This window comes from Parvularcula mediterranea (assembly GCF_013085255.1).
In the GTDB taxonomy this organism is placed as follows: domain Bacteria; phylum Pseudomonadota; class Alphaproteobacteria; order Caulobacterales; family Parvularculaceae; genus Parvularcula; species Parvularcula mediterranea.
In genome coordinates this window covers 57672-115342 of sequence record NZ_JABFCX010000003.1, presented here as the reverse complement: position 1 = coordinate 115342, position 57671 = coordinate 57672, and the positions used below count along the sequence as shown (strand labels likewise).

Genomic DNA, 57671 nt, shown 5'->3' with positions numbered 1-57671 from the left:
GTTCTAGGGAGGAACCGTATGCTGACGACACTCGCGCTTACCCTTGCACTCACCACGGTGAGTGTACCGGCCCAAGATCATGACCATGAAGGCCATGACCACGGACAGTCTCACGATCATGGCAGCGAACATGCTGGCCATCACGACGGACATGGAGAAAAAACAAAGAAACATCCCCCCATCGCAAAGACGGAGGCGATCGAAAAAGCGCTGAAAGCAGGCGGCAAGCCCGTGGTGGCAGACGTCCTCGGCGTTGTCTGTGACTTCTGCGCCAAGGCCATGAACAAGACGTTCGGCCGCCGCGATGACGTCTCGGCCGTCTATGTCGATCTCGACACGAAGACACTCAACCTCGTTCTCAAGCCGGAGTCCAAGCTGTCCGACCCTGAGATCGAAAAGCTGGTCAAGAAAGCTGGCTACCGGATCGCTTCCATCCGTCGCGGAGAGGAAGCGCTTCAGGGCTCCGGTGCATGAGGCTCTTCGCCCGTGAGGGGCTGGCTCCGACAGTCGCACTGTTCGCCAGCACCTCCACCCTTCTTTGCTGTGCCCTCCCGGCGCTTTTGATTGCCTTTGGAGCTGGGGCGGTGATGGCGGGGCTGACCGCCAATGTCCCGGGCCTGATCTGGCTGACAGAGCGCAAGACCGCACTGTTCCTTGTTTCGGGAGCACTTCTGGTGCTGGCAGGATACATGCGCTGGCGCTCAAGAAATGCGCCCTGCCCCATTGATCCGGCGCAGGCTCGCGCGTGCACACGCATGAGAAAAATCGGAGGCGTCATTCTGTGGATTGCAGTTGGCGCCTATCTTGTTGGCGGATTCTTCGCCTTCTTTGCTGCTGATCTCCTTCTCTAGGTCCTCGCCACCTTTGTGCTAGCGTGAGCACTTAGGGAGGATTCGGGGCGTGCTGTTTCGTAGAGTGCTGGACCATGTCCGCAGCCAGAACTGGCTGGCGGTGGGCATCGACTTCGTCATCGTCGTGGTCGGTGTGTTTATTGGTATTCAGGTTTCGAACTGGAACGAAGCGCGGGTTAATCGGGACGCTGAGGCCGCCTATCTCGAGCTTCTGCAGCAGGACCTTCGGGCATCCATTGTCGAGGTGGAGAGCCAGATCGAGTTCGAGCAGTTCATGGTGGAGATCGGAAACGGCGTCCTGCCGCTGATCGATGGGCAGCCCTCAGAACTGCGGCGTCGGAAAATCGGGATGACGCTGGATCAGCTTGGCGCGCGACGGACACTGATTATTGAAAGCCCGACCTTTCTTGACCTTCAAAGCTCCGGGCGGCTTGGCCTGATATCCAATCCCGACCTGCGTCGGGCCATCGTTTCGTACTTTTTCGGGATCAAACGGCTGGAGGCCGTGATCGATAAGAACAACGCGACCTTCATCGACGATGGTTTCAATCGGTTTACTGATGATATCTCCGTTGGCTCATGGGTATGGGACACCGAAATCATGGGCATGGCTGCGCCCGCGGTGTTCGACACGATCAACCAGACCCGGCGTGAACGCATTGACCCCAGCCTCATGGCAACCGGCGGAAGCGTTCTCATGCTCCCTGCCAGCGCGGACGTCTGGAGCGACGTGAAATCCCGGGTTGGGAAGCGAAGCGGCGTCGCCGCGGCGAATGAAGCGATTGCCAACAGGCTGCGTTCAGAGACGGTTGAGCTGGAGAGCAGGATCGAAGCCTATCTCGGGGGTGCTGACCAATGATCTTGCGCCGCGTGATGGAACATGTCCGCACGCAGAACTGGTTCGCTGTTGGGATCGACTTCGTCATCGTCGTGGTCGGTGTGTTCTTGGGCATCCAGATCGGTAACTGGAACGAGGCGCGGGTATCTCATGTTCAGGAGGCTGAGTATCTTGAGCAGCTGCGGGACGAGATCGCCTCGAACGCGCACATGGCGCGCATTCAGGCGCAGTTCGTGGATCGTGTCGTTGAGGGCGGGCGAAGCGGCCTTCAGTTTCTCGAGAGCGATGAGCCGTGTACGTCGGATTGCGAACGGCTGGTCATTGATCTTTTCCACGCCTCGCAAGTTTGGGGCACCGGGTTCTTCCGCGAGAAGTACCAGGAGACCAACAGGCGAGGCATCCCGAGCCATGAACCGCTGCGCCTGAACGTTCAGAGCGTCTATTCCTACATCGTGGGGTGGGACACGGTGAACGCGACGCCCCCGCCCTACCGCGAACAGGTGCGCGGATACATTCCCGTCGATGCCATGACGCTGCTTTGGCAGGACTGCTACGAAGTCTTGGACATGGCGAACGAGGTTCTGACCTACGGGTGTGAGGACGCCTTGTCGGAGATTGACCTCTCATCGGCCCTCAGCGCGATGCAGGCCGACCGGGAGCTGGAGCATTCCCTGCGGTATTGGGTCGGTCAGAACGAGTATGCGCGGCTGAACTATCCGGAGCTCATCGAACGCGCCGAAGCGAGCGTTGACGCGATCAACCAGCATCTGGAGCGCGGCGAATGATCCTCCGTCGACTGACAGAGCATGTGCGAGCCCAGAACTGGCTGGCGGTTGGGATTGATTTCGTCATCGTCGTGGTTGGTGTGTTCATCGGTATCCAGGTGTCGAACTGGAACGAAGTGCGGCAACAACGGGTCGAAGAGGCTGCGTTGATTGAGCGGCTGCGCGTCGACTTCAGGCGCATCGGTGACGATGGCGAGCGAAGCCGCGCTTTTCATGAATCGATGGTCTCTGATTTCAGGACACTGATCGAAGCCGTTCGGGAGGGTTCGTTTTCCGAAGAGGACCTCCCCGCGATCGAGCGCGCGCTGGCGTTTGGCGATGCCTTTCAAACCAGTGCTGACCACTCAGGTACGTTTACGGAGCTGTTGTCCTCAGGCCGTGCCAACCTGTTGCAGGACAAGCAGCTCCTCGACCTTCTCGTCGAGTACCAGGACTTTCTGGAACGCTTTGCTGTGGCGCGCGACTTCTTCATTGGCAGGAGCGAGGTCATCCAGGTCAGTTTCTCGCGCCACTTCTCCCTCGATATGAGTTGGGCACTCACCGAGGCCTACGCGGATCCGACCGAAGTCGGAACGGGTATCGGGGCGATCGATTTTCAAGGGATGACGGACGATCCTGCATTCGAGAACGCGGCGGAGGAATACTACCGCATCCACAACTACTTCACCATGTGGAGACTGCGGATTGACGCTCGCGTCGATGCCATCCTCGAACGGCTGGAGGAGGCTCAACGATGATCCTCCGACGCGTCATGGAGCATGTCCGTACACAGAACTGGCTAGCGGTAGCGATCGACTTCGTCATCGTCGTGGTCGGTGTTTTCATCGGTATCCAGCTTGGGAACTGGAACGAGGAGCGCGGTGCGGCCGAGCGCGAGCGGATGATGCTTTCCGAGCTGAGGCAGGAACTGGCGATCTCGGTTCAGCGGACACGTGGACGGATCAATTCGTTTGAGCAGGTCGCGGAGGCAGGAGAGCGGTCCCTCGCCTTTCTTTCAAGTGACGAGGATTGCGGGAGCGACTGCTGGGCTGTGCTGTTGGACATGTTCCATGCGTCCCAGTGGCAGACGACGGCTGTACCTCGGACGATTTTTGAGGAGATGCGCCGGGAAGGACTGCCGACGTCCCGCGATGTTGTGGCTGCGGTGTCGGCCTATCACTTCAGGAACGACATCCTGATCACCACCGGCAGCATCATCCCGGAGTACCGAACACTCGTCCGTCAACGAATTCCGGTCGAAATGCAGGAGCATTATTGGAACGCGTGCTACTTCATTCAGGAGGGCTGGGAGCTCTATGTCCAGGACTGTCCCGAGCCCGTGGCGCCCGAAGTCTCTCGCTTGGCCGTCGAAGCCATCCGTGCGGAGCCTGATATTGCCCTGACGCTGACCGAGTGGATCGGCTTCATCGTCTCCTTCCCGAGCGACCTCCAGCAGGAAATCACGATGGCAGAGGAAGCGATCGCCGAGGTCGACCGAGAGCTGGAGCGCCTAAAATGATCCTCCGCCGCGTCATGGAGCATGTTCGTACGCAGAACTGGCTGGCCGTTGGCATCGACTTCGTCATTGTCGTGGTGGGTGTTTTCATCGGTATCCAGCTTGGGAACTGGAACGAGAGCGCTGCGGAGAGGCGGCAGCTTGATCGCCAGCTTATCGCCTTCGCTGATGAGCTTGAGCGCAACCTCGATGAACTCAGCAGCTATCGTGATGCGAAGCAGGCAAGGCTCGACGCGATCAATGAGGTCCGCGCTGCGCTCGCGGAGGCCGACGGGGACGTCGAAGAAGATACGCTGAATGCGGGACTCTTCGCAGTGACCGCGGTGACGAATTACCGGCCTGAGACCGTCGCTTTCGACGACCTCGCCGCTTCGGACGCGTTCAGCACCTTGGCCGGGACCCCTCTGCGGGAGGAGATTTCGAAGTGGGAAGCCGATGTCGTGTACCTGCAGCGGCTGGACCGGGATGCGCTGGAGCATAGGGACCATATCGCCCTGCCCTTCATCACGGAGCACCTCTCCTTCGCCGCCGTTCTCGCGCGAGGCCAGGTCGCCCAGGCAGCAGGGTTTACCCCCTCGTCCTTCAAGAACGACCGGGTCGCGCCAGAGGATTTGCGCACGCTTGACGGCGTTCTGGCCATCCGTTTCGGGACGATCGCGCTGAGTGTCGTCGTTGCTGAACGCCTTATGCAGCAGACGGAGGACCTGATCGACCTCCTCCCGCAGGAGGGGAGCCGCTAATGATCTTCCGCCGCATTCTGGAACATGTCCGTACGCAGAACTGGATCGCGGTCGGGATCGACTTCGTGATCGTCGTCGTCGGTGTTTTCATCGGTATCCAGCTTGGGAACTGGAACGAGGAGCGCGCTGGCCAGACCCGGGCGGTCGGCTATTTGGAACGCCTCGCAGCAGACCTCGACCTGACCACTGAGAGCTTCGAGAACAACCGCATCTTCCGTGAGCAGGTTCGGGACCAAGGGGAAAGAGCGCTCAGCTTCTACGAAGACCGGGGCAGCGCGTCGGACTGGCAGGTCATCTCGGCCTTCATGGAAGCGAGCCATTCCATCGGTGTAAGGAGCGTCAGGGCGACCTATGAGGAGCTAACGAGCACCGGCGATGTGGCCTTGCTCGAGGACTCCGAACTCATGCGAGAACTGGGGGTCTACTATGGCGAGATCAAGATCAACGATCTCATCAGTGAGTTTCCCGCTTACCGCAGGACCGTCAGGGGCATCATCCCCGTAGCGCTGCAACGTTACCATACGGAGCATTGCTATGAGACCAGCGTCCGCCAGGCGCAGCTTTTCAAGGAATGCCCTGCGCCAACCGGGCTTGGCATAGAAACCGGCCCGGTGGTGGCCAGCCTTCTCTCGAACGAAGAGCTTCGCAATGAGCTCCGCTATTGGGTGGCCACCGGCGATATCGTTGTGGGCATCCTGTACCGGGAAGCCGCGCGGTCACAGGCGCTGACTGACCGGGTAAGAGCATCCGTGGAGGCCAGCCGATGATCCTGCGCCGCGTCATCGAACATGTCCGTACACAGAACTGGCTGGCGGTCGGGATTGATTTCCTGATCGTTGTCGTGGGTGTGTTCATTGGTATCCAGCTGGGCAACCTGAATGAAGCGAGGGAGGCCCGGAAAACCGAGCTTGAGCTCATCGGTCGGCTGACAATCGAGTTTGAAGAGATCGCCGCAGCGCTCGATGGGACCCTTGAAGCTGTGCCCCGATATCTCGACGCCACAGGAGTCCTGATCGAAGTCGCTCGCGGCGACTCTGAGTTTGCCGAGGAGCGGATGAAGGAAGCGGTCTATCTGAGCTTCAATCTTGGTCGCCCTCCCCTTCGCTCTGCCACGTATCAGCAACTCGTTGCGTCAGGTGACCTCAAGCTTCTGCGGGATGACGAGACGCGTAGCGCGCTGACCCGCTACCATCAGTCCGTCGATCAGCAGAACTTCCTTTATCCGAAGACTATCGATCAATTGATCAGGGTACCCGACTTTCGCGATGTGCCTGTGCGCTCCGCGGAGGAACGACTGGAATTCCTACAGGGCACAGAGTCTCTCAGTCGAATTCGCTATGATCTCGATGCACTGAGGGAAGCGGAGGGGCATTTGGAAGGCCTCTACGTTCTGCAACTGAACCTCCTCCGAGCTGCGAGGCTTCAGAGCGATTATGCAGGAGCGGCACTCAATGAACTGAAGGGAGGCGAACGGTGATCCTTCGCCGTATCATTGAACATGTCCGTACACAGAACTGGCTGGCGGTCGGGATTGATTTCCTGATCGTCGTGCTGGGTGTCTTCATCGGTCTGCAGGTTCAGGAATGGTCGAACTATCGCGCCGACCGGGCTCTTGAGAACGAGTACTATGAGCGCCTGCGCGTGGAGATCGCTGACCTCCAGAGAACGCGCGCAACAGTTCTGACAGGCCGGCATTTCCTCACCAGTGTGATGGCGGAGGCAGCAGAGAAGGTTTACTCAGGCGACCCGGCGGAGCTGACGGCGATTGAGTGTTTTGCCCTGACCGGAGCGCCTGTTTCCAACCCCACAGATCAAGTCGGGGCGATCAGTGAGCTGATGACATCGGGGAGGCTTACCCTCATCACCGATGTCGAGGTGGCGCGCGCCATCGAGAGCTATCTCCTTGTCTCGGCACGCGCTCGGGACTCGCAAAGCGCGATCGCCTCTGAAAAGGTCGACCCGGCCACGATCTTTCCTGATCTCATCCAGTTCCAAGGCAGCATCGTCCCGATCATTGAAAGAGGCGGGATTACCGAGTCCGTCCAGTCGGAAGAAGTCTTGCGATCCTTCGTCTCCTGCGACCTCGAAGGCATGCGGGATAATAATCAGTATAAGAACGTTCTCTTCAAGATGGTCAACAATCGCGCCTTTCACCGCGGCGACAACCAGCGTGTCGACGCTGCACTCGAAGCCCTACGCGTCGCTGTGGATGCGCAACTTGATGGAGGGCGCTCACGATGATCCTGCGCCGTGTCATGGAACATGTCCGTACCCAGAACTGGGTCGCCGTGGGCATTGACTTCTTCATCGTCGTCGTCGGTGTGTTCATGGGTCTCCAGCTTGGTAACTGGAATGACGAACGCCGGGACCGGGATGAGGAGCAGGAGTTCCTGATTGCCCTTCACCGGGAGATATTGGCCGGCCGGGACGTCTATGAGGAGAAGCTTGCGGCGCGCACGGCCTCTCACGAAGCGATGCAGATTGCGATCGATGCTATCTACAGCGAAGGGGATGGACGGGAGCTGACGGACCAGGAGTGCCTCGCCATCGCGGGGACAAGCATTCTCGTCCTCGGCGAGAGCTCATTGCCCAGTATTGATCGTCTGCAGGCGAACAATCGGCTTTCGATCATTTCCGACGATCTGCTTGCCACAAGGATTGCCACCCTACAGCAGAGCCTTGTGACAGCGGACGATCGGAATTTCACTCGTCAGTCTGCTGTCAATTTATCCTCTAAGTACCCTGAAGCCATCACGACGACGCCTTACGTTGAGGATGCTCCGGCACAGGTGGACGGAACAGAACTGAGGCTTCGTTTTCAGTGCGATGTCGCAGCCATGCAGGCGTCGCCCGCTTTTCGGAATGATCTCGCCTGGAACATCGATCTTTATGACAGCTTCATGCGCGATGTCGTGCAGCCTTACTCGCGGAGCATCGATGGTGTGCACGAGGCGCTTGATGCCGCCCTTGGGGTCGAGCCTGGCGAGCATGCTGGAGCAGATGGGTGATCGCGGAGCGTGGGATCGGTAACAATCAAGCCCATGGAACCACTAGCACTTTTTTGAGTATTTCTCCCTAGAACAGCGCGCAGGGGGAATCATTTGCATGCATTGGAAGGTCCCGTGGCGCGCTCTTGAGCGCTTTCTCCTTATGGAACGCCTCGACAGCGGATGGGCGATCCTGAGGACCCGTGCGACCTACAGCATTTTGCTCTGTTTCGTTCTGGTACAGACGAGCAATATCTTCATCAGTTTGTACACGTTCGGTGGATGGTCCGTTTACCACTGGCCGAGTGTTGCTTTTTCTATTTTCTGCCTCGGCGCTGTCGTTGTTCTTCGCTGGTTCAAGGCATCTCTGTTCTATGCGTCGATCCTTGGCGCGGCGATGATTGCGGGCATCGTTGTGCCGGCGTCACTGGACAATACCGGAATCGACACGTCACTCCTTCCTTACCTTGCGATCAGTCCGTTGGTCCTGACGTTCGTCGGCGGCTGGCGGGTTGGTCTCGTCTTCCTGCCTTTTGCGCTCGTGGTCCTCGTCCTGCTCGCCGAGAATGCGACGCCGGGTAGCGCAGGGTTCCTCACCGGGCTTTCGATGATGCAGGAGCTCCGCCTGACACAGGGTATGTTTGCGGTTTGCCTTGCCACGTTCGCGGCGACCGCTCTCTCGGCAGCAGCGGAAGAGGCGCTCAACAGCCTTGAGGGAGCGCGGTCTCGGGCTCTCGATGCGGAGCGAGCCAAGTCGCAGTTTCTCGCCTCGATGAGCCATGAGCTTCGTACACCAATGAATGCTGTTCTCGGCCTGACAGGCGTGCTTCTCGAGACCCATGACGACCCGCTGAGTGCCCGCCAGCGGAAGCTCATGACGACCATCGACAACGCAGGGAGCCATCTCCTGTCGATCGTCGATGATATTCTGAACCTCTCCAAGCTCGAAGCGGACAAAGTGGCGGTGGAGAGCGAGCCGCTGGATCTCCGCTCCTTGCTGGAGGCCGTGCTGGAAACCTTCTCCGCCAACGCGGAAACGGGCGGGCTGACCCTGACCCTCGACGTCGCGGAGGAGCTGCCGGATCTCGTGCTCGGTGATGAGCTCCGCATACGGCAGATCTTCTCGAACCTTGTCTCGAATGCGCTCAAGTTCACTGAAGAAGGCGGCGTCGCCATCCGGGCAGGCGCCCTCCCAGGCCGCAAGGGCTGGGCGTGGGTCGAGGTACAGGACACGGGCTGCGGCATCCCTGCCGAGCGGTCAGAAGCCGTGTTCGACCCCTTCGAGCAGGCAGAGAGCGGGACCCTCCGCCGCCGTGACGGGACGGGCCTTGGCCTCCCGATCTGCCGCAAGCTCGCGGAGTTGATGGGCGGTGAAATCTCGATCAAGCGCACGGGCCCGGGCGGCACCACCTTCGTGGTGATCCTCCCCCTCCCCGTTGCCAAGACGCCTGCGCCTGAGAAAACCGTTCAGCAAGCGGATAGCTCGATCCGGCTGGACGGCCTGAGCATCCTCGTCGCTGAGGACAATCAGGTGAACCAGCTCGTGACGGAGGAGATCCTCAAGCTTCTGGGCGCGACGCCGCGCTTTGCCGAGAATGGGCAGGAAGTGCTGGAGCTGATGGGGACGATCGATGTCGACCTGATCCTGATGGACAAGCACATGCCTATCATGGACGGGATCGAGGCGACCCGCGCCATTCGCGAGAGCGGTGAGCGCTGGGCCGATGTTCCGATCATCGCGGCCACGGCTGACGCCATGGAAGGCGAAGAGGCTGCGCTGCTCGATGCCGGGATGGACGGCTTCATCGCGAAGCCGATGCGTGCCGACCGCCTCGCCGAGACGATCGACCACGTGATGAAGCGCTCCCAGACCTCTCAAGGCGAGGAAGCGCTCAAAGCCTAGTTGGCCGGGACGACATCTCCGAGGAGATACTGGTCAAGGAAGCGGACATAGGCTTCCGAAGCCTCGATCCGGTTCTTCCGCTTACGGAAGCCGTGGCCTTCGTCCGGGAACAGAACATACTCCACCGGCACGCCGTTCTTGCGGAGCTCAGCAACCATCTCGTCGCTCTCGATCTGGAGGACGCGGGGGTCATTGGCGCCCTGCACGATGAGGACGGGCTTGGTCACCTTGTCCGCGCGGAAGAGCGGCGAGATACGGCGGTGGCGCGCACCATCCGTAGCCGGATCACCCATCTCCGAGTAGAGCCGCTCACGGAACGCGCCCCACCATGGCGGGATCGACGCAAGCGTGCGCTCCCAGTTGGTGACGCCGAAGATGTTGATGCCTGCGTCGAAGACCTCCGGGTAGAAGGTCAGCGCGGCCATGGTCATGAAGCCGCCATAGCTGCCGCCCATGACGGCGATCTTGTCGCCATCGACCCAGTCGAGGCTTTCAAGATAGGTTCGGGCAGCGACCACGTCTTTGAGGTCAGCCTCGCCGTGGCGGCGGTCATCGAGGTGGTAGAAGCTTTTACCGTACCCTGACGATCCTCGGTTGTTGATCGCGAGGACGCCGTAGCCGTTGTTGACCATGTGCTGGATCATGGCGGAATAGCTGGCGCGGCTTTGGCCGCCTGGGCCGCCGTGGACGAAGACGACTGCGGGGACCTTGGCGAAGCTCTCCGCGCCTTTCGGGCGGTACTGGATCGCCGGGATGTCGAGGTCGTCAGCGCTTTCGTAGCGGATCACTTCCGCCGCAACGAGGTGCTCGGGCTCGATCCGTTCATCGAGCGCAGTGGTCAGCTGGCGCGGCTCGGCATCTGCGTCACCCACGGGGAAGACGTAGATGTCGGCCGGGCTCTTCGATGAAGAGATCCGTGCAGCGATCATGTCCTCGCGCGGCGAGAAGCGGACATTGGTCATCGCGCCTTCGGGCAACCCCTCAGGGAGCGTGACCGGGCGGTTGCGCTGCTGGTCGGTGATCGTCGTGACCGTCCGGCCGTCTTCGTTCACCGAGTGGACGCGGAAGCGGCCTGACGGCGAGTAATAGACGCTGGAAACATCCCAGCCACCATCGATCAGCTCACGTCGTTCAGTTTCAAAGAGACGGACCTCGTAGGCCTTCTCGAACTCGCCATCGACGTTGGAGCCGATGACCAGCTTGTTGCCCGTGGGGTCGAAGCCGTAAATGCTGCGGGAAATCTCGCCCGCTTCCGGCGTCAGGAGGACCGGGCCGTCAGCGCCGCTTCTGTTCCGTCTGCGGATGAAGCCGCCGCGTTTCCGGAGATCAGCAGCGTAGACTTCGCTGCGGCCAGCCGAAACCTCGAGGACACCGGCAACCTTCTTGCCCTTCGGGCCCACGGTCAGGTTGTCGAGCACCATCTCGTTTTCGAAGATCAGCTCGCGCTCGAGGCTCTGCACATCGTAGCGGTAGACGTCGAAGGTCTGGGGATCACGTTCGTTCGTCGAGATGAAGAAGGCGCGCTTGCCTTCCTGCCAGCCGAGCCAGTTCGCCTTGACCGCGTCGCCGGGGGTGAGGTCGATGGCCCGCTCACCGGGGATCTTGAGATAGATGTGGGTCAGCTCGTTACCGCCCTGGTCGGCGGCGTAGAGGAAGCTCTCCCCATCAGGCATCCAGCCGAGGGCGAACATCGCGTCGTCGCGGGACTCGGTGAGCGCCTCGCGGTCGCCAGTCTTCGCGTCGAGGGCGTAGACGTTGAAGATGCCGGTCTCGTCCGAGCTGATCAGAAGTTTCTCACCCCGCCGGTCCCAGGCGCCGCCAGCCCTCGCGAGCTGGTAGCTGGTCGTCTCGAAGAACGCTTCCGCCGGATAGATCGGCGCGTCATCGGCGTGAGCGGTCGCAATCAGCGCTGCGCCCACCGCCAGGAAATGTCGGATACGAAGTGCCATCGGCCCCTCCCCTTAAAACAGAGCCGGGAACCTCGCGCGGTTTCGTCCTGCCTGCAAGCCGTGGGCGATGGCGCTCAGCGATCGAGCGGAGGCATCTCGCGGCCAAGGACGGTTTCGATGAGCCCGCGGTAGTAGTTGGCGAACTCCGGCTCATCGCCAATGGCCTCGACGGCGCGGGTCATGACCACCCAGCCATTGGCTCCGTTGACGAAGATCACCGCGCCATTGCCGGTATCGGGAGAGAAATGGACGAGCGCGTTCTCGCCTGCGTCGCTGCCGCTGTGGGTGATGACGTCGTGGTCGCCCCAGCGAAAAACCTGCCACCCGATCGAGTGGCCATAGGCGTCAGGACAGGTGAGATAGCTCACCTCGGGGCAGTTATAGACCGGGTCGCCTTCGAGGGTGGTGAGGATCTCCCTGCGATTCGTCTGGGCGTTCTCAGAGCCCGGCTCTGCGAGGAGGCTCACGAGGAGCTTGGCGTAGGCGGGGACCGTGACGAGGAGATCGTCCGAAGCGCCAATCCGGTCGTCATCTTCGGACATGAGCGCGGCATTCACCTCTTCGATCGCGCGCCAGCTGCCTTCAGCGTCCATCGGCTGAGCGAGCCTGCCATCGTTCCATGCGTCGGGAACATCGCCGAGGCTTATCGCCTCGATGCCTCGCGGGCGGAGTACCAGGTCGGACGCTGCTTCAGGATAGCTCTTCCCAAGCTTCGCCCCGACGAATTCTGCGGCAAGCTCAACCCCTGCTCCGGAATAGCTGAAGCGTGTATCCGGATCGTGGTCGAAGGCGAGAACGCCGTCCTCATAGGCGTAGGCCCAGTTCAGGAGACCTGCCCGGTGAGACATGAGGAGGCGCGGGGTCAGAAGCGCATAGCGCGGATCGCTGCTGAGAGATGTGTCGGTGATCGTCCCGGCGATCGGTTCGTCAAGATCAATTAAGCCCTCCGCCGCCGCAGTGATGACGGTCTCAGCGGTAATGGTCTTTGCGATGGAAGCCGTGTTGAAGACGGTCGACAGGGTCACCGGAACGCCCGGCGCCTGCTCTCCATAAGTCCCCGTCCAGACGACCTCGCCATCGCGAATGACGGCGATCCCTACGCCGGCGGCTTTTTCCTCGGCCAGGAGGTCGGGCATCAGAGCATCGAGCCTGGCGGCGAATTCGGGCTCAGCGGGACGGCTGGCGCACGACGCGAGAAGCAGCGCCATGAGCGGCAAGGCGATTGAGCGGAACCGGTGAAGCATTGGGGAACCCTCCTCCATCGGGAGTAGCTGAGCCGGGCGACTGCGCAAAGAAAAACCCCGCCGGTTTTCACCAGCGGGGCCTTGCATTCCCCCGAATGCGATCGTGTCAGCGCTTAGCGCTGCTGCATCAGCTCGACCATCGCGCTGTAGCGCTTGGAGAGCGGCTGGGCAGCGTCTTTGGCGGTCGCGATCATCATGTCGCTGACTTTGTTCACTTGGCTGATCTGAGCTTCCATCGAGGTGCGGAAGAGCTCGGATTGCGCTTCGAAGAACTCTTGCGGGGTCTTCGCTTTGGTGAGGGCCTGGACCTTGTCCTGAGCCGTTTCGAACTGCGACTTGGCGTAGTCGACGTTCTCTTGGGTCACTTTTTCCATGCCCTTGGCGACGACAGAAGCGGCCTGCATGACGGCTTCGGTGTTGTCCTGAGCAAACGAACCCATTTGGGTCATGCCCTTGGTCATGCGCTCAACGCCTTCGTTGATCGAGGCTTGAGCAGTGTTGGCTGCGGTGAAGACCGACTCGTTGGCGGCTTCGGTAGCTTTGGCGGTGGTTTTGCGCGTTGCGCTCATTGGGTAACTCCTGATCGGTTCTTATTCTTGTCTCACAGCGCCGCCTTAAACTCCCGGAGCGGCGCCGGGTCACGGGATCAAGATCGTTCAAGTCCCATGCTGCACCGCAACATAGAGAACCGAACCAGCCTCGTCAAGGAAATTTGTGCAGCGCACAAACACGACATACGTGTTTGACTTCAACTCTGCGAGAAAAGGCGACTCGGTGCCCCAAGTGACCGCCGTGTTAAGACTTTGCTTAGAACGTTTCTACTAGGCTGAGAACCGTTATCGTGTCTCAAAAATAAGGTGCACACGGCTCCGTGAGCCGCTAGCTTCTTCCTCTAGTTGTGGGGCGAAATTCAGAATGTTAGCGAAGCTTTCCGGCTTTATATCTGCTGTTTGTTGCGCTGCGGTGATGCTTGTTGCCGGGCAGGCTCAGGCGAACCCGAAATATGCGGCGTTCGTGATGCACGAAGGGACCGGTGACGTCCTCTTTTCGCGCTATGCCGACTCGCGGAGATACCCCGCTTCCCTGACCAAGATGATGACCCTCTACGTCCTGTTCGAGGACATCGAGGCAGGCCGCATCAAGCTCGACGACAAGATCAAGATTTCCTCTTACGCGGCACGCCAGCCGGCCTCGAAGCTCGGCCTCCGTACTGGCTCGAAGCTCAAGGTCGAGACGGCCATCGAAGCGCTGGTCATCAAGTCCGCCAACGATGCTGCGTCTGCCGTCGCTGAGCATGTCTCCGGCAGCGAAGTGGCCTTCGCCCGGCGCATGACCCGGACGGCCCGTGACCTCGGCATGCGTTCGACCACGTTCCGCAATGCCAGTGGCCTGCCCAACCGTCGTCAGGTGACGACCGCTCGGGACATGGCAAAGCTTGCCCAGCGCCTCCGCCAGGACTTCCCGCAGTACCAGCACTACTTCCAGAAGAAGAGCTTCGCTTGGAACGGCCGCACCTATCGCAGCCACAACAAGGTTTCGCTCTACTACTCAGGCGCGACGGGCCTGAAGACCGGCTATACCCGCGCCTCGGGCTATAACCTTGCGACCACAGCTGAGCGCAATGGCCATCCGCTGGTTGGCGTGGTCCTCGGTGGCCGCTCGGGCACGACCCGTGACCGCCACATGCGCGACATCCTCGACCGCGGCTTTGCAGCCATCAAATCGCGGCCCTCGCGAATCAAGGTTGCTTACCGCCGCCCGCCGACCCCGAACATGAAGCCTGGCTCCGCACCGATTGCGCTGGCAGCCGCTGACATGGATCCGGCACTCGTGACGGCTGATGACCTCAACTTCCAGATGCTCGCCCAGGCCGTGGCGGCCATCGAATTCGATACGCCCGTCATGGAAGGCGACACCGAGGTCACCGATCCTCGCGACTGGACCGTGCAGGTTGGTGCCTATCGTCAGCAAAAGCTCGCCATGGCCCGTCTTGAAGAGATGGTCTCGGAAGTCAGTGGCGTTGCGCCGACTGCCGAGCGCCTGATCCTGCCGAACACCAGCCGGGGCCGGACGCTCTACCGGGCACGCTTCGCTGAAGTGACCGCAGCCGAGGCGGAAGAGGTCTGCACGCGCCTGAAGGCGAAGCGTCAGGACTGCCTCGCGCTGCCTCCGGGCCGGTAGGCCAAGACCTCAATAAGACAGAAAATAAGCGCGGTCCCAAGCGGGCCGCGCTTTTTGCTTTCGGGAAGCCGGGAGTGCCCAGCTTTCCTTCTTCGCCGATCAGGCTTCGCCGATAGCCGAGAGGTAGAGGTCAAGGAGAGCTTCCTGCTCCTGCCGATCAGCGCGGTCCATTTTGCGGAGGCGGACGATCTGGCGGACGACTTTGGTGTCGTAGCCCTCGCCTTTCATCTCGGCATAGACCTCTTTGACCTGGTCCATGATCTCTTTCTTTTCTTCCTCGAGATTCTCGACCCGCTCGATGAAGAGGCGCAGGCGCTCGCCTGCGACGGTGTCGGTGCTGCCGCCGGTGGCGGGTTCGAAGGATGCGCTGCCGTCGGCCATGAGACTTCTGCCCTCTGTTCGGTTCAATAAGAAGAGGCGCGCACCCTTCCCGCGCGCTGGCGGAACGTCCACCTCGCGTTTTCAACAGCGCAACGGATCGCGCTCCTGGCTGTTGGTTCCGGAAAGGAGACCAGCATGACCAAGGACCACGGCCCCTCGATCAAGAACGATGAGGTCTATGAGAGCCTGCGCGAGGACGGCGCGAGCAAGGAGAAGGCTGCGCGGATCGCCAATGCTCAGGCGAATGACGAGATGAGCCCGTCGGAGAAAGGCGGGAAGGCTTCGAACCTCGAAGACCGGACGAAGGACGAGCTCTATGACCGGGCGCAGGAACTGGACATCGACGGGCGTTCGAAGATGGATAAGGGCGAGCTGATCGAGGCGATCAGGGAGCACTGAGAACGCTTGCGGGCGGGCGGAGATGGTTCCACGCTGGCCGGATGCTGCGCGCCCTTCTTTCCTTTGCCCTGCTGACGCTGCCCTCAGCGGCGGCGCAGGAGTATGAGCTGCCCGACCAGATCAGGTTGGAGAAGGTCCTCGAGGAGGTTTCGGGGCTGGCCCCTGTCGATGGCCCAGGCGCCGATGATGTGATGCGTGCCATGGTCTATGCGCACGATGATGAGCGCGGGATCGTCTATCTCGTCGAGACGAACGGTGGCCACATCCGGGGAAAGATCAAGCTGGGCAAGCCTTCGGTGAAGGCGGACTTCGAGGGGGTCACGGCGACCGAGGACTTCCTCTATCTCGTGACCAGCTCAGGGCTGATCTACGAAGCTCCGATCGAAGACGAGCCGGGGACGGTTCGCTTCAATGTCTACGACACAGGTGTCAGCGCGCGTTGTGAGGTCGAGGGGCTGACGACAAGCGGGGACGGAGGGCTCTTTCTTCTGTGCAAGGAAGATCGTGGCCGGCTGACGATCCATCGCTGGAGCCTTGAGACCCGTCTCTCAGAGCCTGAGGTCTGGGTCAGCTTGCCGCCGCGCGATCTGCCGGTGCCTGCCGGGATGAGGTGGACGGGTCTTGAGCGGGATACGAAGACGGGGGACGTTCTGGTCCTCGGCCACTCGCCAGCGCTTGTCATGCGCCTTTCCTCGGAGGGTGAGCCGAAGTCTGTCTTTCGTCTCGTGGACGGTATTCATCCGCAGCCGGAGGGCATTGCCCTCACCGCCTATGGCTCCTTGCTCATAGCCGATGAAGGTCGCGGCAAGCGCGCGACGATGAAAGAGTACCTGCCGAAGGACTAGCGGCAGTCGCGCAGGAGCTTCCGCTCGGCTATGTCCTCGCTGCGAACATCCCTGAAATAGCCCTCGAGATAGCGCCGCATGGCACCGCGCTTGCGGTCGGTCAGCCCAGGCGTCCGCGCCACTTCTGCGAGGAAGGCGTCCTTCATCGACACCGTTTTCTCGATCGTCGCCCGCGCCTCGGTGTTGTGACGACAGAAGCCTCGGTAACGGCGTTCACGGACGGAATCGAGGTCGAGACCCGGAGGGGGCGTTGCGTAGCGGGCATCGATCAGCCCTGCGTGGTCGAAGTCGTAAGGAATAGGTGTGAGGTCGGTGCGCGCTTCCTCGGTGGCGCCGATCATCTTCATATTGTGGCAGCACGGATCATCTTCGCGGCCACGCAAGACCGACCAGTCCGTATTGCCGATCATGTATTGGAAGACCGAAAGACGGCCCGCAGCATCGGCTACAAGAGCCTCTTGGGTGGCGCGGTCCGCCTCGACTTCATCTTTACCGAAGCGGTCGGCGAGGTCGTCGATATCCTCGATGAAGAAGGCCGACTGGGTCGTGACAACCGAACCGTCAGCTTCTTCAACATAGGTGATATCGAGGAGCCGGACCTTGAAGCTCTCCTCGGTCAGGAGGCCATAAAGGCGGTAGGCGGTGTATTCGGCGAGGAGATAGTCCCTGTACTGCGCACGATCGCGGCAATGGGTGACGAGCTTGAGCGAGCGTTGGCGGTCAAAGAGCGAGGCATCGCCGGGCTTCTCGTTGATCCGGAGACGCAGCGGCGGGAAGCCGCAATTCTTGCGGTCGCGGCGAAAGTTGCCCCGAGCCTGCAGGTTAATGGCATGGGTCTCGGCGCTCGTTCCCTCGAGGCGCATCACAGCATCATAGCGCTGTGGCTCCTCATCGCCCGCTCGGCTGCGGAGCTCCTTGAACGGACCAGTGAGCGTAATCGCAAGGGTCGCGTCTTCGGCGAAAAGCGGAGTGACGTCTTTCTGAGCGAGCGCTGGCGAGACGAGTGCTGCCAGAGCTGCGAGCCAACCGATCAGTTTCATGGGTTCCCCTCCCCCTCAAGGACACGGCGCGTGCCGTTGTCGACAGCGGTGATGCTGCCCTCATCAATCAAGAGCCACGACCGGGTCCCGCCATAATGGTCCGACATGCCCGTATCTGCGGCGATGACCTTCCCTCCGTAGAAGGAGCGAATACCTTCGAGCTGCGGCGTGTGGCCGACGACGATCCGCTCTGCTCCGTAAGCTGCGAGGATCCGATCGACTTCGGCTTCGCTTTCCAGCGAGCCTTCGACGTTGCCCCGGTACCAGAGCGGCGAGGTTTCGCTGGCGATGATCTCGGCTTCTGCCTCAAGGCCGGAAAGCGCCTCGCCGACAGCGAAGTTTATGGCGTCGAGCGAAGTCTCGATCCAACCCTCGCTCATCCCTCCGTGAACGAAGAGCGTACCGTCGATGAGCGCCACGGCATCATTATCGGCAACCCAGCGGCCATAGTCCCCGCCCGGGGCCCATGCCTGCCTGTGCTCAACATAGCCCAACGGGTGAAGCTCATCGAACCGTGCACGGATCTGCTCAGGCGTCAGGGTTGGATCCCTTGAGAGGAGCGAGGCGGCGTACTGCTCCCTGACGCGGGCATAGAACCTGTCGCGGGTGCGCTCGGAGCGACCTGTGACGAAGGCGGCGTACTCTCCGGGATCGACATAACGCAGGTCGCCCGTGATGTTCATCGCCTCGTGGTTACCGATCAGGGGGACGATCTTGCCGCCTTTTCGCTTCGCCTGCTTCTCAAGGCGCATCAGGTGGTCGAGGATCTTCCGTGTGTCAGGCCCGCGGTCAGGCACGTCGCCGAGTTGGACAAGAACCGTGTCGCCGCCGCTCCAGCGTAAGCGGTCATCGACCAGCCCTGCTTCGGTAAGGACGGCGATGTAGGCGTCGTAGTCGCCGTGGATGTCCCCGATGGCGACGATCCGCTCGGCCCGGGCTGCGCCAATGCTGACGGCGAGGGCCAGCACGAGGGCGAAAATGCGAACGGTCATCGGCCTACTCCTTCATCCGCCCACTGCGCTTCCTGGCGGCGTTTCTCTTCTGCGCGGAGGGCCTTGGCCTTGCGCGCCTTCTTGGCGGCGCGCTCTTCCTCACGCTGGCGCTTGGCGACGAAGCGGCTTTCGAGGCCGTCGCCGAAGATACAGATGAAGGCCGTGGCGTAGGTGAAGAAGACCGTGGTCACGAGGGCGATCTCGATGGCGCCAACGCCCGCTGCGAGGCCTACGCCGATGGCGACGAAGATGAAGAGCGTGTCGAACGTATCGCTCAGGGCACGGCGGAACCTGACGGCAGCCACGATCCCTGCGAGGGAGAAAGCGAGCGCCAGGGAATGCTGCGCGACGGTGACGACCCCTGCGACCACGGCAGGCATGACCAACGTGGTCTCGTCAATGGAGTGGTCATAGTCCTGACCCTGATGGATGTCCTTATAGAGCCAAGCCACCGGGACCATCAGCGCAAGCGAACAGAGCATGGCGAGGAACAAAGTGATCGCATCCTCAAGCCATGAATAGGCGGTCGCCGGTCCAGTCCGCGTGATCTCTCCCGCGACAATCGGATCGAACTCCAAGGAGCCGTAATCCTGAATGCCGCCGACCGGCAGCACCTCGATCACCGCCGGGAAAAGGAAGATGAGCGCAGCAATCAACCCGCCGCCCGCGAGATAGTAGGCCGACACCCTCCGAACGAAGCGCCAGAGCCCCTCGCGATGAACGGCATCGATTCGCGCAGAAATCTCCTCGGCGCGCTTACTCAAACGAACTCAAGCGAAGTCATTGTAATCGCTCGCCCTCCTGCCCTTGGCGGAAGGTGAGAACAGCCCTCTCCGCCTGTGTTTGGAAGAGAGTGAAGCACTGATCGCTGCTGTGCTCAAAGACGCCGCAGCAGCGAGCGTTTTAAACGGCCCAGGAGGTCTTCTTGCGGTAGATCGTCGAGGGGTTGATTTCCAGAAGGCGGGCGGCCTCCTGAATGTTGCCTTCGGTGACCGCGAGGGCCCGCTCGATGGCCCTGCGTTCCGTCACGTGAAGGGGTTCGACGACGGCATCCCATGCCCCTTCGCTAAAGCTCACGACCGGCGCCTGTCCCTCTCCGTCGAGCTGCATGGCGAGGGCCAGATCTTCGGCTGTGACTTCGTCGCCTTGACCCGTACCGAGGATGACTGCGCGCCTGACGACGTTCATCAGCTCACGAACATTGCCTGGCCAGCCATGGGAAGCGAGGGCCGCACGGGCTCCTTCGTCGAAGGTGGTTTGCGTCTTGCCGTGCTCCTTGGCGAAGCGCTCAAGGAACGAAGACGCGATGAGCACCGTGTCCATGCCTCGCTCTCGCAGGGGCGGCATGGTGATGGGAATGACGTTGAGGCGGAAGTAGAGGTCTTCGCGCAGCTTGCCTTCGACGATGGCCTTCCTCGGGTCGCGGTTGGTGGCAGCGACGAACCGGATGTCGGCACGGCGTTCTTTGGACTCGCCGACCCGCATGTAGGTGCCTTCCTGCAGCAGGCGGAGGAGTTTGCTCTGGAGGCCGATCTCCATCTCGCCGAGTTCATCGAGGAAGAGCGTCCCGCCGTGAGCCCTCTCCGCTGCGCCTTCGCGGTCGGAAACGGCTCCGGTGAAGGCGCCCTTCACGTGGCCGAAGACTTCGCTCTCCAGCATGTTCGGCGCGATGGCAGCGCAGTTGAGAATCACGAGGGGACCGCGGCTGCGGCCAGAATTGCGGTGGATCGCTTCGGCGGCGAGCTCCTTGCCGGTGCCGCTTTCGCCGGTGATGAAGACGCTGGCGTCGCTGGGCGCTGCAGCCTCGATGATCTTGTAGACTGCCTTCATCGGCAGGGACTCGCCGATCATCTGGGAGGCGATTGCCTGATTCTCTTGAGGCTGCGGCTTGGCAGCGGGCGCAGGAACGGGTGTGTCGTCTGTCTCTTCCTCCGTACGCATCCACATCTGCTCAAGCGCAGCGATCATCTTCGGCCCACTGAACGGTTTGACGAGGAAGTCGCGGGCACCTTCGCGCATGGCCTCGACGGCTGTGCCCATCGAGCCATTGGCAGTGATCGCGATGACGGGGACCTTGCGGCCTTCCTTCTGAAGCCAGCGGAGGAGCTTCAGGCCACTGCCATCCGGCAGGTGCAGGTCGAGGAGCACGGCGTGGGGCTCTTCACGGGAGATCTCATCGATGCCCGCTGCGCAGGTCTCGACCACGATCGTCTCCATCCCGGCGCGGCGGAGGAAACCATCATAGGTCCGCGCCATGGAGGGGCTGTCTTCGATGATCAGGACGGTGGTCTTCATGACGCAATCCTTCCTGATGCGCTGTCGATGGCCGCTTCAGTCTTGGCGATCAGGTCGATCAGGTTCGGCAGCCTGCTGATGACTTCGCTGGCGCGACCGTCTTTGGAGAGGCTGTCGAGCTCCGTAGCGAGAGCCTGAAGCGGCAGAGCGCCGACATTGCCTGCGGAGCTCTTGAGAGAATGGATGTGGCGGAAGACTTCGTTGCTCTCTGCCTGGCCAGCTTCGCTCAAGGCCTCACGGTAGCCTGCAAGCTCGCCGCGGAACATTTCAAGGACTTCGGCGAAGAGTTCGGGATCGTCCTGCCAGTCGTTGACGGATGTGTCGGGTACGAGAAGATCGTCCTGCATTGAGGGCCTCCTGTCAGTCACGGTACGGAGAATGTTGCTGATGAGTTCATCAGTGGCGATCGGCTTGCTGACATAGCCATTCATCCCGGCTTCGAGGCACCGCTCCTTGTCGCCGCGCAGCGCGTGCGCGGTCAGGGCGATGATCGGAACGGATGCAAACCTACCGCCAAGCGCACGAAGGGCGCGGGTCGCTTCGAGGCCATCCATCTCGGGCATGGAGACGTCCATCAGGATGACGTCATAGGAGCCGGTTTGTGCACTGAGCACAGCTTCGCGGCCGTCGCGAGCGCGGACCACCTTTGCGCCCTGCCGCTCCAGACGGCGGGAGACGACGAGGGCGTTGGTATCGCTGTCTTCCGCGATCAGGATCGAAAACCCGCTGAGAAGCTCAGCTGCAGCGTCGCCCGGGTTGTCGGCCTTGATCTCCTGACCGCCGATTTGCGCTGCGGCAGCGGGGACGGATACGGAGAAACGCGAGCCTTCACCAAGGGTACTGGAGGCGCTGATGTCGCCGCCCATGGCGCGACATAAGTCGCGGCAGATGGCAAGGCCGAGCCCTGCCCCGTCGTAACGGCGGCTAAGCCCGGTATGGGCTTGGACGAAGCGGTCGAAGAGCCGCGGGAGCACGTCTTCTGCGATACCGATTCCGCGGTCGATCACGTCGAGTTGGAGGCTCGATGCGGCGGGGTCATAGTCGACCTCCACCTTGACCTCGCCAGAAGGCGTGAACTTCACGGCGTTGGAGAGAAGGTTGACCAGCACCTGGCGCAGCCTCGCGGCGTCGCCTTCGATTGCATCGGGCGTGGTCGGAGAGATGCGAACGTCGATCGTAGGCTGACGGTCGGCGAAAGTTGCCTTGATGACGGACACGGACTGATCGATGAAGTCACGGGTCAGGATCGGCTTGCGCTCGATCTCGATCTCGCCGGCTTCAATGCGCGAGAGGTCGAGGAGGTCCGACAGCAGGGTCAGGAGCGAGTCCGCAGATGCGGCTGCCTGCTCCAGATACTTGGTCTGCACCTCCGTCAGCGCCGTCTCACCAAGGAGATCCAGAAGGCCGATCACGCCATTGAGGGGCGTGCGCATTTCGTGAGACATGGATGCTAGGAACTGTGTCTTCGCGATGCTGGCTGCTTCTGCCGCCTCTTTCGCTTCGGTGAGGGCCTGGTTGGCCTCGGCGACTTTGGTGATGTCCTGGATCGTACCGACAAGGCGGTAGGGCGTGCCGTTCGGGCTGCGCAGGGTCTGGATCCGCGTCTCCACGGTCTTGATCGAGCCGTCGTGCAGGATGACCCGGTGGGTCACTTCCTGATCCGTACCCGTTGCAACAGCGGCCCGGACCTCGGGTTCAAGCCTAGCGAGATCCTCGGGGTGAAGGAGAGCCGTGAACTCTTCCGTGGTCGGAGCTGGCTTCTCGGCGTCAAGGCCGAAGATCTCATAAGTAGCTGGCGACCAAAAGAAGGTCCCGGACTTGATCTCCCACTCGAAACTACCGACCTGCGCGAGGCGCTGGGCGTGGGCGAGGAGCTTTTCGTAGCGGTCGCGTTCAGCCTCGTGCTGCTTGCGTTCGGAGATGTCGCGTACGACGCCATGGACGAGCGGACCGGCCTCGGTATCCACCTGGCGCGCGGTCAGCTCGGCTGCGAAGGGTTCACCCGACGCGCTGAGGAATTCTGTCTCGATACTGACTTCCCGACCAGCCATCACCTCGCCTAAGGCGGCTTTGGCCGCGGGGATAGCGCTGTCCGGATGCAGGCTTTTGACGTGATTGCCGATCGAGTGTTCCCGCTCCAGGCCGAGAAGGCTCGCTGCTTTGGAATTGAACTCGACGATTTCTCCTTTGACAGTGTGGACGATGATTGCATCGGTCGAGAGCTCGAACAGGTTCTGATACTTGTTCTGCGACGCGCGCACTTCCTCCTCGGCTTCGAGGCGGAGGCTGATGTCGCGGAGATAGGCTGTGAAGTAATGGACGCCGTCGCAATTCACGGGAGTGATCGCGAGTTCAACGGGGATCTCCGCACCGTCCGCACAGAGAGCTTCGATCTCGATCCGCTTCCCGATGACAGGGCCCTCGCCCGTCCGTTTGAAGCGCTCCATCCCGTCCGTGTGCATCTGGCGGAAACGCTCTGGAACGAGGACGTTGGCGAGGTTCAGGCCGATGACGTCTTCCCGGCGATAACCGAAGGTTCTGCACGCCGCAGGATTGAACTCGATGATCTTGCCGATACCGTCGATGATGACGACGCAGTCGAGCGCCTGATCAATGACTGCGTTACGCAGCGCGATCTGCAGCTCACTCTGATCATCCATAACTGCGTCTTCGTTGCCCATAAGGCTCTCCCGAAGGTCATCAATGGCCATCACCCGTCTCCGAAGTCTCGAAGAACCAAGGTTCACGGGCCGTGCCGGAACAGAAGACCGCAAAAACACTGGGTTTCCGTTTCGTATTCTTGCAAATTGCAACATACTCGCTTTGCAAAATGCAAGACTCTCCGGTGATCCCCATCAATAGGCACCTTTCGCGGTAATCACGGCGAGCGGTGTCTTGGCGAGTATTTCGATATCGGTGACGAGATCCCGTTCGCGAATGTACTGAAGATCGAGGCGCACCTGCTCCCGGAAGCCTAGAGATGCGCGCCCGCCGACCTGCCAGAAGCACGTGATGCCGGGTTTCACGGAAAGCCTGACCCATGCCTCGCCGCTGTACTGGATGGCTTCTTCCGGCAGCGGCGGACGGGGACCGACGAGAGCCATGTCGCCTTGGAGGACATTGATGAGCTGAGGCAGCTCGTCGATCGAGTAGCGGCGGATGAACTTGCCCACTGGCGTGATGCGGGGGTCATCGGCGATCTTGAACGTCACCGCTTCTTCGCCGTGGTGGTTGAGCTTCTCGACCTCAGCGCGCCGGGTCTCGGCGTCCACGACCATGGAGCGGAGCTTCAGCATCTGAAAAAGGCGGCCGCCCTTCCCGACACGCTCCTGGCGAAAAAAGACGGGGCCAGGGCTTGTGAGCTTTACCGCAAGCATGGCTGGCAGGAGGATCGGTGCCGCGAGGAGCAGGGCTGCGGCCGAGCCGACGATATCGAGGCCACGCGCCAGAATATCATGACACTGACGAAGACGACTCCGGATGCCGTCTGCGAGGGCATGGGAGAGGTAGACCGGGTTGCCGATCACGTAGCGACGCCAGAGCCGGCTCGGCTCCTGCATCATCCGCCAGCCCCACTCCATTCCCGTCCGCCTCACGATCGTCGGTGCACGGGAGACGCGCTCTGCGAGGAAATCGAAGAGACCGCCCACCGCGAGGACCATCGGCGCTTCAAGCGCTGCACCGTGACGGTCGATCCACAGCTCCTGCTGGGGAACGCCCATGGCGACGAGGACGATGTCTGCGTCTGTCGCGTTGATTTCCTTGACGATTTCTGTCGATTGGCTCTGCGCAAAGTAGCCGTTGCGTGTGCCGACAATATCGATGTCGGGCCAGTCGGCAGTGATGTTGGCGGCAGCTTCTTCCGCGACGCCTTCCGTTCCGCCGAGGAGAAAGACTCGGGTCTTCCGGTCCGTCAGGCTATCGAACAGTGCGGGGACGAGATCGGTACCGTTGAGGTTGGCTTCGAACTTTTGCTGCTTCATCCGGGCGGCGAAGGCGACGCCAGATCCGTCAGGGAGTAGAACATCGGCCCTGCGCAGCGCCGTGGCATAGTAGGGATTGCTTCTGAGGACATTGAAGCAATGCGCGTTCATGAACATGATGCGCGACCGCTGGCGGAGGTCGAGGCGAAGGCGCAGGTCTTCGAGCGCTTCATCCTTCGACGCGTTGGCGATCTTGATGCCTTCAAGCTCGATCGTCCGGGTGCCGAGCGCTTCGGTGGTTTCTCTCACTGCACAGGCTGACATTGCAAACTCCTCTTTCGGTTTCGCAGGAGACGTTGCAGAGGCCAGGCCGAATGGAGTGAGTGGGCTATCCTATTGTATTTTTTTGCTTTTCCATCTTTCCGTCTCTAGCGGATCGCAGGATGCACGACGATATCGCTAAAATGCGGTCGTGTTTTGCAAGGGCGCCTTCACTGGTGGAGATGCCTGTCCAAAACCTCCCCAATTGAGCGTGAACTTCGAGCCTCATCGCTCTTTGCAGAGTGCACGGATATTCTGCGAAAGGCGCTCTGGCATTCCGCACGTCCGCGGATTTCTGCATTCTGCACACACCAACTATAACAATGTTTTTGCTCACTTTTATAGCTGACAAGCGTATGAGCTCGGCAGGCACGGAACCTGCGACCTTCATCCCGACAAAGGATGAAAACCGTGCTCGATCTTCGCAAGACCAAGACTTCCATCGCCGCCCTTCTGCGCACCCGTATCGCGCGAAACCTCGCTTGGCTGGCTGGCGCTGATGTCGCCACCCGGGCGGTCCGACTGCTTTCCGTCGCGATTGTTGCCCGGATCCTCGGGCCAGAGGCATTCGGTGTCGCTGCCCTGCTCCTGTCGAGCCACGAGCTGGTCAAAGTCGGTGCACAGATCGGTACTGGCCAATCGATCATCAGGGCACATGCAGATGAACTCGAGGCGGTTTCCAAGGCGAGCTGGCAGCTGAACATTCTCGTCTGCGCAGTGCTTGCAGGGATTCAGCTCGCGATCGGCTGGATGGTGGGTGGGGCTACGGGCCACGTTTCGGCTCCCTATCTTGGCATGGCGCTCGCGCTCGTGTTCCTTGGAATGCCGTTGGGCCTCGTCCATGTGTTCCGTGCCCTGCGCGATGAGCGTGCCGATGAGGTCGCACGGATCGCAGCGGCCCAGAACATAGCTGACTGTGTTCTGACCGTTGTGCTCGCGCTTGCCGGAGCGGGCGTCTGGGCCCTGGTCCTGCCCAAGGTGCTGACGATGCCGATCTGGCTCGTTTGCGTCAGGCGCCTCGTGAAGTGGCAGCCCCAGCGCGAGGTTCAGGCGGCCGCGTGGGGACCGATCCTCAAGTTTGGTCTGCCGATCCTTGGCTCAGAAGCGCTGGCGGCCGTACGCCTCAACCTCGACAAGCCGATCATTGGCGCTGTCCTCGGCGTTGAAGCCGCGGGCCTCTGGTACCTCGCGACCTCTGCTGGCCTCGGCCTGACGCAAGCGGTTTCCTCGGCCTTCTCGCTCATCCTGATGCCTTTTCTGTGTAAGGACGAAGAGGGCCAGAGCCGCCGTGAACGGTTCGACCGCTTCGCGTGGACGGCCCTGCCCGCATTGACCGCAGTGTTCGTCGTTCAGGCCGTGGCTGCGCCTCTCTACGTCCCGATCCTCTTTGGCAACCGGTGGGATGGCGCGGTCGCGATCGTCGCCGTCCTCTGCCTCACGGGCGCGCCGCGGCTCCTTTGGGAGAGCGTCGTCCAGCTTGCTCGGAGCGAGGGCCGGAGCGGTGCGGAGTTCGCCGGCAACGCTCTGATCGGCACGGCCGCCCTTCTCGCGCTTCTCGCTGGCGCTCAGTTGAGCCTCCTTGCCGCCGCCATCGCTCTCGCAGCGGTCACCGGAGGCGCCCAGCTCATCCTCTCCATCTGTCTGCGTTTCGTCGGCCTACAGATGACCCCCTCTTCTCAGACCAAGGAGCTCCAGCATGCATAAGTACATCCTCTTTACCGTGATCATCCCGAGCTACCGCAGCGCAGGCACCGTAGGAGACGCTGTCCGGTCTGCACTCACTCAAGAGATTGAAGGGCTCGAAGTCATTGTCATTGATGATGGTTCACCGACGGACGATGCTGGTGCTGCTGAGCGCGCGGGGGCCGGTGACCCACGGCTGCGGGTGATCAAGCAGGCGAATGCTGGGGTTTCGGCAGCTCGCAATGCCGGGATTGCCGCAGCGTGTGGACGGTATCTGGCGTTTCTTGATGCCGATGACATGCTGCTCCCCGGTGCTCTGGCGGGACATCTGGAAGCGTTCGCCAGCGATCCCGGACTCGCCCTGTCCTTCGGCCGGGTGCGCTTCTGGGATCCCGCGCATGGCGAGGACGGACGGTTGAGCAGCTTCTGCAGGACGCTGACGTTGCCCCTGATCCTAGGCGACAACCAGGTCTGCACGGCGTCGAACATCTGCGTCAGGACAGATGCCGCGAGGGCGATTGGCGGCTTCACCGAAGACCTTGACCGGGCCGAGGACCAAGACTTTCTCGCGCGCCTCTTCCTCGCCGCACACAAGGTCCGGGGCATCGACAGGTTGACCGTCAACTACAGGACGTCTGCGGAGGGCCTGTCCTCAGATCTCGAGCAGTTTTCCGCGGACTGGAGCTGCGTGGTCGCTGCAGCGAAGGCAATGGCCCCCGGCCATGTTGCCAATGCCGAGGCAGAGATCATCGCCCGGTTCACCCGCTACGCGGTCCGCAGGCGTTTGCGCCTTGGCAGGCCGGACGAGGGCGATCTTGGGACCCTCCTCCGTGCCGTTTCGCAGGCCCCGCAGCTGCTGGTGCGGGAGCCGCGCAGGACCCTCTCCACCATCGCAGGCGTCCTCGCTGCGCCCCTTCTCTCCAACAAGCATATCGCCCGCGCCGTTGCGCGTTGAACCGTCAGGAGGCTGACATGACGAACGACAACAACATCCCCGCCGTCTCCGTAGTGATGCCAGTCTACGGCGCAGAGATGACCGTGGCAGAGACCGTCTATTCCGTCCTTGGGCAGAGCTTCGAGGACTTTGAGCTTCTTATCGTCAATGATGGCGCGAAGGATTCCAGCATCGCAGTCTGCGAAGGGTTCCATGACCCCCGCGTACGGATGATCCACCAGAAGAACCGCGGGCTTTCCGGCGCGCGAAACACTGGCATCCGGGAAGCGCGCGGTAAGTTCATTGCGCTGATCGACGCTGACGACACCTGGCATCCGCACAAGCTCCGCAACCATGTGATCCACCTGGAAGCCTCGCCGCAGGTCGGCATCAGCTACTCTGGTTCTGCCATGGTCGACGAGCTGAGCGGCGCGATCGGCGTGAGCCAGAAGCCTCGCCTGAAGGATGTCAGGCCGGAACATGTCTTCCTTCGTAATCCGATTGGCAACGGCTCTGCACCGGTTTTCCGCAGGAAAGTCTTTGAGGATATCGCCTATTCCGATCCCGTGCATGGGGAGAGTGCCTACTTCGACGAGACGTTCCGTCAGTCTGAGGACATTGAATGCTGGACGCGGATTGCTCTGACGACGGACTGGAAAATGGAGGGCCTGCCCGGTCAGCTCACAAACTATCGGATCAATGCGAATGGCCTGTCTGCAGATGTGGAGAAGCAGCTAGCGAACTGGGAGCGGATGGTGAGCAAGGTTGCCGAGACCAACCCGCAATTCCACCGCCGCTGGGCGAAGGTCGCACGTGGGTTCCAGCTGCGCTATCTTGCGCGCAGGGCCGTCCAGTCAGGCAAGGGCGCGCAGGGGCTCTCTCTCTGCATGAAAGCGCTGCGCGAAGCACCGCATCTTTTCATCCGTGAGCCTCTCAAGACGACCACAACTGTCGGTGCAGCCATCTTCTTTGCCTTCGCGCCGAGCTCATTCGTCGAGGTTATCCGCCGCCGGTTCCTGGGTGGTGCGTCATGACCCTCCGTATTGCGCATGTCGTTGACGACACCGGCCTTGGCGGTGTGATGCAGCATATCGAAATGTTCCACGATTACCGCCTTGCGAGCATCGCTCGCTCGCAACTTGTCGAGCTGGATTCAAGCCGCCCAGGTCCCCGGCTCAAGGCAGACGTCATAGTCCTGCACCTGACCGTCAGCTGGCGGAAGATGCCTTTCCTGACGGGGCTGCGCCTGAGCAATCCCGGGGCACATATCATCCTCGAGGAACACAGCTACACGCAAGGCTTTGAGCGCCATTGCGTCGAGGCCAAGGGCCGGTTTCGCATGATGCTTCGCCTCGCCTACAGTCTGGTGGACCGGGTGGTGGCCGTGAGCGAAACCCAGGCTGCGTGGCTTCTTGCGAGCGGCGTGGTGCCTGCGAAGAAGCTGTCCACCATCAGGATGAGTCGGAGGACGGAAGGCTTTGAGATGCTCACCCCTCCGTGTCCTGAGGGGCATGTCACGCTCGGTATCCTTGGCCGTTTCGCCATGCAGAAAGGCATGGAGGATGCGATCCGGGCTGCGCGCGGGGTGGAGGGTGTTACGCTGGTCGTCGGCGGGTACGGACCTCTGGAGGACGAGCTGAAGGCTCTCGAAAGAGACGCGCCCAACATTCGCTTTGTTGGCTCGGTGGATGATCCCCGGGCGTTCATGCGGTCGATAGACGCGCTGCTGATGACCTCCCGATACGAGGCGTTCGGATTGACTGGATTGGAAGCGCGCGCCGCCGGTCGGCCACTCATCGCTTATGGTGTCGATGGACTGGTCGATCAGCTAGCCAGTGGAGGCGGGATCATGGTGCCTGCGGATGATGAGCAGGGCCTTCGAACGCTGCTTGAGGGGCTCGCGCCTCAGGACATCCTCTCCCTGACAGACGAAGCGCGGCGCAGCGCACGCGGTGCCTATGACCAGCAGGTTGAGGGGTGGACGGAGCTTCTGACCGCCCTCGGCTAGCCTCTCTCAGCTAGAGCCTTCCGCTGGAGGAGCATCCCCTCGCGGAAAGCCACGCCAATCAGCATGAGACCAGGCCAGTAGAGATAGGCCAGCATCTCCATGTTCTCACCGAAGCTGAAGAACAGCATGAGGAGGAGACATGCGAGCGCTGCCCGCGCAGCCTTCACGGCCGGTGCCAGCGTGATGAGCTCAAGCAGGCTCCAGATCACTGGGACGAGAAACGCGAAGAAACCGACAAGCCCCTTCACGAATATCAGTCCGTACCAGGAGTGATGACTGCCGATCGGCATGTACTCGACATAGTGCGGACCCGGCTCGACAATGCCGTGGCCCCAGATCGGGTTCTCTTCGAGCCCCCTCTCCCGCGCGATCCGGTTCAGTGCGCCCCTGACGCGGCTCGAGTCGGCCCGGGCCGAGGTGAAGCTGTTGATCGCTGAGTCCGCAGCGCTGATGAGGAGCGGCGCGAGGACGCCCGCGACGAGGCTGACGATGCTCGCGGCGAGGAATGTCGTGGGACGGAGGATCCGGCTGACGGCCCATGCCGCCGGGTAGATGAGGAAGAGGCTCAGCATCGCCATCCGCGACTGGCAGAGGACGACGATAGCCAGCGCGGCGGTGACGCCGACGGCTTTCCAGAAGCGGTGCTTCTCCTCCATCGCGCTGATGAAAAGGAGATTGGCGATGAGGCCTGCCGCAGGCGCCCACGGGGCAAGGAACTGCCAGCGCGCTGCCCCTGTGTCTGGAGCGATCGTGTAGAGGTAGACGGTGAAGACCTCTGGCCCCGGACCGCCGATGGCTTTCAGCGGCGAGACGAACAGCGCTTCGGGCAGGCCTACGAACGGAGCGACCAGGAACAGCGGCAAGAGGATCAGGGTTTGGAGGGAGAAGTACCCGCAGGCCCTGTAAATCGTCTCAGCACGAACATGGAGGCACGCGCCCACCAGCGGGAAGAGCGCGAGCAGCGCCCAACCTTTGGCCCAGCCGATGGTCGACTTGATGGTTTGCCCGAGGCCCAGCGCATTGGCCACGTGCCCCGCGAAGAGCGCCACCAGCATGACCAGCATCCCGACAATCCAGACCCAGACCCCGAAAGGGATGTCATGGGGCCTCTTCGATGCGGAAAGCGCCGGAGCAAAATAGCTCCGGACGCAGAGGAGACCGAGGAGGAGATAGCCGACCAGCGGCCCCAGGACGTAGAACGCACCAACGGCGTAGGCTGGCCAGCTCAGTGCCCAGCCCCACAGTGTCAGACGGTCTTCAGGATCGCCTGGAGGACGGGAAGCCTGATCCATAGGAGCACCAGTGTGAACATCCAGAGTAAAGACGCCGCAAAGGCGCCTGCGAGGGCAATCTTGGGCATCGGCGCCGACGGTCCCACAGGCAGCAGCGGCGCTTCTAGCACCTGCACCAGCGGGTAGGACTGGAAGACGTCGGTTTTCGACGTGTCGGTCCGCGCGAGTGCCGAGGAAAAGACAGCTTCCGCAATGAGATGGTCGCGCTCGAGATCGTCGAGCTTCGCCGCGATGGGCTTCAGCTCCTCAACGCGGAGGACGGCCGTGTCGATCTGCCATGTGAGCTCGGAGATACGGGCTGCGATAGCGCCGCGCAGCGCTGCGGTCTCGACAAGTTCCTTCATCAGGCTCGCGCGCTCTTCAACGGCGGCGTGCTCGAAAAGCGGTGCGAGGATCTCATCGCCAAGGCCCGTTAGGAGCCGGCCACGGGCGCGCAGGGAAGCGCTGAGCGAGCCTGCGGTGCGAGTGGCTTTCATCAGCTCAGGATGGTTGGCGCCATAGCGGAGCGACATCGCTGCGACGCTGGTCCGTTCCTCCGCGAGGCGGCGGGAAAGCTCACGCGCCTCCGGGTCGGTGAAGATCGTGAAGGCGTGGACGGCGAGGCTCTCGTCGATGCCAAGAAGACGGGAGAGCGTTTCGATGCGACCGCCTGCTTCAGCGAGGGCTGCCTTCTGACGCTCCAGCTCATTGCGCGAGTCTTCGAGGGTGGCGACGATCTCCTTATACTGATCGAGGGAGACAATGCCCGCCGCGCTCTGGGTCGCGAGGATCGCGCCGCGGGTCTCGGTGAGGCCCTGACGGAACTCGGCGATATGGCGCTGGTAGACCTCCTGACGGATAGCCATTTCCCCTTCGCGGAGTTCTTCCAGCTCAAGGAGAAACGCCGAGAGCAGCGCCTCGGCGTACTGCTGCGAGACCGCCGGGTCACGGGTCGACATCTTAATCATCATCAGCTGGGTCTGGTCGACGAGCTTGATAGAGGGATCAGGGAAGCTTTCCGGGCTCGTCTCCACGATAGCCGCTGCACGGTGGAGGACCCTCCGTGAGGTGATGATCCGCTTGTAGTTCTCCGTGGGGCTTAGGGAGGCCTGCGAGAAGGGTGACGACGTCATTGACGAGGCCTGGCCGATCTCGCTGAGATTGATCGAGCTGCCCGCGCCGGAACCGGGCATGATCAGGGTCATGTCGCTGGTGTAGCTCTTCGGTGTCAGGACGATATAGGCGATGGCGAGGCCGAAGATCACGGCTGTGCCAATGACGCCAAGCGACGAGTAGCGGAACGCGCGGCCTTCCCGGTCAAAGCCAGAAATCAGCTTGCGGACAATGCTCTTCCCTGCCCTGCGCGCAGCGAACATCTCGGTCTGTTTGGGGCGGAAGACGTTGTGGATGGTTTTCAGGATGATCATTGGGCAGCTCCTGCGATACCCACGGTGAGAAGCGCAGGGCCGGCGACTTCTCCAATGGTGGCGAGGACATCGCGGACATTGGTCACAACCGAGTCGTAACAGGCGACGCTGTCGTTCGGCATCAGGACGGGATTGAACTCGCGGCGGTCGTTGCGGCGGACAAGGTCTTCAATGGCCCGCTGGATGACCACCTCCTCGCCCGTGCGAGGGTCGCGGGTGGCGAGGACGGCAAAGCGCCCGGCGTTGGTCACTTGCGTGCCGCCGACGCAGTTGGCGGAGAACAGGGCTTGGAACATGGTCGTGCCGTAAGGAACACGGGTCGCATTTTCTCCGATGGCTGACGGTGCATTGGCGCGCGCAGGCGCGGTCAGGTTGGAGAGGAAGATCCGTATGCCCGGCGGTGTCACCGGGCTTGGCCTTGCCAGGCGCTGGTCATAGCAACCCCTGCCCGGCACGATGATGCGGTCACCAGCCTCAAGAAACGGATCCTCCGCGGCGCCACCAGCTATGATTCCGGTCAGGTCGACAGGGCTCCTGCGTCCCTGGCGGACGAGGATGACGCGTGAAAGGTCTGCATCAGGACGAGCGCCTGCAGCCGATCGGAGGGCAGCGGAAAGACGTCTTTGGAGCGCGTGATCGCCTGCGGCCTCGACCTTCTCGGTACGGACGGCCTCAGCGGGGATGTCGTTCACCGTGACGATGCCCGGCTGGAAGACTGCGCCTTCGACAGCGACATCGACGGGCGCCCATGCGGCAACCCGGAGGCTCACCGACGCGTAGCCCGGCTTGTAGATCTCCGCTGCGACCAGTCTCTCTTCGATTTCTTGGCCTGCAGCCCTCAGGGTCAGGCCCGCAACCGCGACCGGCCCCGCATGGCGCAGACCGATCGTCCCGTCCTGCGCAACCACGACGCTGCCGGAGAAGAGCACGTCATCCTCAACCGACAGGATGAGGAGGTCCCCGGGCGCAAGAACGGGCTCTGCGGAGAGCTCCTTGGATGGGACAAGCGGGAGCGCAGCAGCATCAGCGGGCAGCGGCTCGGCAACGCAGGATGCGGAATTCGCCTCCTCCGCCCAGCCCCGGTCGAGCGAGGCACGGCGGTACTCCGACCGCCACTCAGCCATGTAGGCGGAGCCGCCCGGCGCACTCTCAAAGTCGTTCTCAGGCAGCCGGACCGAGGCACAGCCTGCAAACGTCGGCAGCAAAGCTGCGAAAGCAAGGAAACGTCCGGCGCGGGTGATCAGAGGATGGGTCATGCAGCCATCACTGCAGGACAAGGGCCGCAGGCATGAGTGCTCTAGGCTGTTGTATTATAATGGAATTCTAATCTCTCAGATCAGGCGCCAATGCATCCTGCAGTGCAAAACGCAAAAAGCGTCATAGCTCTGACGGAGAACTTATTCAGATCAACAGAAGAGGGAGAGTGGCGCACCGGGGAGGCGTATTAGCGCTTGATTTTCTGCAGAATTTCAGCGGCTTAGAATGCTCAATGCGCATCATAGTCTCCCTTTCTGCATTTAGTTGGTAGGCCGAACGTCCGTACTCAAACGGCGCGTTCTGTATCCGTCTAACCCATCCTGAAGCCCAATGAAAGAGCCATTCGCAGATTGCTGGATTTTGCGATGTGAGCCGGTTGAGTGCTGCCCGCGTATCTCAGGCGCACCCCTACTGCGCCCCGGACGTAACCCACCCACCCTTTGGAAAAGAGATCTCCCAGCGCCACAGAGTGGCGAGCGCTCCAGGGCTGATGTTGAGCAACGGCTAGTCCGAAAGCACTATTTCAGTCCAAAAACACGGTGTCTGCATCGACAGCGCGTTTCGGAGACAATCCGTATCCGGCATAGCCGTTGCGAATGCGGGTCTAGCGCCATGCCCGGATACGACGCGCCAAAGCGGCTCGGTTTCGCGGATTTGCCCTCAAACCCGGGCGCAGACTTGCTTTGAGGGCCCCAGGCACCCTGTGCGTTGTGTGTGATCAGGCCAGGGCGGCCCCTGGCCGTTCTTGAGAGGTCCACCTGCTTCTCTCTATGGGCCCCTAAGAGCGCCCCTTCCCAGGCAATGGGCCCGAGCAGATCCGGTCTCCTTTTTTCGCTCCCACTACCCCTCTGAGCGCCCTCAGGCGGGCAACCCTCGGCCAGCCTCCGGCCCCGAGGAAGGGCGGCAGGCCACCGCTTCGGTAGGACGGTATAGAAGATCGAGCAGAACATGGACCCCGAAGCGGTGACCGGCCGTCCGCTCCGGGGCCACCATAGAGCCAGAATGTAGCCCTGCCGCCCGCGATCCCGTTGAGGTATTTTCGGGTATATATGGGTATAAAATTCGGGTATCTTGGGGGGATGATCGACCCCCAGCTCCTTCTTTCGGCGGACCTCGTGAAGCTCGTTGCCGAGATCGACGAGTTCAAAGGCCGATGGGCGGCTTTAGGCCAGCTCTCCCCCGAACGCCTTACCGCGTTGAGGAAAGTCGCCACCGTCGAAAGCGTCGGCTCCTCCACCAGGATCGAGGGCGCAAAGCTTACCGACGCCCAGGTCGAAACGCTCCTGGCGAACCTCGAAGCGGGGTCCTTCACCTCCCGCGATGAGCAGGAAGTGGCGGGCTATGCCGAGGCGATGGACCTCGTCTTCGAGGCCTATGACGACCTCCGCCCGACGGAGAGCACCATCCGCCAGCTGCACCACGTGCTTCTTCGGCACAGCTTCCGCGACGAGCGTCACCGGGGGCTCTACAAGGCCCTGACGAACAACATCGTCGCCCTCGATGCGGACGGGAAACAGGTCGGCATCCTCTTCGAAACGAGCCCGCCTTTCGCGACCCCGAAGGAGATGGAGGATCTCGTCGCCTGGACCGACAAGGCGTTCCGCGAGGAGGCGCTTCACCCCCTCCTGATCACGGCGGTATTCGTCGTCACCTTCCTCGCGATCCACCCCTTCCAGGACGGCAATGGCCGCCTCAGCCGGGTCCTGACGACGCTTCTCCTGCTGCGCTCGGGCTACGAATACGCGCCCTACGCGTCCCTCGAAAGCGTCATCGAGGACAACAAGGAGCAGTATTACAAAGCCCTCCGCCGGACGCAGATCACGCTCGCGAACCGGGAGCCCGACTGGACCCCATGGGTGGGGTTCTTCCTCCGCTGCTTGAAGCGCCAGAAGGACAATCTCGAACGGCGATTAGAGGCTGAAGCGCCCCGGCGGAAGGGGGAGGAGCGGAGCGATCTGCCGACCCTATCGCTGCAGATCCTGGCCGAACTCGACAAGCACGGACGGCGCACGATCAGCGAGCTTGTCGAGGGGACCGGGGCGAACCGGAACACGGTGAAAGTGCGGCTGCGGGAGCTGGTCGGCGCTGCCTTGGTCGAGCAACATGGGAGGGGTAAGGGTACGTGGTACAAGCGACCATAGTATCGGCGCGAAGGTCGGGCTGTGTCACACGTCGGATTGCCCTTTTCGCGCGAGGGCAATTGCCTTATCAATCTGAGTCTTCATGACCTCCCTAGCCAAAAAGCCATCTGTCTTCTCATCCTTACGTGCCGCAGCTGGTCTTTCGCCTGAAAGCGCTGCCGAGGAGTTCGGGCTTCCGTTATCAACGGTTTGTCAGTGGGAAGATGGCTCGATTGAGCCGCCGGAACGTGTTCTCCGCTCGCTTGAAGTGCTTGAACGCTTCCACGAAGCTGAGAGGGCCAATGGCTCCGTAGATGAGATGCCCAAGGATGGCGCGCCGCAAACAGCGCCGTCCGCAGGAAGCGGTCATCGGGAAAAACCGAACGGCCCAGGCTCGGACCTCATCAAGTCAAAACAGCGGGTAGCGGATCACGGTGAGGTTTTCACGCCGCCCTGGCTGGTTGAGAAGATGCTGGACCTGGTGAAGGGCGAGGCCGAGAGGATCGACTCCCGTTTCTTAGAGCCCGCATGTGGCAGCGGAAACTTCCTGGTCCCGGTGCTTCAGCGCAAGCTAGCATCGGTTGAGGTCAAGTACGGAAAGTCAGATTTCGCAAAACGGCACTATGCATTGCTCGCCCTAGCGAGCTTGTACGGAGTCGAGCTCCTGTCGGACAACATAACCGAATGCCGCGCAAATATGCTGGGGGTATTCGCCCAGTATCTCGGACTTCAGCCTACAGATGAACTTTATCGTGCGGCATCACACATCCTCGCCCTCAATCTAATCCATGGGGACGCAATGACGATGACTTCCGCCGATGGCGAGCCAATCACCGTTGTCGAGTGGAGCTCCATCGGGAATGGAAAGTTTAACCGGCGCGATTTTCGGCTCGACGTACTGATAGGCATGTCTCGGTTTCAAGAGGAGCGCTCTCTCTTCTCGGGCCTCGGTAGCCACGAGATCTTTCAACCGACTGCCAACTACCCGCCGATGACAGTCACCGATCTCGCAGCGAAAGACGATCAGGTGTCGCGTGATTGAGGAATCCGAATTCGCTCTTAAGGGCCGCAACCCGGATGTGCTGAGCTGCATCGCCAATCTCTCTAACGACGAGGTCTTTACGCCACCTGACTTTGCTAATCGCATGCTCGACTCCGTGGCAGAGGTTTGGGCAGCGAATAACGATGGCGCGGACATCTGGACGAATAGCGAGATTACCTTTCTTGACCCGTGCACCAAGTCCGGTGTCTTCTTGCGCGAAATTGCGAAGCGTCTAATTAAAGGATTAGAACCTGAGATTCCTGACTTGCAACAGCGAGTTGACCATATCTTGACCCAGCAGGTTTTTGGTATCGGGATCACCCAACTCACCGCACTGCTAGCACGTCGTAGCCTCTACTGCTCGAAGCACGCTTCCGGCCTCCATTCAATCTCACAAGCGTTTACTGATGATGCTGGAAATATTTGGCACGAGCGAATGGAGCATACTTGGCAGAGCGGAAAGTGCATATTCTGCGGAGCCAAGGAAAGCCGCCTATCTCGCGGCGGAGAAGCGGAAACACATGCATACCCATTTATCCACGCCGATAGTATCGCGGCGCGAATGGACGAGATTTTTGGAGAGAGCATGAAATTCGATGTTATAATCGGGAACCCTCCATATCAACTGGCAAGTGATGGAGGCACGCGCGATGTTCCAATCTACCATCGTTTTGTGGACCAGGCTAAAAGTCTTGAACCACGTTTGCTTACAATGATTATTCCATCACGTTGGATGGCGAGCGGCTTAGGTTTGAATGAATTTCGCCAGACAATGCTCAGTGATAAACGCATTCGACAATTAGTCGATTTTCCTAATGCCGCCGAGATATTTCCGTCCGTAGGAATAAATGGTGGCGCATGCTACTTCCTTTGGGACTCGCAATACTCTGGAAGCTGCGAGTTTACCAGCGTAAGGTCTGGTGATTCTATTGGGCCGAGTAAACGCGATCTTGATGAATTCGACGTTCTTGTTCGAGACAGCCGCGCAGTTGAGATTTTGCGAAAGGTGCTTGTGCATGAAGAACCTTCTGTGAATGCCATACTTGCTCGCGATAAAGAATTTGGTTGGACTTCAAATTTTGCTGGCTTTCACCAACAAGAACGTGAAGGGGATGTGCCTCTGCACTATATCCGCAAGATGAAACGATTAGTTGGTTATATTGAACGCGGGAACGTATCCAAGAGTGAGAATTTAATCGATACGTGGAAGGTCCTAGTTCCAGCGGTGGGTTCAGGTCGCGAGCGAGAGAAGAGTGGAATCGACCTTGTGCTGGGTCCTTCAATGATTGCGCCCTCACCGTCTGTTTGCACGCAATCGTTTCTGTTCTTCTTTCTATCATCGGAAAGTGAGGCGAAAAGTCTTCAGTCTTACTATACGACCCGATTTTTTCGGTATTTAGTATCGCTTCGAAAGATCTCGCAGCACGCTACGCACTCAACTTACCAATGGGTACCTATGCAGACTTGGGATAGAGTCTGGACGGATGATGCACTCTATACAAAATATGGATTTGATTCGAGTGAGATTGCTTTGATCGAAAGTCTGATCCGCCCCATGGAAGTGCCCGTTGAATAGTCCCTCGATCGACGCAATCCTCGCCCCGAGACCGGAAGGGCGGTTGCGCATATACGCCTGGTCACCGAATGATCCGCCCAAAGACTACCTCGGCCTAATTAAGGTCGGACAAACAACTCAGGAAAACGTCAATGATCGTATTCGCCAGTCGCAGGGCCAGATGCAACACGCGTACACGCTGCATACAGATGTAAATACCTTCGCCGAGCGCAGAGATGGTTCGACATTCCGCGATAGCGATATTCGGCAAAGACTGGTGGACAAGGGCTTCGCAAATGTCGTGCGGGGGTCATCGCGCGAATGGATACAGTGCGCGCCTGAGGACGTGAAGAGCGCGATAATCGAGCTGCAGCAAGGCCTACGGTTCGAAGCGTCGCGTGACCAGCACTTTGCGATGCGAAGCGAGCAAGCGGATGCGGTCAAGCAAACCTTCGACTACTACCAGTCGCGGTGGACAGAAGATCCGAAGGCCGTTCCACGCTTCCTCTGGAACGCTAAGATGCGCTTTGGGAAGACGTTTACCAGCTACCAACTCGCGAAGACATTGAATGCTAGGCGCGTGCTGGTGGTCACGTTCAAACCCGCTGTCGAGGATGCCTGGCAGTCAGACCTTGAAGGCCATGTCGATTTCGATGGATGGCGGTATGTTTCCCAAAAGACCGATGGCAATCCGCTCGAAGTGCCAGCCGATACGCCGATGGTCTATTTCGGCTCGTTCCAGGACTTGCTCGGCAAGGACGGGAAGAGCGTCAAGAAGAAAAATGAGTGGATCCACGCGATCAACTGGGACTTGGTCGTCTTCGATGAATACCATTTCGGAGCCTGGCGCGATTCTGCAAAGGAGCTGTTCGAAGGCGAAGATGAAACGGTCGCCAAGCAAGAGATCGAGCAGGAATTTACCAGCAGCCTCGACAAGGTGAACGATCAGCTCGACGTGGTGGGCGATAACGAAGGGCTGTTTCTTCCGATCACCACGCGGGCATATCTATATCTGTCCGGAACACCATTCAAGGCACTGGCTACAGGGGAGTTCATCGAAGAGCAGATTTTTAATTGGACGTATACCGACGAGCAGCGAGCGAAGGCGAAGTTCTCCGAGGAACACCCCGACAAACGCAACCCCTATGGTGCGTTACCGCAGATGCGTCTCCTGACCTACCAGATGCCCGAGGAGCTACTATCAATCGCCAGCGGCGGCGAATTTGATGAGTTTGACTTAAACGAGTTTTTCAAAGCGTCTGGAGAGGGCGTTCTGGCGACGTTCTCCCACAAAAATGAAGTCCAGAAGTGGCTCAATATCATTCGTGGTTCCGGCGAGTCTCAGGCGATTGAGAGTCTGAGATCAGGTAGCAAACCTCCCTGGCCTTACTCTGACGTCCGACTCCTGCCGTACCTCAATCACGCGTTCTGGTTCCTACCGAACGTCGCCGCTTGCCACGCCATGAAGAACCTATTGGAGGAGAGGCAGAACACTTTCTGGCACGATTATGAGGTGATCGTTTCCGCAGGCTCAGACGCAGGAGTTGGCCTCGACGCTCTCCCCCCTGTTCGAGAGGCGATAGGCAGCGGGCACGATACCAAAACAATCACTTTGTCATGTGGCAAGCTGACGACAGGCGTAACTGTGAAGCAGTGGTCCTCAATTCTGATGCTTCGTAATCTCAAGTCGCCCGAAACATATTTTCAGGCGGCTTTTCGAGTACAGTCACCGTGGTCGATTTCCAATCCTGACGGTGATGATCCGAACCGAGAAGACGTGTTGAAACCAGCATGCTTTGTTTTTGATTTCGCTCCAACTCGCGCACTACGCCAGCTTTCAGACTATGGCATCGGACTGTCACCCGGTGAATCAAATCCCGAAAAAGCAGTAGCCGATTTGGTCTCGTTCCTACCTGTGCTCGCCTACGATGGGGCGAGGATGGTTCAGGTAGACGCTGGTGGCATCCTCGATATCGCGATGTCTGGCACGTCTGCCACGCTTCTTGCTCGCAAGTGGGAGTCCGCGATGTTGGTCAACGTGGACAACGACACCCTGCGGCGGGTGATGGATAGCAAAGATGCTATGGCAGCTGTCGAACGCATCGAGGGTTGGCGAGCCCTCGGCGACAATGTCATCGAGACGATTGTTAACAAAAGTGACAAGGTCAAGGAGCTGAAGAAGAAGGAACGCGACGGAGAGCTTTCGAAGAAAGAGAAAAAAGAGCTTACCGCGGAGGAAAAAGAATACAAATCCATGAGAAAGAAGGTTCAGGAGAAACTGATCAAATTTGCTACTCGCATTCCTGCCTTCATGTATCTGACAGACTTTCGAGAGAATGCGCTTGTCGACGTCATCACGAAAATTGAGCCGGAGCTCTTCCTAACGGTCACTGGCCTGACCGTGGCTGATTTTAACTTGTTGGTTGATCTTAAGGTGTTCAATACCGAGAGGATGAATGCCGCTGTCTTCGCATTTCGGCGCTACGAAGACGCCTCTCTCAGCTACACGGGGATCGATAGCCACGAAGGCCTGACCCGCCTCGGTGGATACGATACCGTAGTTGGTAAGGATGCAGTTTCTCAGTAATCGCGACCCGTCCATGCCTGCCTTTCATTCCGGGCATTGCCGGAAAGCGGAAGCCGGTGTTTCGTACCAGCGACTTTGTCGGGCTGCTCCAGTTCGCTAAGCCGGTGTTGCTTTCCTGCCCGATCCGCTCCCCACAGGAGCAACACCATGACCAACCCCGACCCCAAACTCCACCGCGCCCGCGATGTTGCCGCCGGTCTTGTCCAGTCTTTCGGCGAGAGCTTCTGGCCTGTGTTCGAACTGCTCGACGATGAGGTCGAGCGCATCGAAGCGCGGCGGCGGCGCCTCGATGGTCTTTGCAGGCCTACGCCTCTTCGACCGAAACTGAGCGGTCGATCTCAGAGAACAGGCTCTCCGAAAACGGGTGAGCTATTTTGAGGAGCTCGTCGCGGCGATAGGCCAGCGAGCCGCCATCTCCATAGGCGGGGCGGCTCGTCTTGTGCCCCATCAGGAGGCAGCGGAGACCGAAGTCGATGTTGGCCTCCTGCATCCTCTTTTCGAAGGCGTGGCGGAAGGAGTAGATGACGTGATTGGGCGTCGGGAAGAGACCTCTGTTCCGAAATGCCTTCACCACCGACGCCGAGAACAGGTTGTTCTTGTCCCGATAGTGCGGGAACCCGCCGGGCATCCGCTTCGCGGCTTCGAGCGAGACCCCCACCAGCGGAATGTCCCTGATCGAGGTCTCTGTCTTGATCTCGCGGCCCTCCTTCGCGCGGATCGAGATGTGCGGGACAACGTGGCCCAGATGGAAGTCTTCCGGGTCGAGATTCATGATCTCCGACGGACGGCACCCCGTTTCGATCAGCATCAAGACGATCACCTGGAGCTGCGGGTTGAGACCGCTAAGCGCTCCCGGCTCCAGAATTCTCGTTCGTACCCATTCGTTCTCGAAGGCAGGAACCTCGGTGCGCGTTTTTGCCTTGAAGCGTATCCCGCGGAAGGGGTTCGTCCGTTCCTGACCGACATGCTCGAAGTAGGACTGATAGAGCGTCCGCATGTCACCGATCGCTCGGTTCGCGGTGGCTGGTTTCAGGCTTTGAGAGCCGTCGGCTTGGGGAAGCAATCGTTCCGCCCACCACTTCTTATAGTCGATGGCGTGCTCCCTGGTGATGGCTTCCATGGAGATATCGCCGATCACCTGTATGAAGTAGCCGATCGATCGCTTCTTAGTGTTGAGCCAGACCTCCTTCTGGGCGGGCGACTTTCCGTATTGGGCGTCGAAGGCGATGTCTTCGAGGTAGAGTTTGAATGCATCGGAGACCCTGACATCGGGGACTGGGACAGCCCCTAGAAGAGCCTCAGCGGTTTCTCGGTGCGCCCTGATCGAACGCTTCGGGCCGTTCGTATCATTGTCGATGGCGAGAACGCGGGCGACGATCTCTTCGATCTTTCCCTCGTCGATCAGCTCATCCATCGGGCGATAGGTGAAGCCGTAAGCGAGCGCTCTTGCCTGTGCCGCATTGTACCGACGCCGGGCGATTGCGACGCTGGTCCCACTCTTGTCACCTTCGGTTAGGGAGAGTTCGAGGGCTTTCCAAAGCTCCTCATCGGAGTGCGCGAGGGAATCCCTACGCATCCTCGCCATCTCCAGGCTGTCTGTCTTGAGGGCTGTCTTGATCGTCCCGCGAGGGTCGAGGTCGCGGTACTTCTCCGGCACCCGGCGGTAGTAATAATACCGGCCGCTACGTTTCAGAAGGTAGTGGTCGTGCTTGCGTGGAGGCTTAGGCATGGCGCTCTCCTTTCCGGAGAGCGAGACCGAGCGCGGAGCCGAAAGCATGCTCCAGCTTTGAGGCTACTTTAGTGGGAGGCGGATCACAACGCCGCGCGAGGAAGCATGCCCGACCGGTCAGATGTGGGGCTTGGGACCCCGTTTGTGTCTCACCGCTGAGACACAGTGATGTAGACCAGCTTCGTACACCAGATGTGGCCCAAATCGGCCTACATTCGCGTATCGAACCATTTGTGCTCGAGATTTTCCGTTGAAAATCAACGGCTTGGCTAATTTTTGTATAGCAGAAAATGGCGCACCGGGGAGGATTCGAACCCCCGACCCCGTGATTCGTAGTCACGTGCTCTATCCAGCTGAGCTACCGGTGCTGAGCGGCTGCGTATGGCGCAGGGGATCGGCTGATGCAAGCGGATTTGGAGAAGAAAATTCGCCTAATCGGCGTTGTTATCCCCATCGTCATCGGGACGCTTGTGGTCAGGCTGCTCCACGAGGGCGGCAGCGATGAGCCCTGCGGGGATGCCGACGAGACAGAGGCCGATCAGGACGACCAGTCCCGTGAAAGCCTTCCCGCCCGGGGTCACTGGGTAGATGTCGCCGTAGCCCACCGTGGTGAAGGTCGCGACGGCCCACCACATGGCGGCCGGGATGGATGAGAAGGTCTCCGGCTGCGCTTCGCGCTCAAGGAAATAGATGCCCGCCGAGGCGAGGTAGAGAAGTACCATCGACGCTGCGAAGAAGATGATGAACTCCGGCAGGACATCTCGGAAAGCGCGGACCAGGCGCTCCACGCCTTGGTGATATCGGCCGAGCTTGAGAAGCCTGACGAGCCTTAGGAAAAGGAGCGCCCGGAGCGCCTTCAAATCGAGGCCCGCGAGGAGAATTGTCGGCACCACGGCGAGGAAGTCGACGATGCCCCAGAAGCTGAAAAGGTAGCGCCGCTTGCTCTCAGCCGCGGCGATCCTGAGGAGATACTCGATCAGGAAGAGCCCGACGATCAGCTCGTCGAGACGCTCGATCACCCAGAGCTGGCGCTCGGTCCAGACCGTCATCGTCTCGAGCGCCAGGGTCACGAGGGAGAGAAGGATCAGGACCTGAACGCCGATCTCGAAGGCACGGCTGGCCTTGCCCGCCTTGCCCCGGACGATTTCGAGTAGCCGCGATTTCCGGTCGCTCATCCTATCGCCCCTGCCCTGACGCAACGCCGCCAGACTGCCTGTATCATCCCGGCTTGCCCAATCTCGAGCGCAGCGGCGACGATCAGAACGGCATGGAGTGGTAGCCCTCTTCCATGAGGCTCGCGTGGGCGGTCATGGCGGAGAGGGCGACTTCGACGCCTTCGATGAGGGCGCTCTGGGGGACCTGGAGGCCCGCGAGGGACTGGCCGCAGACGATGAAGCGGACGCCTTTGCCCAGAAGCGCTTCGACCATGGCGCGCTGCTCGTTGCGGTCCTCGTTGGTGATGTCGCCTACGGCGCGGCCGTGGATGACGACGACGATGTCGAGGGGTCTTGGGTCGACGCCGCCCTCCCCGTGCATGTTGAGGAAGCGGGCGGCTTTGCCGATGTGCGGGCTCTCGCCCTCTTCCACGGTCTTTGCGACGTCGAAGACGACGCGGAAAGGCTGTCCTTGAGGGGCTTCGAAGCTGGTCTCGACGTCAGCGACCTTGCCGAACTCCGGGAGCACGTTGCCGGGCTCGAAGCCTGGCAGGTCCTGGGCGGCGGCGCTGGCGGAGAGGAAAGCGAGAGCGGAGATGATCGAACGCAAGGCAGGCTCCAGTCTAGGAAGAAACCAGAGCTTTGCCCGCGATCAGGCGGCTGGCAAGCGCCGCGTCAGGTGACGCGGTTGCCGTTCTCGTCGATGACCAGCTCACCATCTTCCTTGGCATACGGACCATCAGGCCACTGATCGAGGAGGTCGAGGATCTTCTCCGACGGACGGCACAGCGCGACGCCCTTGGGGCTTGCGACGAGAGGACGGTTCACGAGGACCGGGTGTTCGAGCATCTGCTCAAGAATGTCATGATCGGAGACGCCCTCTTTCAGGAGGCCGAGCTCCGCCGCGGGGGATTTCTTCTCGCGTAGGGCCTCGCGCGGGGTGATCCCCGCAGCGGCGAAGAGCGCGAGGAGCTGGGGCCGGGTCCAGCCTTCCTTGAGGTACTCAATGACGACAGGCTCATAGCCTGCATCGCGGACGATCTTGAGGACGTTGCGGGAGGTGCCGCAGTCGGGATTGTGGTGGATGACGATCATGGTGCGGATGGTGCTCCTTCGCCGCTGGGCTTTTGATCGAAGCGGTGCCGGGTCCTGTTTGCGAAAGCAACCAGGCTCAGCATCACAGGCACTTCAACGAGGACACCGACGACCGTGGCTAGAGCCGCGGGGCTGCCAAGGCCGTAGAGGCTGATCGCGACAGCCACGGCCAGCTCGAAGAAATTCGAGGTACCAATGAGGGCGCAGGGCGCGGCCACCTTGTGCGGAACTTTGAGAGCGAAGGCTGCGCCATAGGCCACGGCGAAGATGCCGTAGGACTGGATGAGGATCGGGACGGCGATGAGGCCAATGACCAGCGGACGGTCGAGGATCACCTGACCCTGAAAGCCGAAGAGAAGGACCACCGTCAGAAGGAGCCCTGCGGGGCCGACCTTCGAAAGCTTCGATTGGAAAGCCTCCACCCTGCCCTCGCCCTGGCTTTGCAGCGCCTGACGCGTCAGCGCGCCAGCTGTCAGTGGAAGGACGACATAGAGAACGACGGACAGAAGCAGCGTGCCCCAAGGCACGGCGATCTCCGTCACGCCGAGAAGAAAAGCGACGATCGGCGCAAAGGCGACGACCATGATCGCGTCATTCACTGTGACCTGAGCGAGGGTGTAGTTGGGATCACCCTTGGTGAGCTGCGACCAGACAAAGACCATCGCCGTACACGGAGCAGCCCCGAGGAGGATGAGACCTGCGAGGTAGCCCTCTGCATCTTCTGGAGGGATGAGCCCTGAGAAGACGTGGCGGAAGAAGAGGACGCCGAGGGCGGCCATGCTGAAGGGCTTCACCACCCAATTGACGACGAGGGTGACGATGATGCCTTTCGGCTCGCGGACCGCCTGCTTCAGGCCGCTCCACTCGATGCCGAGCATCATGGGGTAAACCATCGCCCAGATGAGAATGGCGACGGGCAGATTGACGGCGAAGAGCTCCATGCCTGCCAGCGCCTCGAAGAACCCGGGCAGGAGCTGGCCAAGGCCGATCCCCGCTGCGATGGCGAGAGCCACCCAGAGGCTCAGATAGCGTTCGAACTTACCCATGGCGGTGCCGCTCAGTCTCGTTCGCGGCGCTGCTAGGCGGGTCTTTTCCTAATTTCAAGAACTGTTGAACAGTTGTGGAGATCCGGCTTGCATCTCTACCGGTTGCAATTCGCATCCGCCGAGCGCACCTAGCGAACATGGATGAAAATCAAGACATTCTGGTCACGCGCCTCGGTGCCCTCGCCCAGCAGACCCGTCTTTCCGTGTTCCGCTCCCTCATGTCGGCCGGGCCGCAGGGGATCAGCGCTGGGAAGATCGCAAGGGATCTGGGCGTCGCGCCTAATACGCTCAGCGCGCACCTCAACGTCCTGAGCCGTTCAGGGCTCGTGACCCAGCGGCGCGACGGGCGGAGCATCATCTATTCGGTGGTGCTGTCCGCGGTGACGGAAATGGTCGACGGCCTCGTGAATGACTGCTGCGGGGGCCATCCTGAGGCCTGCGCTCCACTCTCCGGGGTCAGCAGCCAGGCCTGCGCCGGGTGACAAGGCGGAGAGCGCGACGGAGTCCCCCTTGGCGCGGGAACCGAAGAAGCGTAGCGCGCGCCCTATGAAGACGCTGATCAGCCCCTCCATTCTCGCCTCGGACTTCGCCAAGCTTGGCGACGAAGTGCGTGCCATCGACGAAGCCGGTGCCGACATGGTGCATCTCGACATCATGGACGGCCATTTCGTGCCGAACCTCACTGTCGGTCCTGACGTCGTGAAGGCGCTGCGCCCATACTCCGCCAAGACCTTCGATGTGCACCTGATGATCATGCCGAACCCCGGCATCGTCGCGAGCTTCGCAGAGGCTGGCGCGGACATCATATCCGTCCATCCCGAGGCTGATCCGAACATCCACCGCTCGCTCCAGAACATCAGGAGCCTTGGCAAGAAATCCGGTGTCGCGATCAACCCCGGCACGCCGCTCGAAGCGCTCGAGCCTCTTTATGAGCTGGCCGACCTCATCCTCGTCATGTCGGTGAACCCCGGCTTTGGCGGGCAGAAATTCATTCCGGCCTCACTCGGCCGCATCCGGTCGATCAGGGAGAGGATCGACCAGCTTGGCCTCGATACAATCATCGAGGTCGATGGCGGCATCAATGACGAGACGGCACCATCGGTGATCGAGGCGGGTGCACACGCCCTGGTCGCTGGAACCGCGGTCTTCCGCTCGCCTCACGGCAGCTACCGGAAGGCCATCGACAATTTACGGTTGAGCGGCAGCGCCTGACATCGCTGTCCCGAGGGAGCGGGGCAACGTCTCTGTCATAAACTGTAGCTAGGCTGTTTTAGTGCTTTGATCGCGCGCGCATTTCGTTAAGGTGCGGTGCGAAGGAGAGGGTCTAAACCATGTTCTGGAAACGCTGGAGCGATCAGACGCAAGGTGCGGACTCTGTGAAGAAAAAGGGTGAGTGCGATATCGACCTCGATTGCGAGGCGCTCCTCAATCGCAAGCCCCGCTCAGTGAACCTCTCCATGACCCGCGAGATGATCAGCGGCCGGAGTGTTCTTGTAACAGGTGCAGGCGGCACGATCGGCAGCGAGCTCTGCCGCCAGATCGCCAAGCTGGGACCTCGGCAACTTATCCTTGCAGATAATGGCGAGTTCAATCTCTACACCATTGAGCGCGAGCTGACCGAAGCCGGCCACGGCGATATGCTCGTGCCGCAGCTCATCGACGTCTGCCAACGCGACCACATCATGGGGCTTTTCAAGCTCTTTAGGCCGTCAGTGGTGCTGCACGCAGCCGCCCTGAAGCACGTACCGATTGTCGAGATGAACCCCTCGGCAGCTGCGCTCGTGAACGTCCTCGGCGCAAAGAACGTCTTTGACGCCTCGACCGAGTTCGGGGCGGAGACGGTGGTGTTCATCTCCACCGACAAGGCCGTGAACCCCTCGTCTTTCATGGGCGCGACCAAGCGCATGGCGGAGCTCTACGCCCAGGCGCTCGACGTTGCGCAGACCGACACGCGGTTCGTCACTGTGCGCTTCGGCAACGTCCTCGGCTCAACGGGGTCCGTTGCGCCGCTTTTCCAGCGGCAGATTGCGATGGGTGGCCCGGTTACCGTCACGCACCCGGACGTGCAGCGCTACTTCATGACGACGCAGGAAGCGTCAAAGCTGGTCCTGAAAGCCGCCTCCCTTGAGTCGGAGAATGGCGTCCTCAGCAATGACGGACGGATCTTCGTTCTCGACATGGGCGAGCCGATCAAGATCGTGACGCTGGCCGAGAAGATGATCGAGGCCGCAGGCTTCAAGCCCTATCAGGACATCGACATCCAGTTCACCAAGCTCCGCCCCGGCGAGAAGCTGTTCGAGGAGATCTTCCACTCCCTCGAAAAGCTGATCCAGACGGGTACGGACGGGGTTCTCCTAGCATCGCCGACCATGATCGACCTGCCGCTGCTCGTGCCGCGCTTCTCGGATGTGATCCGCTTCGCACGGGCTGGCCAGTCGGAGGCTCTGCTTGAGGCGGTCCATCACCTTGTGCCCGAGTTCAAGCCGGACGCACGAACCGAGGCAGCGAAGGCCGCAGCGCAGCAGCCGATCAAGCGCGTCAGCTAGGGCCCAGACCCATTAATCTCCCGAGGTTTGGCGTCCGGTCCCTCGCCCGCTCGGCTAGAAGCTGAGGAGCCGGAATGGTTTGCCCTTTCGGCTCCTCTGCGCCGACGTCCGACGGGCGAGGGACCGGACGTCCGAAGGATCGGGCGGTCTGGCGCTCTGTCGTCGTCGCTGGGCCTTGAAAGGGCTGACCATTCCTGCGGCCCAGCTCCTAGCAAGCGCGCGAGACCACCTCGACCAAATTCGTGAGATTTATGGGTCTGGGCCCTAGATTTTTGGCCGTTTTCGGCCAAGAGCACGAGGCGCTGCGCACGATCAAGGCATAATGCGGCGGGGCTCTTGCGCACGAAAAGTCGCAGGCGGATAAGCGGGACAGATTCTCGATTTTCCAAGGAGCTTTCCGCCCCCGATGACCGCCCGCTTCATGCCGCGCCGTGCCCTTCTTTCCGTCTCTGACAAGAACGGACTGATCCCCTTCGCTGAGAAACTGGCGAGCCACGGCGTGACGCTGCTGTCGACTGGCGGCACGGCGAAGGCGCTGCGCGAGGCCGGCCTCGAAGTGACGGATGTCTCCAAGGTCACCGGCTTCCCCGAGATCATGGATGGCCGCGTGAAGACGCTGCACCCTTCCGTCCACGGAGGTCTTCTTGGGCGCGAGGGCACCGACGATGCCGCGATGGAAGAGCACGGCATCGCGCCGATCGACCTTCTCGTCGTGAACCTCTACCCGTTCGAGGAAAGCGTGAGAAAAGGCGCCGATGAAGCGGGCCTTGTCGAGACGATCGACATTGGCGGCCCGGCGATGATCCGGGCTTCGGCGAAGAACTTCGAACGCGTCACGGTCATCACCGACCCTGAAGACTATGCGCCGCTGCTGGACGAACTCTCCGCAGGCGGAACAACCAAGGCTTTCCGCAAGCAGCAGTCCTCGATCGCTTACGGACGAACGGCGCAGTACGACCTCCTGATCTCTCAGCAGCTTCACGAGGGCGACGCCCCGCCTCGCCGCACAGGCACGGTGGGCCGCATCGCCCAGACCCTCCGCTATGGCGAGAACCCGCACCAGTCCTCCGCCGCCTACCGCACAGCGGAGGAGCGCGCAGGCGTCCTGAACGCCGAGCAACATCAGGGTAAGGAGCTTTCCTACAACAACCTCAACGATACCGATGCGGCCGTCGAGCTGGCAGCAGAGCTGCGGGACGAAGCGGCCGTCGTGATCGTCAAGCACGCCAACCCCTGCGGCGTGGCCCAGGGCCAGAGCATCGCGGACGCCTACAAACGCGCCCTGCGCTGCGACCCCGTCTCGGCCTTTGGCGGTATCATCGCGGCCACCCAACGGATTGACCGTCAGGCTGCTGAAGAGATCACCAAGATCTTCACCGAAGTCGTGATCGCACCGGGCGTTGACGAGGACGCCAAGGAGCTCTTCGCCAAGAAGAAGAACCTCCGCCTCCTTACGATCCCGGAGCTTCCCGATCCTGCCCAGCTGCGCCAGATCCTTAAGCCCATCGCTGGCGGCTTCCTGCACCAGGACCATGACACGGCGCTTTTCGGTGGTGAGCTGAAAACCGTGACCAAGCGCGCGCCGTCCGAGCAGGAACTGGCAGACCTGCGCTTCGCTTTCACCGTCGCCAAGCACGTCAAATCGAACGCCATCGTTTACGCCAAGGACGGCGCGACCGTGGGCATCGGCGCTGGCCAGATGAGCCGCCTCGACTCATCCCGCATCGCTGCGCGCAAGTCTCAGGACGCCGCTGAAGCTGAGGGCCTCTCGGAAGCGCTCGTGAAAGGCTCGGTCGTTGCGTCGGACGCGTTCTTCCCCTTCGCTGATGGCCTTCTCGCAGCAGCTGATGCTGGCGCCACGGCGGTCATCCAGCCCGGCGGATCCATGCGGGATGATGAAGTGATTGCTGCTGCAGATGATGCAGGTCTCGCAATGGTCTTCACCGGAATGCGGCACTTCAGGCACTAATCAACACACAACGATAAAAAATCGGAGGAGACAAAGAATGGCCCTGGACGCAATGGAACGCGAAACGACATTTCGCGAGAGCGTCGACATCATGTTCGACCGCGCAGCAGCGCACCTCGATATCTCCGAGGGGCTGAAGCACAAGATCAAGGTCGCGAACTCGGTCTACGCGGTCCGGTTCGGTGTCCGCCTGCGCGGCGACATCCACACGTTCACGGGCTACAGAGCGGTGCACTCCGAGCACCTCGAGCCGGTCAAGGGCGGCATCCGCTATGCCCTCTCGGTCGACCAGGACGAAGTGGAAGCGCTTGCGGCGCTGATGACCTACAAATGCGCACTGGTTCAGGTGCCGTTCGGCGGTTCGAAAGGCGGTCTCGCCATCAACCCGCGCGATTGGGACGAAGACGAGCTGGAGCGCATCACCCGCCGCTTCACCTATGAGCTGGCCAAGCGCGACCTCATCCATCCGTCACAGAACGTCCCCGCCCCCGACATGGGCACGGGCGAGCGCGAGATGGCATGGATGGCGGACCAGTACCGCCGGATGAACCCGACCGACATCGACGCCGCTGCCTGCGTCACCGGTAAGCCGCTCGGCGCTGGCGGCATCGCTGGCCGGGTCGAAGCGACAGGCCGCGGTGTTCAGTATGCGTTGCAGGAGTTCTTCCGCCACGATGAGGACGTGAAGGACGCCAACATGGACGGCACCCTCGATGGCAAGCGCGTCATCGTTCAGGGCCTTGGCAATGTGGGCTACCACGCCGCGAAGTTCCTCGCCGAAGAAGACGGCTGCAAGATCATCGGCGTGGCCGAGCGTGATGGCGGCATCTGGGACGAGAATGGCATCAACATCGACCAGCTGAAGAACTTCATCGCCAAGACCGGCGGCGTGAAGGGCTATCACCACGGCACCTGCATCTCCGATGGCTCGAAGCTGCTCGAAGAGGATTGCGACATCCTCATCCCGGCTGCGGTCGAAGGTGCCATCTGGCGCGGCAACGCACCGAACGTGAAGGCCAAGCTGATCATCGAAGCCGCAAACGGTCCGATCACGGCGAATGCTGACACGATCCTCCGCGAAAAAGGCGTGATCATCATCCCAGACATGTACGCCAACGCAGGCGGCGTGACCGTCTCCTACTTCGAGTGGGTCAAGAACCTCAGCCACATCCGCTTCGGCCGGATGCAGCGCCGTGAGGACGAGAAGCAGAAGCTGCTGCTTGTCGAAGAGCTCGAGAAGATGACCGGGCAGAAATTCGCGCCGGAGTTCGTCGAAAAGTTCGGTCGGGGTGCTGACGAAATCGACCTCGTTCGCTCAGGTCTCGATGATACGATGCGCAACGCCTACCAGCAGATGCGCCACTATTGGCGTGAGGTGGACGCCATCGAGGATATGCGGACGGCCGCCTACTACACCTCGCTTAAGGACGTCGCAGAGAGCTACCGCTCCTTGGGCCTCTAAGCCCTCAGCACCCGGAGGAGGTGTGACTTGGACGTCTTCTCCGGCCTGATCCCCATCGCGGCGACCATCGCGCTTGGCTGGGTGGTCAGGCGCACGGGGCTGGTGCGCCTAGACCTCTGGGCAGGGATCAACAAGCTCGGATATCTCGTGCTGTTGCCTGCGCTCCTGTTCGTGACGATCGGGCAGGCCAGCCTTGAAGGCATCGCTGCCGGCGGCGTCGTGGTTTCGGCTGTCCTTGGCTTCCTTGCGATGGCGGCGCTGATCGTCATGCTGAAGCCACTCCTACGCACCGATGGACCAAGCTTCACAAGCGTCTTCCAAGGCGGATTGCGCTGGAACGGGTTTGTCATCCTGGCGCTCGCGCAGGTCAGCCTTTCGGTCGATCAGGCGGCGCTGGTCGCGATCATCTTCGGGCCGACGGTGCCGCTCATCAATATCCTTTGCGTTGCGGTTCTCTCCGTATGGGGAGCACACGAGGGGGACGTAAGTGTCTCCCGCGTGGCGTTGCGGATCGTGACCAACCCCCTGATCATCGGATGCGCCGCGGGTGCTGCTGCGATCGCTCTCCCGTGGCTTCAGCCGCCCCTCGTGGTGGCAACGGGAGAGCTGATCGGCAGGGCTGCGTTGCCTCTCATCCTGCTGGCCATCGGTGCGGGGCTCGATTTCTCCGCTATCGGAGCAAAGCCGGGGCTTTTGTCGGCCTCCGTGGTGCTCAAGCTGCTCATAGCGCCTGCCGTATTCCTCGGGATCGGGGTAGCGTTCTCCCTACCGCCCGAAGCACTGGTGGTGCTCGCCGCGATTGGCGGGGCGCCCGGCGCGGCGTCGGCCTACGTGCTGGCGAAGGAGCTGGGCGGGGACGCAGAGCTGATGGCGGGGCACGTGACGGTGACGACGATGCTGGCGTTCGTCAGCCTGCCGTTCTGGATGTGGCTGGTGAGCTAAGGGCGGTTTCTCCAAGCCTGCAGATTTGGACCTCTCCCGAGGGAGAGGGTTTGTGGGCGGAGCTTCGTTCTCTTTTTGTGATGGATCCTGGATCGGGTCCAGGATGACGAAATTGGGGAGGTGGTCTCTCCACCCGTCATCCTGAACTTGATTCAGGATCCATCTGAAGAACTCTCGCGCGAGAGCGCTCCACTATTCAGTAAACCGCTCGCCGCTTTCGTCGAGTTCGAAGCGATAGACCTGACGGCAGAAGTCGCAGGTGACCTCGAGCGCGCCGTCCTCGATCATGTCGTCAATGTCCTCGCGGGTGTATTGCGAGAGGACGTTGGCGATTTTCTCACGATTGCAGGTGCACTCGAAATGCGCCGTAGACGGATCGAAGACGCGCACTCCATCCTCGTGATAGAGGCGGTAGAGAAGCTGCTCCGGCGACACGGTCGGGTCGAGAAGCTCGTCAGGCTTCACCGTCTCGAGGAGGATCGCGGCGCGGTTCCACGCTTCGCGGTCGTCATCTTCCATGAGGACATCTTCGCCGCGCTCACGGCTGCCGCCCTCGCCTGCCATAAACTGAGCCATGATACCGCCAGCACGCCAGGTCTCGCGGCCATGCTCGTCCGTGATCTGACCGACGGCGAGTTCGATGGCGGTGGGGATCTGCTCGGATTGGGCGAAGTAGTTGACCGTCGCCTTGGCGATGGTCGGCCCTTCGAGAGGCACGACGCCCTGGTACCGCTCCATGTCTGCGCCTTGGTCGATGGTCATGACCATGTGACCCTTGCGCAGGAGGAAGTGGAGCTCTGGCCCCTCGGCCTTGCCTGCGATCTCATCGTGACCATCCTGCAGCTTCGCTGTCGCGCGCAGGGCACCGCCGACGGTGTAGTCAGCGACGATCATCGAGACAGGGCCATCGCCCTGCACCTGAAGGATCAGCTTGCCCTCGAACTTGAGGGACGCACCAAGCATCGCGACGAGCGCGGCGGTCTGGCCGACCAGCTCCTTGACGGGCTTCGGGAAGGTGTGACGGCGCAGGAGGTCGTCGATCGCCGGGCCAAGGCGCACGAGCCGGCCGCGGACGGCCGTCTCGCCCACCTGAAAGGGGATCACGACGTCGTCGGTGGGGCCACCGCTCTTGGGCGCTTCGTCGAACATAGGGGTCAGGCTTTCAGTTTGTATCCGCGTTTGAAGAGGACGTAGGTGACCCCGCAGGCCGCCGCTGACAAGGCCAGAGAGATGACAGCTCCTCTAGAAACGGGCGCGTCGCTGACCCCGATAAAGCCGTAGCGGAACCCGTCGATCAGATAGAAGAGCGGGTTAAAGGCAGAGATGTCTGCGACCCAAGCAGGGATACCCTCGCGCTTCACCGAGTAGAACGTGCCCGACAGGAAGGTCAAAGGCGTGATGACGAAGTTGGTGATCAGCGCCAGCTGGTCGAACTTCTCCGCCCACATGCCCGCGATCGCGCCGATAGCGCCGAGCATGATCGAGGCGCAGAGAGCGAAATAGAGGATCGCTGCTACGTTGTGGATCGGGATCGGGCCGCCTGTCAGCGCCATGAAGATGCCGATCGTGAAGGCGGTCACAAGGCCGACCATCAGGCCCCTGACCGCTGCACCCATGACAAAGGCCACGGTCAGCTCGGCAGCCGACAGCGGCGGCATGAGGACATCGACCACCGAGCCCTGCACCTTGCCGATGATCAGGCTGGAGGATGCGTTCTGGAAGGCGTTCGAGAGGACCGCCATCATAATAAGCCCCGGCGGCAGGAAGGCGGCAAAAGCGATCAGCTGGCCTTCCATCTCGGTCTCTCGCCCTGCCCCGAAGGCAACGAGGAACACCGTGAGGTAGAGCATCGTGGTGATGATCGGCGCAAAGACAGTCTGCGCAGCGACCTTCAGATAACGCATCACTTCCTTCTTGAAGAGCGTCCAGAGACCAAGCCAGTTCACCGGCCCGAACCTGCGCTCACCAAAAGCGGGAGCTTCGACCTTGGCTGTGGGGTGCGAATCGCGCGCCATAGGAGACATCCTTCGAAAGGGTTGATGAGCCGCGGTCTATCAGGGTCCGAAAGCAGGATACAGCCGCCCTTGTGGACAAAAACCGCGCTATCAACATCTAGACGTTAATAACTCAGTGAACCTTTATCTTGTGCTTTCGATCTAGAACAGTCACAAAATATGGGAGCGGAGGCAGACGCTTCACCAGATGTGGGGTTCGCCCCCAGGCCGAAACTGATCCGGGAGGAAACGATGGCGTGGACGGAAGAGCGTGTTGAGGAGTTGAAGAAACTTTGGTCGGAAGGCCACTCGGCCAGCCAGATCGCGGCGCGTATGGGCGGGGTGACCCGCAATGCCGTCATCGGCAAGGTCCATCGCCTTGGCCTGTCGGGCAGAGCTGCCCCTGCCAAGCCGAAGACCGTGACCACGGAAGTGCGTGAGGCCGTGGCGACCGCTGCGCCCGAGCGGGAGAGACGGGCACCGGTGCGCAGCGTCCTGCGCGACCTGCCCCCCATCGGCGACTTTGGCAGCGACCGCCTGACGGTCAGCTCTATCGGCACCGACCAGTGCAAATGGCCGATCGGCGATCCGGCGTCGGAAGACTTCCATTTCTGCGGCCAGTCCGCAGGCGGAGGGAAACCCTACTGCGCCTATCACGCGCAACTAGCCTTCCAGCCCTCGACCTCGCGCAGTGCACGGAAGGAGCGCACGGCCCCTGCCTTGCCAAGGCCGATCCGGGCAGTCAGCTGATCTCCAGCAAAGCTTGAACGGAAAAGCGCCCCTCGCGGGGCGCTTTTTTTATTGGGCGAGTGCTGCGGCTTTTCTCCAGTCAGGGACCGGGGCAGGCTTCATGGCCTCTTCGGCGAAGAGCGGGGCCTGATCGTCATAGTGCGGTGAGTCCGGGCGGGTCATCGCAGCGCCCAAGGGATATATGCTCTCGGCACGGACGAGGCCGTTTTCGTCCCACTTGTAGTAGCCGATATAGCCATCGCCATTGAGGCCGTAGAGACGGCCATCTTCGTCGAAGCCCCAATAAAGCGCCTTCAGCGCGTCGGGTCCCCCGGTCAGCGGCAGGTCATGCTCGCCGCGGCGAAGGCGCGAGAGCTCCGTGAACGTCGGGTCGATCCTGCCGAAGGTCTCACGCAGATGCTTGGCCGCCTCGGTCAGGGCATGCTCATGGCTCGGCATCTCGTGCCAGCCGCGCATCCCGAGGTAGAGGTCGTAGACGACAAGCGCCGCAAGCGCATCAGCTGCACCCTGATTGTCGAGCGTCTGGTCCCAGGTCCTGAGGAGGCTGAGCGCTTCGTCATCAACGCCTGCGAGGGCCGGATCAGCGACGAGATCGGCGAACAGTTTCCCAAGCGGCGAGGAGAAGTCATAGCCCGTGTCATACTTGATCCGGTCGATATCTTCGTCCGTGAACGCCCCTTCATGGGCAGACATGAGCGCGATCGACCTTGCGATGCGGTTCGTGGTGATCGTCTCGATCCCGACCACGGGGAAGTCCTCGCGCCGCATATTGTTCGCAGCATCGGTGGCAAGGAACGGCGTGTTGTTCGCGTTCACGAGCCAGCCGCTATCCGGGTTCACGTAGTAGGGCTGTGCCTCGAAGGGCTCGTATTCTTCCCAGAGAAACTCAGAGCTATTGCCCGGCAGCACGCCCTCCCAATCGATATCGGGGGAGCGCTTCGGGAACTTCGCATTGTAGAGATAGGCGATATTGCCTTCGCGGTCGGCATAGACAAAGTTCGTGGACGGAATGGCCTGCATCCGCATGGCCTCCTGCCAGTCCTCGAAGCTCTTCGCGCGGTTGAGGCGGTAGTACTGTTCGAAATGCTGGATCTCGCCCATGCCGGCATAACGGATGGCGTAGGCACCGTCATCGTTTTTCAGGACCGGTCCGTGGACGGAGCGGTGGACCGTCTGGCGGATGGGCACGAGCACCGGGCCGAAGCGGACTTTGATCCAGAAGCTCTCGCTTTCGAGATCACGCCATTCGCCGTCGAACCGGTAGCGCTTGCCGCTGTCGTCCATCTCCAGCCGGTAGACGTCCACGAGATCAGGGATGTTGACCGTGTTCGTCCAGCCGAGATGCTCATTATACCCCATGAGGATGAACGGCACGCCGGGGAAGAGTGGCCCGGCCATCGACCAGCCCTCTCCGCTGGCGAGGCGTGCCTCATACCATGCGAGGGGGCCTGTCCATGGCTGGTGCGAATTGGAGATCAGTAGCGTTGTGCCGTCTGCCATGCGGCTGGGCGCCACGGCGAAGGCGTTGGAACCGCGCGCTTCGGCTGCGCTGCCAACCACGCCGCCGCCTGTCTCGATGGTGCCGTTGTTGATGCGCTTCAGGACGTCATCGAACTTGTGGAAGAAAGGCTGCACAAGGACGAAGCCTGCGATGATGTCCTGGGCGGTCACGGGGAAGAGCTCATGACGGAGCATCTCGCCGGGGTTTTCGCCTGCGTACTTGTTGATACCGTCCGCATACGCCTGCGCCATGGCCTGGGCCTCGGGCGTAAGAGTGCCGAACTCGCGGGCGGCGATGCGCTGGCTCTGGAGCATCTTGTTGATGACATCGAGGACCGCGCCGTCCTTGCCTTGGACCGCGCCGAGCTGGCTGCGGATCGGCGCAAGGCGCTCCTGTAGCGTCTGGAAGTCGTCCTCGGCATGGGCATAGG

52 protein-coding genes and 1 tRNA gene (2 of these 53 cut by a window edge) are annotated in these 57671 nt (G+C 61.1%); 31 read left to right on the top strand and 22 right to left on the bottom strand.

The genetic code is table 11. The annotated features are described in order from the left end of the window. From HK107_RS09400 to HK107_RS09340, 13 genes are all read left to right on the top strand, one after another. Positions 1–7, top strand: partial view of a hypothetical protein gene (locus HK107_RS09400; protein WP_173199086.1) — the 3' portion only. 632 nt of this gene lie to the left of the window's left edge; 7 of the gene's 639 nt are visible here — the last part of the coding sequence; its start codon lies beyond the left edge, outside the window; it ends in the stop codon at positions 5–7. A gap of 11 nt (positions 8–18) precedes the next feature. Next, positions 19–474, top strand: a complete 456-nt coding sequence (locus HK107_RS09395; protein WP_173199084.1) for a heavy-metal-associated domain-containing protein — start codon at positions 19–21, stop codon at positions 472–474. Continuing rightward, positions 471–851 (top strand): hypothetical protein, encoded by a 381-nt coding sequence (locus HK107_RS09390; RefSeq protein ID WP_173199082.1) that lies wholly within the window; start codon positions 471–473, stop codon positions 849–851. Before HK107_RS09395 ends, HK107_RS09390 begins: the two co-directional genes overlap by 4 nt. Before the next feature lie 49 nt (positions 852–900). Next, a complete protein-coding gene (locus HK107_RS09385; RefSeq protein WP_173199080.1) occupies positions 901–1710 on the top strand; it encodes a DUF6090 family protein in 810 nt (269 codons plus the stop codon). Then, on the top strand, positions 1707–2474 hold the full coding sequence (locus HK107_RS09380; RefSeq protein ID WP_173199078.1) for a hypothetical protein: 768 nt from the start codon (positions 1707–1709) through the stop codon (positions 2472–2474). Before HK107_RS09385 ends, HK107_RS09380 begins: the two co-directional genes overlap by 4 nt. Continuing rightward, positions 2471–3211 (top strand): hypothetical protein, encoded by a 741-nt coding sequence (locus tag HK107_RS09375; RefSeq protein ID WP_173199076.1) that lies wholly within the window; start codon positions 2471–2473, stop codon positions 3209–3211. Before HK107_RS09380 ends, HK107_RS09375 begins: the two co-directional genes overlap by 4 nt. After that, positions 3208–3972 carry a hypothetical protein gene (locus HK107_RS09370; RefSeq protein WP_173198888.1) on the top strand — a complete coding sequence of 255 codons (765 nt, stop codon included), beginning with the start codon at positions 3208–3210 and terminating at the stop codon, positions 3970–3972. The genes HK107_RS09375 and HK107_RS09370 overlap by 4 nt, the downstream gene beginning before the upstream one ends. Next, on the top strand, positions 3969–4709 hold the full coding sequence (locus HK107_RS09365; protein ID WP_173199074.1) for a DUF6090 family protein: 741 nt from the start codon (positions 3969–3971) through the stop codon (positions 4707–4709). The genes HK107_RS09370 and HK107_RS09365 overlap by 4 nt, the downstream gene beginning before the upstream one ends. Continuing rightward, positions 4709–5476, top strand: coding sequence for a hypothetical protein (locus HK107_RS09360; RefSeq protein ID WP_173199072.1), 768 nt, complete (start codon positions 4709–4711; stop codon positions 5474–5476). Before HK107_RS09365 ends, HK107_RS09360 begins: the two co-directional genes overlap by 1 nt. After that, positions 5473–6186: a hypothetical protein gene (locus HK107_RS09355; RefSeq protein ID WP_173199070.1), complete on the top strand. Its 714-nt coding sequence runs from the start codon at positions 5473–5475 to the stop codon at positions 6184–6186. Before HK107_RS09360 ends, HK107_RS09355 begins: the two co-directional genes overlap by 4 nt. Continuing rightward, a complete protein-coding gene (locus HK107_RS09350) occupies positions 6183–6950 on the top strand; it encodes a hypothetical protein (RefSeq protein ID WP_173199068.1) in 768 nt (255 codons plus the stop codon). The genes HK107_RS09355 and HK107_RS09350 overlap by 4 nt, the downstream gene beginning before the upstream one ends. Continuing rightward, a complete protein-coding gene (locus HK107_RS09345; protein ID WP_173199066.1) occupies positions 6947–7717 on the top strand; it encodes a hypothetical protein in 771 nt (256 codons plus the stop codon). The genes HK107_RS09350 and HK107_RS09345 overlap by 4 nt, the downstream gene beginning before the upstream one ends. A gap of 97 nt (positions 7718–7814) precedes the next feature. Next, positions 7815–9599, top strand: a complete 1785-nt coding sequence (locus HK107_RS09340; protein ID WP_173199064.1) for an ATP-binding protein — start codon at positions 7815–7817, stop codon at positions 9597–9599. On the opposite strand, the gene HK107_RS09335 is transcribed toward HK107_RS09340, so the two are convergent. The 3 genes from HK107_RS09335 to HK107_RS09325 form a co-directional block, all read right to left on the bottom strand. Further along, entirely contained in the window at positions 9596–11548 is a 1953-nt protein-coding gene (locus tag HK107_RS09335; protein WP_173199062.1) for an alpha/beta hydrolase family protein, read from the bottom strand. The genes HK107_RS09340 and HK107_RS09335 overlap by 4 nt on opposite strands. 74 nt (positions 11549–11622) lie before the next feature. After that, positions 11623–12792 carry a serine hydrolase domain-containing protein gene (locus tag HK107_RS09330; RefSeq protein ID WP_173199060.1) on the bottom strand — a complete coding sequence of 390 codons (1170 nt, stop codon included), beginning with the start codon at positions 12790–12792 and terminating at the stop codon, positions 11623–11625. 113 nt (positions 12793–12905) lie between these two features. After that, complete coding sequence (locus HK107_RS09325) at positions 12906–13361, bottom strand: phasin family protein (RefSeq protein WP_173199058.1); 456 nt, start codon at positions 13359–13361, stop codon at positions 12906–12908. Between the two features lie 397 nt (positions 13362–13758). Between HK107_RS09325 and HK107_RS09320 the strand changes: the two genes are divergently transcribed. Then, positions 13759–14973, top strand: coding sequence for a D-alanyl-D-alanine carboxypeptidase family protein (locus tag HK107_RS09320; protein WP_173199056.1), 1215 nt, complete (start codon positions 13759–13761; stop codon positions 14971–14973). A gap of 99 nt (positions 14974–15072) precedes the next feature. Here HK107_RS09320 and HK107_RS09315 read toward each other — a convergent pair whose 3' ends face one another. Next, complete coding sequence (locus tag HK107_RS09315) at positions 15073–15354, bottom strand: DUF2312 domain-containing protein (protein ID WP_173199054.1); 282 nt, start codon at positions 15352–15354, stop codon at positions 15073–15075. Between the two features lie 135 nt (positions 15355–15489). On the opposite strand from HK107_RS09315, the gene HK107_RS09310 reads away from it, so the two are divergent. Beyond that, on the top strand, positions 15490–15753 hold the full coding sequence (locus HK107_RS09310; RefSeq protein WP_173199041.1) for a DUF7218 family protein: 264 nt from the start codon (positions 15490–15492) through the stop codon (positions 15751–15753). Between the two features lie 41 nt (positions 15754–15794). Beyond that, a complete protein-coding gene (locus HK107_RS09305) occupies positions 15795–16598 on the top strand; it encodes an SdiA-regulated domain-containing protein (RefSeq protein WP_173199039.1) in 804 nt (267 codons plus the stop codon). Here the strand turns inward: HK107_RS09305 and HK107_RS09300 are convergent. From HK107_RS09300 to HK107_RS09275, 6 genes are all read right to left on the bottom strand, one after another. Then, positions 16595–17638, bottom strand: coding sequence for a hypothetical protein (locus HK107_RS09300; protein ID WP_173199036.1), 1044 nt, complete (start codon positions 17636–17638; stop codon positions 16595–16597). The two genes, HK107_RS09305 and HK107_RS09300, sit on opposite strands and share 4 nt — an antisense overlap. Further along, the gene (locus HK107_RS09295; RefSeq protein ID WP_173199034.1) at positions 17635–18630 is read right to left on the bottom strand and encodes a metallophosphoesterase; all 996 of its coding nucleotides are present in this window, start codon (positions 18628–18630) and stop codon (positions 17635–17637) included. The genes HK107_RS09300 and HK107_RS09295 overlap by 4 nt, the downstream gene beginning before the upstream one ends. Beyond that, on the bottom strand, positions 18627–19394 hold the full coding sequence (locus HK107_RS15515; RefSeq protein ID WP_198912381.1) for a DUF4956 domain-containing protein: 768 nt from the start codon (positions 19392–19394) through the stop codon (positions 18627–18629). The genes HK107_RS09295 and HK107_RS15515 overlap by 4 nt, the downstream gene beginning before the upstream one ends. 139 nt (positions 19395–19533) lie before the next feature. After that, the gene (locus tag HK107_RS09285; RefSeq protein WP_173199032.1) at positions 19534–20925 is read right to left on the bottom strand and encodes a sigma-54-dependent transcriptional regulator; all 1392 of its coding nucleotides are present in this window, start codon (positions 20923–20925) and stop codon (positions 19534–19536) included. Next, on the bottom strand, positions 20922–23636 hold the full coding sequence (locus HK107_RS09280; RefSeq protein WP_173199029.1) for a PAS domain S-box protein: 2715 nt from the start codon (positions 23634–23636) through the stop codon (positions 20922–20924). Before HK107_RS09280 ends, HK107_RS09285 begins: the two co-directional genes overlap by 4 nt. Positions 23637–23780: 144 nt before the next feature. Continuing rightward, entirely contained in the window at positions 23781–25172 is a 1392-nt protein-coding gene (locus tag HK107_RS09275) for a WecB/TagA/CpsF family glycosyltransferase (RefSeq protein ID WP_173199027.1), read from the bottom strand. Positions 25173–25580: 408 nt separating this feature from the next. On the opposite strand from HK107_RS09275, the gene HK107_RS09270 reads away from it, so the two are divergent. The 4 genes from HK107_RS09270 to HK107_RS09255 are packed head-to-tail and all read left to right on the top strand — an operon-like array spanning position 25581 to position 29794. Further along, on the top strand, positions 25581–26873 hold the full coding sequence (locus HK107_RS09270) for an oligosaccharide flippase family protein (protein WP_173199025.1): 1293 nt from the start codon (positions 25581–25583) through the stop codon (positions 26871–26873). Beyond that, positions 26866–27807, top strand: a complete 942-nt coding sequence (locus HK107_RS09265) for a glycosyltransferase family 2 protein (RefSeq protein ID WP_173199023.1) — start codon at positions 26866–26868, stop codon at positions 27805–27807. Before HK107_RS09270 ends, HK107_RS09265 begins: the two co-directional genes overlap by 8 nt. Positions 27808–27824: 17 nt before the next feature. Next, positions 27825–28820 (top strand): glycosyltransferase family 2 protein, encoded by a 996-nt coding sequence (locus HK107_RS09260; protein ID WP_173199021.1) that lies wholly within the window; start codon positions 27825–27827, stop codon positions 28818–28820. Then, the gene (locus HK107_RS09255; RefSeq protein WP_173199019.1) at positions 28817–29794 is read left to right on the top strand and encodes a glycosyltransferase family 4 protein; all 978 of its coding nucleotides are present in this window, start codon (positions 28817–28819) and stop codon (positions 29792–29794) included. The genes HK107_RS09260 and HK107_RS09255 overlap by 4 nt, the downstream gene beginning before the upstream one ends. On the opposite strand, the gene HK107_RS09250 is transcribed toward HK107_RS09255, so the two are convergent. Genes HK107_RS09250 through HK107_RS09240 form a run of 3 tightly spaced genes read right to left on the bottom strand, consistent with a single transcriptional unit; the run spans position 29791 to position 33748 of the window. Continuing rightward, positions 29791–31086 carry an O-antigen ligase family protein gene (locus HK107_RS09250; protein ID WP_173199017.1) on the bottom strand — a complete coding sequence of 432 codons (1296 nt, stop codon included), beginning with the start codon at positions 31084–31086 and terminating at the stop codon, positions 29791–29793. The genes HK107_RS09255 and HK107_RS09250 overlap by 4 nt on opposite strands. Further along, complete coding sequence (locus HK107_RS09245; protein ID WP_173199015.1) at positions 31041–32492, bottom strand: GumC family protein; 1452 nt, start codon at positions 32490–32492, stop codon at positions 31041–31043. The genes HK107_RS09250 and HK107_RS09245 overlap by 46 nt, the downstream gene beginning before the upstream one ends. Next, the gene (locus tag HK107_RS09240; protein WP_173199013.1) at positions 32489–33748 is read right to left on the bottom strand and encodes a polysaccharide biosynthesis/export family protein; all 1260 of its coding nucleotides are present in this window, start codon (positions 33746–33748) and stop codon (positions 32489–32491) included. Before HK107_RS09240 ends, HK107_RS09245 begins: the two co-directional genes overlap by 4 nt. 1080 nt (positions 33749–34828) lie before the next feature. Between HK107_RS09240 and HK107_RS09235 the strand changes: the two genes are divergently transcribed. The 4 genes from HK107_RS09235 to HK107_RS09220 all read left to right on the top strand — a co-directional run bounded on the left by HK107_RS09235 (position 34829) and on the right by HK107_RS09220 (position 41053). After that, a complete protein-coding gene (locus HK107_RS09235; protein ID WP_173199011.1) occupies positions 34829–35890 on the top strand; it encodes a Fic family protein in 1062 nt (353 codons plus the stop codon). Between the two features lie 382 nt (positions 35891–36272). After that, on the top strand, positions 36273–36911 hold the full coding sequence (locus tag HK107_RS09230; RefSeq protein ID WP_408636688.1) for an N-6 DNA methylase: 639 nt from the start codon (positions 36273–36275) through the stop codon (positions 36909–36911). Continuing rightward, complete coding sequence (locus HK107_RS15990; protein ID WP_173199007.1) at positions 36904–38487, top strand: Eco57I restriction-modification methylase domain-containing protein; 1584 nt, start codon at positions 36904–36906, stop codon at positions 38485–38487. Before HK107_RS09230 ends, HK107_RS15990 begins: the two co-directional genes overlap by 8 nt. Before the next feature lie 43 nt (positions 38488–38530). Beyond that, positions 38531–41053 (top strand): DEAD/DEAH box helicase family protein, encoded by a 2523-nt coding sequence (locus HK107_RS09220; protein WP_198912380.1) that lies wholly within the window; start codon positions 38531–38533, stop codon positions 41051–41053. A gap of 304 nt (positions 41054–41357) precedes the next feature. Here the strand turns inward: HK107_RS09220 and HK107_RS09215 are convergent, their stop codons facing one another. The 6 genes from HK107_RS09215 to arsB form a co-directional block, all read right to left on the bottom strand. Further along, positions 41358–42782, bottom strand: coding sequence for a DUF6538 domain-containing protein (locus HK107_RS09215; RefSeq protein WP_173199003.1), 1425 nt, complete (start codon positions 42780–42782; stop codon positions 41358–41360). 291 nt (positions 42783–43073) lie between these two features. Next, positions 43074–43150 (bottom strand) — tRNA-Arg (locus HK107_RS09210). 63 nt (positions 43151–43213) lie between these two features. Beyond that, entirely contained in the window at positions 43214–43957 is a 744-nt protein-coding gene (locus HK107_RS09205) for an ion transporter (RefSeq protein ID WP_173199001.1), read from the bottom strand. 82 nt (positions 43958–44039) lie between these two features. Then, positions 44040–44546: a DsrE family protein gene (locus HK107_RS09200; RefSeq protein WP_173198999.1), complete on the bottom strand. Its 507-nt coding sequence runs from the start codon at positions 44544–44546 to the stop codon at positions 44040–44042. A gap of 65 nt (positions 44547–44611) precedes the next feature. Beyond that, positions 44612–45031 carry an arsenate reductase (glutaredoxin) gene (arsC, locus tag HK107_RS09195; RefSeq protein WP_173198997.1) on the bottom strand — a complete coding sequence of 140 codons (420 nt, stop codon included), beginning with the start codon at positions 45029–45031 and terminating at the stop codon, positions 44612–44614. After that, positions 45028–46077 carry an ACR3 family arsenite efflux transporter gene (arsB, locus tag HK107_RS09190; RefSeq protein WP_173198995.1) on the bottom strand — a complete coding sequence of 350 codons (1050 nt, stop codon included), beginning with the start codon at positions 46075–46077 and terminating at the stop codon, positions 45028–45030. The genes arsC and arsB overlap by 4 nt, the downstream gene beginning before the upstream one ends. 137 nt (positions 46078–46214) lie before the next feature. Between arsB and HK107_RS09185 the strand changes: the two genes are divergently transcribed. The 6 genes from HK107_RS09185 to HK107_RS09160 all read left to right on the top strand — a co-directional run bounded on the left by HK107_RS09185 (position 46215) and on the right by HK107_RS09160 (position 52996). Continuing rightward, on the top strand, positions 46215–46559 hold the full coding sequence (locus tag HK107_RS09185) for an ArsR/SmtB family transcription factor (RefSeq protein ID WP_173198993.1): 345 nt from the start codon (positions 46215–46217) through the stop codon (positions 46557–46559). A gap of 64 nt (positions 46560–46623) precedes the next feature. After that, entirely contained in the window at positions 46624–47289 is a 666-nt protein-coding gene (gene rpe, locus HK107_RS09180; RefSeq protein WP_173198991.1) for a ribulose-phosphate 3-epimerase, read from the top strand. Between the two features lie 119 nt (positions 47290–47408). Continuing rightward, positions 47409–48623, top strand: coding sequence for a UDP-N-acetylglucosamine 4,6-dehydratase family protein (locus tag HK107_RS09175; protein WP_173198989.1), 1215 nt, complete (start codon positions 47409–47411; stop codon positions 48621–48623). Between the two features lie 406 nt (positions 48624–49029). Beyond that, complete coding sequence (gene purH, locus HK107_RS09170) at positions 49030–50592, top strand: bifunctional phosphoribosylaminoimidazolecarboxamide formyltransferase/IMP cyclohydrolase (protein WP_173198987.1); 1563 nt, start codon at positions 49030–49032, stop codon at positions 50590–50592. Positions 50593–50629: 37 nt separating this feature from the next. Next, positions 50630–52054: a Glu/Leu/Phe/Val family dehydrogenase gene (locus HK107_RS09165; protein ID WP_173198985.1), complete on the top strand. Its 1425-nt coding sequence runs from the start codon at positions 50630–50632 to the stop codon at positions 52052–52054. A 27-nt stretch (positions 52055–52081) separates the two neighbouring features. Continuing rightward, entirely contained in the window at positions 52082–52996 is a 915-nt protein-coding gene (locus tag HK107_RS09160; protein ID WP_173198983.1) for an AEC family transporter, read from the top strand. A gap of 192 nt (positions 52997–53188) precedes the next feature. Here the strand turns inward: HK107_RS09160 and HK107_RS09155 are convergent, their stop codons facing one another. Beyond that, positions 53189–54145 carry an Hsp33 family molecular chaperone gene (locus HK107_RS09155; protein ID WP_173198981.1) on the bottom strand — a complete coding sequence of 319 codons (957 nt, stop codon included), beginning with the start codon at positions 54143–54145 and terminating at the stop codon, positions 53189–53191. A gap of 5 nt (positions 54146–54150) precedes the next feature. Next, positions 54151–55011 carry an ABC transporter permease gene (locus HK107_RS09150; RefSeq protein ID WP_173198980.1) on the bottom strand — a complete coding sequence of 287 codons (861 nt, stop codon included), beginning with the start codon at positions 55009–55011 and terminating at the stop codon, positions 54151–54153. A gap of 231 nt (positions 55012–55242) precedes the next feature. Here HK107_RS09150 and HK107_RS09145 point away from each other — a divergent pair, with 231 nt between their 5' ends. Continuing rightward, on the top strand, positions 55243–55740 hold the full coding sequence (locus HK107_RS09145) for a GcrA family cell cycle regulator (protein WP_173198978.1): 498 nt from the start codon (positions 55243–55245) through the stop codon (positions 55738–55740). Positions 55741–55788: 48 nt separating this feature from the next. Here the strand turns inward: HK107_RS09145 and HK107_RS09140 are convergent, their stop codons facing one another. Continuing rightward, on the bottom strand, positions 55789–57671 hold the 3' portion of the coding sequence (locus HK107_RS09140) for a penicillin acylase family protein (protein ID WP_173198976.1). It continues 202 nt past the right edge of the window; only the last 1883 of its 2085 coding nucleotides appear in the window; its start codon lies off the right edge, out of view — the gene reads right to left on this strand; it ends in the stop codon at positions 55789–55791.

Excerpts from the sequence above, each read along its gene's own strand:
- HK107_RS09250 (WP_173199017.1), bottom strand. The coding sequence starts at position 31,086 with ATGGATCAGGCTTCCCGTCCTCCAGGCGATCCTGAAGACCGTCTGACA.
- HK107_RS09185 (WP_173198993.1), top strand. The coding sequence starts at position 46,215 with ATGGATGAAAATCAAGACATTCTGGTCACGCGCCTCGGTGCCCTCGCC.
- HK107_RS09390 (WP_173199082.1), top strand. The coding sequence starts at position 471 with ATGAGGCTCTTCGCCCGTGAGGGGCTGGCTCCGACAGTCGCACTGTTC.
- HK107_RS09245 (WP_173199015.1), bottom strand. The coding sequence starts at position 32,492 with ATGATCATCCTGAAAACCATCCACAACGTCTTCCGCCCCAAACAGACC.
- HK107_RS09395 (WP_173199084.1), top strand. The coding sequence starts at position 19 with ATGCTGACGACACTCGCGCTTACCCTTGCACTCACCACGGTGAGTGTA.
- HK107_RS09280 (WP_173199029.1), bottom strand. The coding sequence starts at position 23,636 with ATGGCCATTGATGACCTTCGGGAGAGCCTTATGGGCAACGAAGACGCA.
- HK107_RS09375 (WP_173199076.1), top strand. The coding sequence starts at position 2,471 with ATGATCCTCCGTCGACTGACAGAGCATGTGCGAGCCCAGAACTGGCTG.
- HK107_RS09360 (WP_173199072.1), top strand. The coding sequence starts at position 4,709 with ATGATCTTCCGCCGCATTCTGGAACATGTCCGTACGCAGAACTGGATC.
- HK107_RS09295 (WP_173199034.1), bottom strand. The coding sequence starts at position 18,630 with ATGACCGTTCGCATTTTCGCCCTCGTGCTGGCCCTCGCCGTCAGCATT.
- HK107_RS09240 (WP_173199013.1), bottom strand. The coding sequence starts at position 33,748 with ATGACCCATCCTCTGATCACCCGCGCCGGACGTTTCCTTGCTTTCGCA.
- HK107_RS09265 (WP_173199023.1), top strand. The coding sequence starts at position 26,866 with ATGCATAAGTACATCCTCTTTACCGTGATCATCCCGAGCTACCGCAGC.
- HK107_RS09370 (WP_173198888.1), top strand. The coding sequence starts at position 3,208 with ATGATCCTCCGACGCGTCATGGAGCATGTCCGTACACAGAACTGGCTA.
- HK107_RS09310 (WP_173199041.1), top strand. The coding sequence starts at position 15,490 with ATGACCAAGGACCACGGCCCCTCGATCAAGAACGATGAGGTCTATGAG.
- HK107_RS09150 (WP_173198980.1), bottom strand. The coding sequence starts at position 55,011 with ATGGCGCGCGATTCGCACCCCACAGCCAAGGTCGAAGCTCCCGCTTTT.
- HK107_RS09235 (WP_173199011.1), top strand. The coding sequence starts at position 34,829 with ATGATCGACCCCCAGCTCCTTCTTTCGGCGGACCTCGTGAAGCTCGTT.
- HK107_RS09345 (WP_173199066.1), top strand. The coding sequence starts at position 6,947 with ATGATCCTGCGCCGTGTCATGGAACATGTCCGTACCCAGAACTGGGTC.
- HK107_RS09315 (WP_173199054.1), bottom strand. The coding sequence starts at position 15,354 with ATGGCCGACGGCAGCGCATCCTTCGAACCCGCCACCGGCGGCAGCACC.
- purH (WP_173198987.1), top strand. The coding sequence starts at position 49,030 with ATGACCGCCCGCTTCATGCCGCGCCGTGCCCTTCTTTCCGTCTCTGAC.
- HK107_RS09165 (WP_173198985.1), top strand. The coding sequence starts at position 50,630 with ATGGCCCTGGACGCAATGGAACGCGAAACGACATTTCGCGAGAGCGTC.
- arsC (WP_173198997.1), bottom strand. The coding sequence starts at position 45,031 with ATGATCGTCATCCACCACAATCCCGACTGCGGCACCTCCCGCAACGTC.
- HK107_RS09355 (WP_173199070.1), top strand. The coding sequence starts at position 5,473 with ATGATCCTGCGCCGCGTCATCGAACATGTCCGTACACAGAACTGGCTG.
- HK107_RS09340 (WP_173199064.1), top strand. The coding sequence starts at position 7,815 with ATGCATTGGAAGGTCCCGTGGCGCGCTCTTGAGCGCTTTCTCCTTATG.
- HK107_RS09305 (WP_173199039.1), top strand. The coding sequence starts at position 15,795 with ATGCTGCGCGCCCTTCTTTCCTTTGCCCTGCTGACGCTGCCCTCAGCG.
- HK107_RS09300 (WP_173199036.1), bottom strand. The coding sequence starts at position 17,638 with ATGAAACTGATCGGTTGGCTCGCAGCTCTGGCAGCACTCGTCTCGCCA.
- HK107_RS09145 (WP_173198978.1), top strand. The coding sequence starts at position 55,243 with ATGGCGTGGACGGAAGAGCGTGTTGAGGAGTTGAAGAAACTTTGGTCG.
- HK107_RS09335 (WP_173199062.1), bottom strand. The coding sequence starts at position 11,548 with ATGGCACTTCGTATCCGACATTTCCTGGCGGTGGGCGCAGCGCTGATT.
- HK107_RS09215 (WP_173199003.1), bottom strand. The coding sequence starts at position 42,782 with ATGCCTAAGCCTCCACGCAAGCACGACCACTACCTTCTGAAACGTAGC.
- HK107_RS09330 (WP_173199060.1), bottom strand. The coding sequence starts at position 12,792 with ATGCTTCACCGGTTCCGCTCAATCGCCTTGCCGCTCATGGCGCTGCTT.
- HK107_RS09175 (WP_173198989.1), top strand. The coding sequence starts at position 47,409 with ATGTTCTGGAAACGCTGGAGCGATCAGACGCAAGGTGCGGACTCTGTG.
- HK107_RS09320 (WP_173199056.1), top strand. The coding sequence starts at position 13,759 with ATGCTTGTTGCCGGGCAGGCTCAGGCGAACCCGAAATATGCGGCGTTC.
- arsB (WP_173198995.1), bottom strand. The coding sequence starts at position 46,077 with ATGGGTAAGTTCGAACGCTATCTGAGCCTCTGGGTGGCTCTCGCCATC.
- HK107_RS09275 (WP_173199027.1), bottom strand. The coding sequence starts at position 25,172 with ATGTCAGCCTGTGCAGTGAGAGAAACCACCGAAGCGCTCGGCACCCGG.
- HK107_RS09365 (WP_173199074.1), top strand. The coding sequence starts at position 3,969 with ATGATCCTCCGCCGCGTCATGGAGCATGTTCGTACGCAGAACTGGCTG.
- HK107_RS09205 (WP_173199001.1), bottom strand. The coding sequence starts at position 43,957 with ATGAGCGACCGGAAATCGCGGCTACTCGAAATCGTCCGGGGCAAGGCG.
- HK107_RS09325 (WP_173199058.1), bottom strand. The coding sequence starts at position 13,361 with ATGAGCGCAACGCGCAAAACCACCGCCAAAGCTACCGAAGCCGCCAAC.
- HK107_RS09380 (WP_173199078.1), top strand. The coding sequence starts at position 1,707 with ATGATCTTGCGCCGCGTGATGGAACATGTCCGCACGCAGAACTGGTTC.
- HK107_RS09255 (WP_173199019.1), top strand. The coding sequence starts at position 28,817 with ATGACCCTCCGTATTGCGCATGTCGTTGACGACACCGGCCTTGGCGGT.
- HK107_RS09260 (WP_173199021.1), top strand. The coding sequence starts at position 27,825 with ATGACGAACGACAACAACATCCCCGCCGTCTCCGTAGTGATGCCAGTC.
- rpe (WP_173198991.1), top strand. The coding sequence starts at position 46,624 with ATGAAGACGCTGATCAGCCCCTCCATTCTCGCCTCGGACTTCGCCAAG.
- HK107_RS09285 (WP_173199032.1), bottom strand. The coding sequence starts at position 20,925 with ATGAAGACCACCGTCCTGATCATCGAAGACAGCCCCTCCATGGCGCGG.
- HK107_RS09155 (WP_173198981.1), bottom strand. The coding sequence starts at position 54,145 with ATGTTCGACGAAGCGCCCAAGAGCGGTGGCCCCACCGACGACGTCGTG.